Origin of the sequence: Streptomyces sp. NPDC088354 (assembly GCF_044753585.1) — a bacterium.
Classification (GTDB): Bacteria; Actinomycetota; Actinomycetes; order Streptomycetales; family Streptomycetaceae; genus Actinacidiphila.
This window is the reverse complement of the sequence record NZ_JBIVNJ010000008.1, coordinates 1-55,357: the sequence shown is the minus strand read 5'-3', so window position 1 is coordinate 55,357 and position 55,357 is coordinate 1. Positions and strand designations below refer to the sequence as shown.

At 73.8% G+C, this 55,357-nt stretch carries 54 protein-coding genes and 1 pseudogene (1 of these 55 cut by a window edge); 28 read left to right on the top strand and 27 right to left on the bottom strand.

Features of this window, described 5'->3' with window-relative positions; all coding sequences use genetic code 11:
• Positions 1-11, top strand: partial view of a hypothetical protein gene (locus ACIP98_RS14785; protein WP_319662682.1) — the final stretch only. The gene continues 235 nt to the left of window position 1, outside the view; 11 of the gene's 246 nt are visible here — the last part of the coding sequence; its start codon lies beyond the left edge, outside the window; it ends in the stop codon at positions 9-11.
• A gap of 59 nt (positions 12-70) precedes the next feature.
• On the opposite strand, the gene ACIP98_RS14780 is transcribed toward ACIP98_RS14785, so the two are convergent.
• The 3 genes from ACIP98_RS14780 to ACIP98_RS14770 form a co-directional block, all read right to left on the bottom strand.
• Positions 71-496, bottom strand: coding sequence for a hypothetical protein (locus ACIP98_RS14780; RefSeq protein ID WP_401976046.1), 426 nt, complete (start codon positions 494-496; stop codon positions 71-73).
• A 174-nt stretch (positions 497-670) separates the two neighbouring features.
• Positions 671-1,906 (bottom strand): glycoside hydrolase family 88 protein, encoded by a 1,236-nt coding sequence (locus ACIP98_RS14775; protein ID WP_401976044.1) that lies wholly within the window; start codon positions 1,904-1,906, stop codon positions 671-673.
• Between the two features lie 185 nt (positions 1,907-2,091).
• A complete protein-coding gene (locus ACIP98_RS14770; protein ID WP_319662679.1) occupies positions 2,092-2,250 on the bottom strand; it encodes a hypothetical protein in 159 nt (52 codons plus the stop codon).
• Between the two features lie 222 nt (positions 2,251-2,472).
• On the opposite strand from ACIP98_RS14770, the gene ACIP98_RS14765 reads away from it, so the two are divergent.
• Positions 2,473-3,387, top strand: a complete 915-nt coding sequence (locus tag ACIP98_RS14765; RefSeq protein ID WP_319662678.1) for an NmrA family NAD(P)-binding protein — start codon at positions 2,473-2,475, stop codon at positions 3,385-3,387.
• A gap of 43 nt (positions 3,388-3,430) precedes the next feature.
• On the opposite strand, the gene ACIP98_RS14760 is transcribed toward ACIP98_RS14765, so the two are convergent.
• The 3 genes and pseudogenes from ACIP98_RS14760 to ACIP98_RS14750 all read right to left on the bottom strand — a co-directional run bounded on the left by ACIP98_RS14760 (position 3,431) and on the right by ACIP98_RS14750 (position 4,885).
• Entirely contained in the window at positions 3,431-3,787 is a 357-nt protein-coding gene (locus ACIP98_RS14760; protein ID WP_319662677.1) for a hypothetical protein, read from the bottom strand.
• A gap of 177 nt (positions 3,788-3,964) precedes the next feature.
• Positions 3,965-4,131: pseudogene (locus ACIP98_RS14755) on the bottom strand (histidinol-phosphatase); the annotation flags it as partial.
• A gap of 97 nt (positions 4,132-4,228) precedes the next feature.
• The gene (locus ACIP98_RS14750; protein ID WP_319662676.1) at positions 4,229-4,885 is read right to left on the bottom strand and encodes a YoaK family protein; all 657 of its coding nucleotides are present in this window, start codon (positions 4,883-4,885) and stop codon (positions 4,229-4,231) included.
• A 108-nt stretch (positions 4,886-4,993) separates the two neighbouring features.
• Between ACIP98_RS14750 and ACIP98_RS14745 the strand changes: the two genes are divergently transcribed.
• The 7 genes from ACIP98_RS14745 (at position 4,994) to ACIP98_RS14715 (ending at position 11,152) form a co-directional block, all read left to right on the top strand.
• Positions 4,994-6,025, top strand: coding sequence for a Dyp-type peroxidase (locus tag ACIP98_RS14745; protein ID WP_319662675.1), 1,032 nt, complete (start codon positions 4,994-4,996; stop codon positions 6,023-6,025).
• Complete coding sequence (locus ACIP98_RS14740; protein WP_319662674.1) at positions 6,022-6,828, top strand: family 1 encapsulin nanocompartment shell protein; 807 nt, start codon at positions 6,022-6,024, stop codon at positions 6,826-6,828. The genes ACIP98_RS14745 and ACIP98_RS14740 overlap by 4 nt, the downstream gene beginning before the upstream one ends.
• 28 nt (positions 6,829-6,856) lie before the next feature.
• Complete coding sequence (locus tag ACIP98_RS14735; RefSeq protein ID WP_401976039.1) at positions 6,857-7,060, top strand: hypothetical protein; 204 nt, start codon at positions 6,857-6,859, stop codon at positions 7,058-7,060.
• Between the two features lie 61 nt (positions 7,061-7,121).
• Entirely contained in the window at positions 7,122-7,580 is a 459-nt protein-coding gene (locus ACIP98_RS14730) for an SRPBCC family protein (protein WP_401976037.1), read from the top strand.
• 100 nt (positions 7,581-7,680) lie between these two features.
• On the top strand, positions 7,681-8,580 hold the full coding sequence (locus ACIP98_RS14725) for a cupin domain-containing protein (RefSeq protein WP_319662670.1): 900 nt from the start codon (positions 7,681-7,683) through the stop codon (positions 8,578-8,580).
• A complete protein-coding gene (locus tag ACIP98_RS14720; protein ID WP_401976034.1) occupies positions 8,577-9,917 on the top strand; it encodes a beta-ketoacyl-[acyl-carrier-protein] synthase family protein in 1,341 nt (446 codons plus the stop codon). Before ACIP98_RS14725 ends, ACIP98_RS14720 begins: the two co-directional genes overlap by 4 nt.
• Complete coding sequence (locus ACIP98_RS14715) at positions 9,914-11,152, top strand: beta-ketoacyl synthase N-terminal-like domain-containing protein (protein ID WP_319662668.1); 1,239 nt, start codon at positions 9,914-9,916, stop codon at positions 11,150-11,152. The genes ACIP98_RS14720 and ACIP98_RS14715 overlap by 4 nt, the downstream gene beginning before the upstream one ends.
• Positions 11,153-11,356: 204 nt before the next feature.
• Here ACIP98_RS14715 and ACIP98_RS14710 read toward each other — a convergent pair whose 3' ends face one another.
• Positions 11,357-11,665, bottom strand: coding sequence for a chaplin (locus ACIP98_RS14710; protein WP_319662667.1), 309 nt, complete (start codon positions 11,663-11,665; stop codon positions 11,357-11,359).
• A gap of 266 nt (positions 11,666-11,931) precedes the next feature.
• Positions 11,932-12,300 (bottom strand): chaplin, encoded by a 369-nt coding sequence (locus tag ACIP98_RS14705; RefSeq protein ID WP_319662666.1) that lies wholly within the window; start codon positions 12,298-12,300, stop codon positions 11,932-11,934.
• A gap of 316 nt (positions 12,301-12,616) precedes the next feature.
• Here ACIP98_RS14705 and ACIP98_RS14700 point away from each other — a divergent pair, with 316 nt between their 5' ends.
• From ACIP98_RS14700 to ACIP98_RS14690, 3 genes are all read left to right on the top strand, one after another.
• Positions 12,617-13,393, top strand: a complete 777-nt coding sequence (locus ACIP98_RS14700) for an IclR family transcriptional regulator (RefSeq protein ID WP_319662665.1) — start codon at positions 12,617-12,619, stop codon at positions 13,391-13,393.
• Positions 13,390-14,253, top strand: a complete 864-nt coding sequence (locus tag ACIP98_RS14695) for an SMP-30/gluconolactonase/LRE family protein (protein WP_319662664.1) — start codon at positions 13,390-13,392, stop codon at positions 14,251-14,253. The genes ACIP98_RS14700 and ACIP98_RS14695 overlap by 4 nt, the downstream gene beginning before the upstream one ends.
• 229 nt (positions 14,254-14,482) lie before the next feature.
• The gene (locus tag ACIP98_RS14690) at positions 14,483-15,118 is read left to right on the top strand and encodes a hypothetical protein (RefSeq protein ID WP_319662663.1); all 636 of its coding nucleotides are present in this window, start codon (positions 14,483-14,485) and stop codon (positions 15,116-15,118) included.
• Between the two features lie 30 nt (positions 15,119-15,148).
• Here the strand turns inward: ACIP98_RS14690 and ACIP98_RS14685 are convergent, their stop codons facing one another.
• Complete coding sequence (locus tag ACIP98_RS14685; RefSeq protein ID WP_401976029.1) at positions 15,149-15,577, bottom strand: MarR family winged helix-turn-helix transcriptional regulator; 429 nt, start codon at positions 15,575-15,577, stop codon at positions 15,149-15,151.
• An 85-nt stretch (positions 15,578-15,662) separates the two neighbouring features.
• Between ACIP98_RS14685 and ACIP98_RS14680 the strand changes: the two genes are divergently transcribed.
• Positions 15,663-16,670: an NADP-dependent oxidoreductase gene (locus ACIP98_RS14680; RefSeq protein WP_319662660.1), complete on the top strand. Its 1,008-nt coding sequence runs from the start codon at positions 15,663-15,665 to the stop codon at positions 16,668-16,670.
• A gap of 457 nt (positions 16,671-17,127) precedes the next feature.
• On the opposite strand, the gene ACIP98_RS14675 is transcribed toward ACIP98_RS14680, so the two are convergent.
• A complete protein-coding gene (locus tag ACIP98_RS14675; RefSeq protein WP_319662657.1) occupies positions 17,128-17,754 on the bottom strand; it encodes a TetR/AcrR family transcriptional regulator in 627 nt (208 codons plus the stop codon).
• 204 nt (positions 17,755-17,958) lie between these two features.
• Here ACIP98_RS14675 and ACIP98_RS14670 point away from each other — a divergent pair, with 204 nt between their 5' ends.
• The 6 genes from ACIP98_RS14670 (at position 17,959) to ACIP98_RS14645 (ending at position 27,064) form a co-directional block, all read left to right on the top strand.
• Positions 17,959-20,463, top strand: coding sequence for a beta-glucosidase (locus tag ACIP98_RS14670; protein ID WP_401976026.1), 2,505 nt, complete (start codon positions 17,959-17,961; stop codon positions 20,461-20,463).
• 256 nt (positions 20,464-20,719) lie between these two features.
• Positions 20,720-21,538, top strand: coding sequence for an EI24 domain-containing protein (locus ACIP98_RS14665; RefSeq protein WP_401976023.1), 819 nt, complete (start codon positions 20,720-20,722; stop codon positions 21,536-21,538).
• Positions 21,539-21,616: 78 nt separating this feature from the next.
• The gene (locus ACIP98_RS14660) at positions 21,617-22,372 is read left to right on the top strand and encodes a class I SAM-dependent methyltransferase (RefSeq protein ID WP_319662654.1); all 756 of its coding nucleotides are present in this window, start codon (positions 21,617-21,619) and stop codon (positions 22,370-22,372) included.
• A 123-nt stretch (positions 22,373-22,495) separates the two neighbouring features.
• Positions 22,496-23,722: an exo-alpha-sialidase gene (locus tag ACIP98_RS14655; RefSeq protein ID WP_401976020.1), complete on the top strand. Its 1,227-nt coding sequence runs from the start codon at positions 22,496-22,498 to the stop codon at positions 23,720-23,722.
• A 116-nt stretch (positions 23,723-23,838) separates the two neighbouring features.
• Positions 23,839-25,083, top strand: coding sequence for a pyroglutamyl peptidase (locus ACIP98_RS14650; protein WP_401976018.1), 1,245 nt, complete (start codon positions 23,839-23,841; stop codon positions 25,081-25,083).
• Positions 25,084-25,420: 337 nt separating this feature from the next.
• Positions 25,421-27,064: a pyridoxal phosphate-dependent aminotransferase gene (locus ACIP98_RS14645; protein WP_401976016.1), complete on the top strand. Its 1,644-nt coding sequence runs from the start codon at positions 25,421-25,423 to the stop codon at positions 27,062-27,064.
• An 81-nt stretch (positions 27,065-27,145) separates the two neighbouring features.
• Here the strand turns inward: ACIP98_RS14645 and ACIP98_RS14640 are convergent, their stop codons facing one another.
• The 8 genes from ACIP98_RS14640 to ACIP98_RS14605 form a co-directional block, all read right to left on the bottom strand.
• Positions 27,146-28,318, bottom strand: a complete 1,173-nt coding sequence (locus tag ACIP98_RS14640) for an aldose epimerase family protein (protein ID WP_319662704.1) — start codon at positions 28,316-28,318, stop codon at positions 27,146-27,148.
• Positions 28,319-28,360: 42 nt separating this feature from the next.
• Positions 28,361-29,611, bottom strand: a complete 1,251-nt coding sequence (mmsB, locus tag ACIP98_RS14635; RefSeq protein ID WP_319662649.1) for a multiple monosaccharide ABC transporter permease — start codon at positions 29,609-29,611, stop codon at positions 28,361-28,363.
• Position 29,612: 1 nt separating this feature from the next.
• Positions 29,613-31,163: a multiple monosaccharide ABC transporter ATP-binding protein gene (gene mmsA, locus ACIP98_RS14630; RefSeq protein ID WP_319662647.1), complete on the bottom strand. Its 1,551-nt coding sequence runs from the start codon at positions 31,161-31,163 to the stop codon at positions 29,613-29,615.
• 65 nt (positions 31,164-31,228) lie between these two features.
• Entirely contained in the window at positions 31,229-32,350 is a 1,122-nt protein-coding gene (gene chvE, locus ACIP98_RS14625) for a multiple monosaccharide ABC transporter substrate-binding protein (RefSeq protein WP_319662646.1), read from the bottom strand.
• 6 nt (positions 32,351-32,356) lie between these two features.
• Positions 32,357-33,403: a hypothetical protein gene (locus ACIP98_RS14620; protein WP_401976011.1), complete on the bottom strand. Its 1,047-nt coding sequence runs from the start codon at positions 33,401-33,403 to the stop codon at positions 32,357-32,359.
• A 142-nt stretch (positions 33,404-33,545) separates the two neighbouring features.
• Positions 33,546-34,574, bottom strand: coding sequence for an alcohol dehydrogenase catalytic domain-containing protein (locus tag ACIP98_RS14615; RefSeq protein ID WP_319662644.1), 1,029 nt, complete (start codon positions 34,572-34,574; stop codon positions 33,546-33,548).
• Complete coding sequence (locus ACIP98_RS14610) at positions 34,571-35,731, bottom strand: mandelate racemase/muconate lactonizing enzyme family protein (RefSeq protein WP_401976009.1); 1,161 nt, start codon at positions 35,729-35,731, stop codon at positions 34,571-34,573. The genes ACIP98_RS14615 and ACIP98_RS14610 overlap by 4 nt, the downstream gene beginning before the upstream one ends.
• Positions 35,732-35,935: 204 nt before the next feature.
• Complete coding sequence (locus tag ACIP98_RS14605; protein WP_401976007.1) at positions 35,936-36,832, bottom strand: SGNH/GDSL hydrolase family protein; 897 nt, start codon at positions 36,830-36,832, stop codon at positions 35,936-35,938.
• A 236-nt stretch (positions 36,833-37,068) separates the two neighbouring features.
• Here ACIP98_RS14605 and ACIP98_RS14600 point away from each other — a divergent pair, with 236 nt between their 5' ends.
• On the top strand, positions 37,069-37,563 hold the full coding sequence (locus ACIP98_RS14600; RefSeq protein WP_319662641.1) for a DUF3145 domain-containing protein: 495 nt from the start codon (positions 37,069-37,071) through the stop codon (positions 37,561-37,563).
• Here the strand turns inward: ACIP98_RS14600 and ACIP98_RS14595 are convergent.
• Positions 37,551-39,689, bottom strand: a complete 2,139-nt coding sequence (locus tag ACIP98_RS14595; RefSeq protein ID WP_401976004.1) for an MMPL family transporter — start codon at positions 39,687-39,689, stop codon at positions 37,551-37,553. The two genes, ACIP98_RS14600 and ACIP98_RS14595, sit on opposite strands and share 13 nt — an antisense overlap.
• 103 nt (positions 39,690-39,792) lie before the next feature.
• Between ACIP98_RS14595 and ACIP98_RS14590 the strand changes: the two genes are divergently transcribed.
• On the top strand, positions 39,793-40,326 hold the full coding sequence (locus ACIP98_RS14590) for a MarR family transcriptional regulator (RefSeq protein ID WP_319662639.1): 534 nt from the start codon (positions 39,793-39,795) through the stop codon (positions 40,324-40,326).
• 79 nt (positions 40,327-40,405) lie between these two features.
• On the opposite strand, the gene ACIP98_RS14585 is transcribed toward ACIP98_RS14590, so the two are convergent.
• Together ACIP98_RS14585 and ACIP98_RS14580 are read right to left on the bottom strand one after the other, a co-directional pair.
• Positions 40,406-41,884, bottom strand: a complete 1,479-nt coding sequence (locus ACIP98_RS14585) for an SDR family oxidoreductase (RefSeq protein WP_401976001.1) — start codon at positions 41,882-41,884, stop codon at positions 40,406-40,408.
• A gap of 5 nt (positions 41,885-41,889) precedes the next feature.
• Positions 41,890-42,618 (bottom strand): alpha/beta fold hydrolase, encoded by a 729-nt coding sequence (locus ACIP98_RS14580; RefSeq protein WP_401975999.1) that lies wholly within the window; start codon positions 42,616-42,618, stop codon positions 41,890-41,892.
• Between the two features lie 195 nt (positions 42,619-42,813).
• Here ACIP98_RS14580 and ACIP98_RS14575 point away from each other — a divergent pair, with 195 nt between their 5' ends.
• Genes ACIP98_RS14575 through ACIP98_RS14555 form a run of 5 tightly spaced genes read left to right on the top strand, consistent with a single transcriptional unit; the run spans position 42,814 to position 48,191 of the window.
• The gene (locus ACIP98_RS14575) at positions 42,814-44,088 is read left to right on the top strand and encodes an NAD(P)/FAD-dependent oxidoreductase (RefSeq protein ID WP_401975996.1); all 1,275 of its coding nucleotides are present in this window, start codon (positions 42,814-42,816) and stop codon (positions 44,086-44,088) included.
• Positions 44,079-44,831: a DUF1365 domain-containing protein gene (locus ACIP98_RS14570; protein ID WP_319662633.1), complete on the top strand. Its 753-nt coding sequence runs from the start codon at positions 44,079-44,081 to the stop codon at positions 44,829-44,831. Before ACIP98_RS14575 ends, ACIP98_RS14570 begins: the two co-directional genes overlap by 10 nt.
• A complete protein-coding gene (locus ACIP98_RS14565) occupies positions 44,828-46,105 on the top strand; it encodes a cyclopropane-fatty-acyl-phospholipid synthase family protein (protein ID WP_319662632.1) in 1,278 nt (425 codons plus the stop codon). The genes ACIP98_RS14570 and ACIP98_RS14565 overlap by 4 nt, the downstream gene beginning before the upstream one ends.
• A complete protein-coding gene (locus ACIP98_RS14560) occupies positions 46,102-47,388 on the top strand; it encodes a class I SAM-dependent methyltransferase (RefSeq protein WP_401975993.1) in 1,287 nt (428 codons plus the stop codon). The genes ACIP98_RS14565 and ACIP98_RS14560 overlap by 4 nt, the downstream gene beginning before the upstream one ends.
• Positions 47,382-48,191: a DUF1295 domain-containing protein gene (locus tag ACIP98_RS14555; protein WP_401975991.1), complete on the top strand. Its 810-nt coding sequence runs from the start codon at positions 47,382-47,384 to the stop codon at positions 48,189-48,191. The genes ACIP98_RS14560 and ACIP98_RS14555 overlap by 7 nt, the downstream gene beginning before the upstream one ends.
• On the opposite strand, the gene ACIP98_RS14550 is transcribed toward ACIP98_RS14555, so the two are convergent.
• From ACIP98_RS14550 to ACIP98_RS14540, 3 genes are all read right to left on the bottom strand, one after another.
• Positions 48,104-49,462, bottom strand: coding sequence for a cryptochrome/photolyase family protein (locus ACIP98_RS14550; RefSeq protein ID WP_401975989.1), 1,359 nt, complete (start codon positions 49,460-49,462; stop codon positions 48,104-48,106). The genes ACIP98_RS14555 and ACIP98_RS14550 overlap by 88 nt on opposite strands.
• Before the next feature lie 95 nt (positions 49,463-49,557).
• Complete coding sequence (locus ACIP98_RS14545) at positions 49,558-50,343, bottom strand: anti-sigma factor domain-containing protein (RefSeq protein ID WP_401975986.1); 786 nt, start codon at positions 50,341-50,343, stop codon at positions 49,558-49,560.
• Positions 50,340-50,900 (bottom strand): sigma-70 family RNA polymerase sigma factor, encoded by a 561-nt coding sequence (locus tag ACIP98_RS14540; RefSeq protein WP_319662627.1) that lies wholly within the window; start codon positions 50,898-50,900, stop codon positions 50,340-50,342. Before ACIP98_RS14540 ends, ACIP98_RS14545 begins: the two co-directional genes overlap by 4 nt.
• A 142-nt stretch (positions 50,901-51,042) precedes the next feature.
• Between ACIP98_RS14540 and ACIP98_RS14535 the strand changes: the two genes are divergently transcribed.
• Positions 51,043-51,939: an NAD(P)-dependent oxidoreductase gene (locus ACIP98_RS14535; protein WP_319662626.1), complete on the top strand. Its 897-nt coding sequence runs from the start codon at positions 51,043-51,045 to the stop codon at positions 51,937-51,939.
• Positions 51,940-52,004: 65 nt separating this feature from the next.
• On the opposite strand, the gene ACIP98_RS14530 is transcribed toward ACIP98_RS14535, so the two are convergent.
• From ACIP98_RS14530 to ACIP98_RS14520, 3 genes are all read right to left on the bottom strand, one after another.
• Entirely contained in the window at positions 52,005-52,766 is a 762-nt protein-coding gene (locus ACIP98_RS14530) for a hypothetical protein (RefSeq protein WP_319662625.1), read from the bottom strand.
• Between the two features lie 3 nt (positions 52,767-52,769).
• On the bottom strand, positions 52,770-53,477 hold the full coding sequence (locus tag ACIP98_RS14525) for a hypothetical protein (protein ID WP_319662624.1): 708 nt from the start codon (positions 53,475-53,477) through the stop codon (positions 52,770-52,772).
• Between the two features lie 72 nt (positions 53,478-53,549).
• Entirely contained in the window at positions 53,550-54,152 is a 603-nt protein-coding gene (locus tag ACIP98_RS14520) for a TetR/AcrR family transcriptional regulator (RefSeq protein WP_319662623.1), read from the bottom strand.
• A 62-nt stretch (positions 54,153-54,214) separates the two neighbouring features.
• On the opposite strand from ACIP98_RS14520, the gene ACIP98_RS14515 reads away from it, so the two are divergent.
• On the top strand, positions 54,215-55,180 hold the full coding sequence (locus ACIP98_RS14515) for a beta-ketoacyl-ACP synthase 3 (protein WP_319662622.1): 966 nt from the start codon (positions 54,215-54,217) through the stop codon (positions 55,178-55,180).
• Positions 55,181-55,357 lie beyond the last annotated feature (177 nt).

The window sequence follows — 55,357 nt, the reverse complement described above, 5'->3', positions numbered from 1 at the left end:
GCGACCGCTGACCGGCGCGCGGTGGGCGGCCCCCCGGCGCACCCGGGGGAGCCGCCGGCCGTGCCTGGGCTCAGGAGGTGCAGAGGGTCTTGCGCAGCGCCTCGTTGATGGCCTCGGCCTGGTCCTCGGTGACCTGGTGGCCGCCGCTGCCGAAGCGGGACCGGGCCGAATCCACCGCGTTGCCCCCGCCGCTGATGGTCGCGCACTGCTCGCGGGCGTTCGCGATCGCCTGGTCCGCGTCCTTGGCGAACGCCGGGTCGATCGCCTTCAACGCGGCCAGCAGCGCGGTGCGTCGGGCGCCGGTGGGCTCGTCCGGCATCAGGTCGGCGATGTCGGGCACCGGGGAGCCGGCGGCCGTGGGGGAGGTCGTCAGGGTGGGGGCGGGTGCGGGACTGTCCGCGGGAGTGCCGCTGTCGCCGCCGCCGGACGTGCACGCGGTGAGCGCGAGCAGGAGGGCGGCGCCGGTGAGGACGGCGGCTGTGAGGTGAGTACGCATGCCCGGCATTGTGGCGGCGCCCGGGCGTGCCCGGGCCGAGTCGGCGCATTCGTACCGGCGGCGGTGCCGGACTCGGGCCCTCGGGGAGGGACACCGTGATCGGCACCGCCGCCCTGGAGTCGCCGTGCGACGGGACGTCCTCACGCTGCCGCTGACCAGGGTCCCCGCCGGGCGTCAGACCGAGGAGAGGTCGATCGCGCGGTCGACGTCGTCAGGGCGCAGGACGCGGAGGATGCCCTCCAGGAGGTAGTAGTCGCCGTAGGGGACCGAGACCTCGATGCCGTCCTCGGCGGGGCGGTTGCGGGTGGCGCGGGCGAGAACGGCCTGGGCGCGGGTGGACCGGGTGCTGAGGCAGGTGGTGGCGAGGGCGGTGAGGATGCGCAGGGCGGCCTCGCGGTAGGCGGGGCGGGCGGTGGCGGCGGAGAGGTCGAGCAGGCCGCAGGCCAGGACGGCGCCGGCGGAGGAGTCCTTGACGTCGTACGGCTGCTGGGGCGCGAGGAAGTCCCAGACGGGCACGTTGTCGGGGGTGAGGGCGCCGAGCGCGTAGTCCGCCAGCTTCGTCGCCGTGGTGAGGAACTCAGGGTCGCCGGTGCGCCGGTGCATCGTGGTGAAGCCGTAGACGCCCCAGGCCTGGCCGCGGGACCAGCAGGAGGCGGGGCTGTAGCCCTGGACCGTGTTGGGGCCGATGGGGGCGCCGGTGGCCGGGTCGAAGTCGTAGACGTGCGGGGTGGAGCCGTCCGCGCGGGGGAAGTGGCGCTGGGCGGTGCGCGCGTGGGCGGTGGCGGCGTCGAGGTAGCGGGGGTCCCGGGTCTGCTCGCTCGCGAAGGCCAGCAGGTCGAGGTTCATCATCGTGTCCATGATGACGCGGCCCGCGTTGGCCGTGTCGTTCAGCGCGCCCCAGGCCCGGATGAACCGCCCCGCGCTGTTGTACCGCTTGACGAGCGAGGACGCCGCCTGGACCGCCCCGTCCCGCCACTTGGCGTCGCCGGTGAGCCGCCAGGCGGTCACCCACGAGGGGTAGAAGAGGAAGCCCAGGTCGTGGGTGGTGGTGTCGGTGCGGCGCGGGGCGAGCCGGTCGGCCGCGGCGAGGGCGAGGGAGCGGAACCGGGTGTCGCCGCTGTGCAGCCACGCCATCCACAGTGTGCCCGGCCAGAAGCCGCCGACCCAGTCGCCGCTGTCGGCGTAGGTCCACTTCTCGAACTTCGTGATGACGGGGAACGACGTGACGCCGGGGGCCACCGCCCGCAGCTTGGTCACGGCGTAGTCCGCCGCCGTGCGCAGGGTCTGCAGGGTGTCGGCCGGATCGGTGGCCCGGACCGGGGGAGCGGCCTGCGCGGAGGGTGCGGGAACGGTCGTCGCGGCCGCGGCTCCGGCCGCGGTGGTCAGCAGGTGTCGCCGGGACATGCTCATGGGTGCCCGCCGTTTCGAGTGGGGGGACGGATCACGAAGAGGCGAGGCAAGGGTTGCACGGCGTTCACGGCGAAGTACATATACGTGGCGCGAGTTTGTGTATGTGAACGGATGGGGCGGTCGGCCGCCGGGACGGTGAACCGCCGGTGGCCGCGGCGCCGTTGCGCGCCGCGGCCACCGGCGGTTCACCGCGCTCCCGGCGCCCCGTCCGCGGCCTCGGCCGCGCCGTCCTCGCGGCCGGCGGCGTAGACGCGTTGCACGAACTCGGCGGCGGTCGCCTGGTCGAGGTCGTCGGTGAGGCGCATCAGTTCGGTGGTGAAACGGATGATCGGGTTCTGGGCCATGCGTACAGGAGACCGCGTCGAGGGGTCTTCTGCCAATCGGCAATTCGCACGAATGTGCGGTCGCCTGCCTGTGGAACCCCGCCGACCGGACCCCGCCTGTGGGATCGCGCCTCGGGCCCCCGGCCCCCGGGCCGGGACACTCCCGTGCCCGTCGTTGCCGCCCGGCGCCGGGTGCGGCTGCGATCCTGTGGGTTCCGCACCCCCACGGAAGAGGAGAAGGCGATGCCCGGCAAGCCGAGGATTCTCGTGACCGGTGCCGCGGGGAACGTGGGAGGCGTCGGCCGCAGCGCGGTCGAGGTCCTGCGCGACCGCGGGTTCCCCGTGCGCGCGTTCGTCCGCCGCGAGGACGACCGGGCCGAGGCGCTGCGGGCGATCGGGGCCGAGGTGTTCGTCGGGGACCTGACCAGCACCGCGGACGTGGCCGAGGCGGTGCGCGACTGCACGCGGATGTACTTCGGCATGAGCGTGTCGGCGCAGTACCTGCAGGCGGCGCTGGTCGCCACGGCCGTCGCCCGGGACCACGGCCGGCTCGACGTGCTGGTCAACATGTCGCAGATGACGGTCTCCCAGATGGACCTCACCGGCGGCTCCGACTCCCGGCAGCACCGGCAGCAGTGGCTGGTGGAGCAGACCTTGAACTGGTCCGGGGTCCCCGTCACCCACGTCCGTCCGACCGTCTTCATGGAGAACCCGCTCCTCCTGGGGGCCGGGTTCGGGTCCATCACCCGGGACGGCACGATCCGGCTGCCCTTCGGCTCCGGCCGCACCTCGCCCGTCCTGGGGCGTGACGTCGGGGAGGCGGTCGCGGCGATCCTCGCGGACCCGGCGCCGCACATCGGGCGGGTCCACGAGCTGACGGGGGCGGCCTCCCGGGACATGAACGCGATCGCCGCGGAGTTCTCCGAGGTACTCGGGCGGCCCGTCCGGTACGTCGACGTCCCCTACGAGGAGTGGGTCGAGAAGGACCTGGGCGCGCTCGGGCTCCCGGAGCACGTCCAGCAGCACCTGTCCGTCATGGCGCGGCTGCACGCGGAGAACCGCTACGACCGGGTGACCGACGACCTGGCGCGGATCATCGGCCGTCCGGCCTCCGGTGTCGGTGAGCTCGTCGAGGCCCACCCCGAGGTCTTCGCCTGACGGGTGCCCCGTCCCGGCCGGGGCAGGGACGGGGCACCCGTACTCAGTGGTCGGCGCGGCAGGGCGTCGGGTCGGGCACCTCGAAGGTGGCCAGGCGCCCGTGGGCGGCCGGCACCAGCGGCAGCACGAGCAGAGCTGCGCGCCACTGCGGCCTGACGTGGTCCCTGGTGAGGACCTCGGCCACGGGCGCGAGGCGCTCGTCGGCCGGGGAGCCGAGGACCGTGAGCCCGGTGATGGAGGTGTGCGCGAGCACGTCGGCCACCGTGACCGAGCCGGTGAGGAGTTCCACCCCGGGGTGGACCACGGCGCGGCCGCCGGTACGGGCGGCGGCCTCCTCCGTGGCCTGCGCGGCAGCGGGGGCGAGCGGGGCCGGACCGTGGGCGCGGCCTGCCGGATGCACGCCTCACGGCCCCGGTCCCGCCGGGTCCTGCTCTTCCGCCGGGTCCGGCGCGGATGAGGTGGGTGCGGGCGACCGTGCCCACGGGAAGGCCGAGCCGGTCCACCAGACGGTGGATCAGGTGGTCGGCCTCCCGCAGGCCGGCGGTTCCGGCGTCGACACCGACGACCGTGCCGTGCGTCACGCGGGCGGCACCCGGACCGGGTTGGTGCAGAACCACGGGTCGCGCCACGGGTCGGCGTCGCCCACGACGTCGATGGCCGGACCGTGCGGGTCCACGCGGCACCGTTCAGGCCGAGGGCGCCGCGGTTGCCGTCCGTACCGCGCAGGCGTCCGGACGGCGGGCGGATCTGGGGACGCAGGGAGCATCTCCCGCCGCGCCGAGGGTCACATGGCCGCCCTCGTGACCGTCGTGGCGGCGGGGCGCACGACGGTGTCGACGCGTCACGCCTCGGCGGCCGCGGCCGTCACGGCGACCGCCAGTGCGCAGCCCGCCGCCGCCGCGATCGCGGCGGCCGGGCTCACGTGGAGCACGACGAGGGCGCCGATCGCGGCCCCGGCGATCAGCGCGACGACGCTCAGCGCCTGGCGGGCGGCCAGCGGCCGGGGATGCCTGGGGGCGCCGGCGTCGCTGACCAGGGCGACCAGGGTGCGGGTCATCACCGATGTCGTCAGACCGCTGATGCCCAGCCGTCCCGCCATGGCGTTCTGCATGCCCAGCGCGACCGCGCAGACCGCGACCAGGGCGTCGTGCCGCACGTCCACCGCCGACAGCGCCGCCGCCGTGCCGAGCAGCACGGTCTCGCAGCCCGCACCGGCCCGCACCAGCGCCGTCGGTGGGTGCAGCCGGGCCACCGTCGCCCGGCAGAGCAGGACGCCGGCGACGAATCCGCCGAGGGCCACCAAAGAGGTGACGACGGAGAAGCCGGAGACGCCCGCCATGCCGAGGCTGACGAAGACGAGGTTGCCGGTCATATTGGCCACGAACACATGGCCCAGGCTGATGATGCTCACCGCGTCGATCAGCCCGCTCAGCACGGTCAGGGCGAGCAGCAGCCCGGGAATCAGGCGCCCGGGCCCGGTGGCCGGTCCACCGCTCATGTCCGCCGCCCTTCGCCGTTGCCGCGCCCTTTCCCGGTCAGGATGCACCGTGCAAGCCGGGGGAGCAGACTGGTGCGTGGCCGATCAGGGGTACGAAGGAGCGTGGCGATGGCGGAACCGTCCCCGGAGGCGCTGTCGCAGCCGGTGCTCAGCCCGCTCACGACGTCCGCCGTATTCCTCGTGGTCACCGTCGACGACGGGGGCGAGGGCACCGTCCGCGATCTGCTGGAGGACCTCTCCGGCCTGCGGCGCTCGATCGGCTTCGGCGCGCCGGGCGGCAGGCTCAGCGTCGTGGCGGGCATCGGCTCGCAGGTCTGGGACCGGCTCTTCGACGGTCCGCGGCCGGCCCTGCTGCACCCCTTCGAGGAGCTGACCGGGCCTCGCCACCGTGCCCCCGCCACCCCCGGCGACCTGCTCTTCCACATCCGGGCGACCCGCCAGGACCTGTGCTTCGGGCTGGCCGTGCAGATCATGGAGCGCCTGCGCGGTGCGGTGACGGTCCGCGACGAGGTGCACGGCTTCACCTACCTCGACGTGCGGGACCTGCTCGGCTTCGTGGACGGCACGGAGAACCCGGTCGGCGCCGCGGCGACCGCGGCCGTCCTGATCGGCGACGAGGACCCCGGCTTCGCCGGCGGCAGCTATGTGATCGTGCAGAAGTACCTGCACGACATGGACGCCTGGAACGCCCTCACGGTCGAGCAGCAGGAGCTGGTCATCGGCCGGAGCAAGATGGGCAACATCGAGATGGACGACGACACCAAGCCCGCCGACTCCCACGTCGCCCGCACCACGGTCGTCGACGCGGACGGCACCGAACGGCAGATCCTCCGCGACAACATGCCCTTCGGTGCGGTCGGGAGCGGTGAGTTCGGCACGTACTTCATCGGCTACGCGCGGACCCCGCAGGTCACCGAGACCATGCTGCGCAGGATGTTCCTCGGCGACGACGAGGCGTCCCACGACCGCATCCTGGACTTCTCCACCGCCGTGACCGGCACCCTCTTCTTCGCCCCGCCCGCGGGGTTCCTCGACGACCTGCCCGACCCTCCCGCCCCGGCGGACACCGCGGTGCCCGCGACCGTACCGGCCCCGCAGTCGCTGGGGATCGGAGACCTCCGGAAGGCGGCCACCCCGTGAACAACCTGCACCGAGAACTCGCCCCGATCTCGGACGCGGCCTGGGCCGACCTGGAGGACGAGGCGCGGCGCACCTTCGAGCGCCATGTCGCCGGCCGCCGGATCGTGGACGTGCCCGAGGCGGCGGGCGCCGAGCTGGCCGCGGTGACGACCGGTCACCTGGACGACGTGGAACCGCCCGCGCCGGACGTCGTCGCGCACATCCGCCGCTCGCAGCCGGTCGTCGAGCTGCGCGTGCCGTTCACCGTCGACCGCCGCCAGGTGGACGACGTCGAGCGCGGCGCCAAGGACGCGGACTGGCAGCCGGTCAAGGACGCCGCGCGCCGCATGGCCTTCACCGAGGACCGGGCGATCTTCGAGGGCTACGCGGCGGCCGGCATCGACGGCATCCGCACGAGCGCGTCGAACCCGCCGCTCACCTTGCCGGAGGACGTGCGCGACTACCCCGAGGCCGTCAGCCAGGCCGTGTCCGCGCTCCGCCTCGCCGGTGTCGGCGGCCCCTACACGCTGGCGCTCAGCGCGGAGGCGTACACCGCCGTCAACGAGACCTCCCACTACGGCTATCCCATCCAGACCCACCTGGCCCGGGTCCTGGACGGGGAGATCGTCTGGGCCCCCGCGATCGACGGGGCCTTCCTGCTCTCGACGCGCGGCGGCGACTTCGAACTGCGCCTCGGCTCCGACGTCGCGATCGGCTACCTGTCGCACGACGACACGAGCGTCCGGCTGTACTTCCAGGAGACGCTGGCCTTCCTGGTGCACACCGCCGAGGCCGCGGTCGCCCTCGCCCCGGCCTCCGCGTAGCCCGGCCGGTTCCGGGTAACGGACCGATATGACCGGAAAGCACAGGAAAACCTCGCTCTGGCCGCACCGCCACCCCGAGCGCCACGAGGAGCACACCCGCCACGCGGCCACCCCGACCGCCGCCGCCTCCACCCGCGCGGGCGCCGCGGGGGACGCCGGTCCCGCCTGTCCGCCGCCCCTCGTCCCCGGCACCCATGTCGACGGCAGCCAGGCCCCTCATCACCGCGCCTGAAACGGCCCCCTTCTGCGAGGATCGCCGGTGCCGACGCACCGCGCGTCCAAGGGGGTTGAAGGTGCCGTCCACCGAACTGACGCACGTCTTCCGGATCGCCGCGCCGCCGCGGGAGGTCTACGACCACCTGAGGGAGCCGGAGCACTACATAGGCCTGTCGCCGCTCGTGGTCGCCGTCCGCGACGTGAGCCGCGACGGCGACGGCACGGTGCGCTACACCGCCGTGGAGCGCTTTCGCTTTCTCGGCCTGCGCCACGACAACGCGATCGACGTCACCATCAGCGCCGATCCGGCCGCCCTGCCGGACGCCGCCGGGATCAGCGGCGAGGTGCGCAGTCCCGGCCGGGTCCGTATGGACTACCGCTTCGCCATCGCGGGCGACGGGGCCGGCAGTGTCGTGACCGACGTGCTGCACCTGCGCACCCCTCCCGGCCTGCTGCGTTTCGCCGCCTCCCAGGCGGGGGCCGTGCAGCGGGCACGGGCCGCTGTACTGGCCGAACGCCTGGCGCGGGGCGCCTGACGGCCGTACGGGTGGACCGGGCCGGGAGCGCGTGACACGTTCCGTCACCGTGGGGACCGTTTGTGTGATCATTCGCCGTCCCTCTGGAGGAACCCCCACGATGAGCGCGCACACGGAGAACGAGATCGTCATCGACGCGCCGCTGCAGTACGTCTGGTTGCGGACGAACGACGTCGCCGCCTGGCCCTCGCTCTTCAGCGAGTACGCGGCGGCCGACGTCATCGCGCAGGAGGGCGACACCGTGCGCTTCCGGCTCACGATGCACCCGGACGAGAAGGGCCGTGTCTGGTCGTGGGTCTCCGAGCGCACCGCCGACCCGGCGACGCGCACCGTGCGGGCGCGGCGGGTGGAGACCGGCCCGTTCGAGTTCATGAACATCTTCTGGCAGTACGAGGAACTCGGCCCGGAGAGCACGCGGTTGCGCTGGGTGCAGGACTTCCGGATGAAGGCGGACGCGCCCGTCGACGACGAGGGCATGCGGCAGCGCATCAACGGCAACTCCAAGGTGCAGATGCAGCTCATCAAGGAGCGCCTGGAGGCCCGCCGCATCCGGCCGGTCGGCACCCTGGACGTGCCGGCCGACACGCGCCGCGGCGGGGACATCCGCACCCTGCTGGCGACCGGCTCGGTCGGGACGACGGACGGCTTCTGCGGCATGGTCACGGTCGGCCCCGGCGAGGCGGTGGCCGAGCACTACCACCCCTATTCGCAGGAGTACCTGGTCGTCGTGGAGGGCGAGTTGCGGGTCGACCTCGACGGCGTGCCGCGCAGCGTCGCCGCCAACGAGGCACTGCTCATCCCGCGCGAGGTGCGCCACCGCGTGGTGAACGCCTCCGGGACGGTCGGCCGCGCCGTGTTCTTCCTCAGCCCGCTGGCGCCCCGCCCCGACCTCGGCCACGTGAACACCGAGAGCCGCGAGGACGCGGCCGCCGTGGCCCAGGCCGCGGTCACCGAGTCCGGCGGTTCCTCGGGACCGGGCCGCGAACTGGTCGACCGGTGACCGCACGCCCGGCCGTGCGCCGCGTCGTGGTCACCGGCGTCGGCGCGGTCGCGCCCGGCGGCGCGGGGCGCGAGGCGTTCTGGCGGCGGATCGTCGGGGGGCAGCCGGCGGTCCGCCGGATCAGCCGCTTCGACGCCTCCGGCTACCGCTCACAGATCGCCGCCGAAGCCGACTTCGACCCGGTCGCGGCCGGGCTCAGCCCGCAGGAGGTGCGCCGCAACGCCCGCTTCGCGCAGTTCGCCCTGGTCGCCGCCGCGGAGGCGCTCGCCGACAGCGGGATCACGCCGGAGCACGAGGACACCGACCGGATCGGGGTCTGCCTCGGCACCGCCGCGGGCGCCACCGCCACCCTGGAGGCGGAGTACGCGGTCGCCAGCGACGGCGGCCGCGACTGGGAGGTGCACGCCGAGTACGGCGTCCCGTTCCTCCACCGGGCGATGCACCCCTCCTCCGCGGCCGCCGAACTGTCGCTGCGCCACGGGCTGCACGGCCCCTCCGTCGTGGTCTCCACCGGCTGCACCTCGGGTATCGACGCGATCGGCCACGCGTTCCAGACGCTGCGCGACGGCGAGGCCGACGTGGTGCTCGCGGGCGCCGGGGACGCGCCCATCTCGCCGGTCACGGTGGCCTGCTTCGACGCGGTCCGCGCCACGACCGACTTCGACGGCGACCCCGAGCGGGCGTCCACCGCCTTCGACGCGCGCCGCAGCGGTTTCGTCCTCGGCGAGGGCGGCGCGGTGCTCGTCCTGGAGGAGATGGAGCGCGCCGTCGCCCGCGGCGCCGCCGTCTACTGCGAGGTGCGCGGCTACGACAACCGGGCCAACGCCTACCACATGACCGGGCTGCGCCCCGACGGCTACGAGCTGAGCGAGGCCATCATCACCGCCATGTCCGAGGCCGGCATCTCCCCCGGGGAACTGGACTACATCAGCGCCCACGGCTCCGGTACCGCGCAGAACGACCGCCACGAGACCGCCGCCTACAAGCGGGCCCTGGGCGAGCACGCGCGGAAGGTGGCGATCAGCTCCATCAAGTCGGTCATCGGGCACTCCCTGGGCGCGATCGGCGCCCTGGAGACGGCCGCCTGCGCCCTGGCCATCAGTCGCGGCAAGATCCCGCCGACCGCGAATCTGGTCCACCCCGACCCGCTGTGCGACCTGGACTACACCCCTGTCTTCGCCCGCGACCAGCGGGTGCGGCACGCGCTGTCGGTCGGCAGCGGCTTCGGCGGCTTCCAGTCGGCGATGGTCTTCTCCGCCCTGGACGCGGACGAGGAACGGGCCGCCACGGACGCCCGCCGCCCGGACGAGGCGGACCACCGGGGGGCGGCGGCATGACCACGCGCGCGGTCCTCAGCGGCATCGGCGTGATCGCCCCCACCGGCATCGGCACCGGCCCGTACTGGCGGGCCACCCTGGCCGGACGCAACGGCCTGCGCCCGCTCGGCCGGCCCGACGCCCGGCGCTCCCCGGTCGCGGTGGCCGGCGAGATCACCGGCTTCGACGCGGCGGAGTGGATCGGCGACCGGCTGCGGGCGCAGACCGACCGGTGGACCTGGTTCGCGCTGGCCGCCGCCGAGATGGCGCTGACCGACGCCGCCCTCAAGCCGGCCGACCACCCACCGTTCCATCTGTCGGTGGTCACCGCCGGCGGCTCGGGAGGCAACGAGTACGGGCAGCGCGAGCTGCACCACCTGCTGGCCGGGCGGGCCGGCAGGACGAGCGCCCGTCAGCCGGCGGCGTCCTTCTACGCGGCCAGCACCGGGCAGATCTCCATCCGACACGGGTTCACCGGCGGCTGCGGGGTCGTCGCCTCGGACGGGGCCGGCGGGCTCGACGCGCTGAAACAGGCGTGGCGGCTGCTGCGCCGCGGCAGCAAGGCGGTGCTCGTCGGCGGCACGGAGGCGCCGCTGTCCCCGTACGCGCTGGCCTGCCAGGCGACCCTGCCGACCGTGCACCGGGGCGCCGACCCCGAGCGCGCCTATCTGCCGTTCAGCCCGCGGGCCTCCGGCTTCGTGCCCGGCGAGGGCGGCGCGCTGATGGTGTTGGAGGAGAAGGCGTACGCCGCGGAACGCGGCCGGCTCGCCTATGCCGAACTGCTGGGGCACGCCGCCACCCACGATGCGTACCACCACACCCTGCCCGCTCCCGACGGCGTGCAGCTGGCGCGGGCGATCACCACCGCCCTGGAACAGGCCGGCCGCGAGCCGCGGGACGTGGACGTGGTCTTCGCCGACGGCGCGGGCGATGTGGACGGGGACGCCGCCGAGACGGCCGCCCTGCGACGGGTCTTCGGCGACCGGCTGGCCGAGCTGCCGGTGACCGTGCCCAAGGCGGCGGTCGGCCGGCTCGTCTCGGGCGCGGGCGCGCTCGACGCCGCCACCGCCGCGCTGTCCCTGCGCACCGGCCTGGTCCCGCCCACCCGCGGCGGGGACGAGCGGGCCTGCCGGGAGCGGTACGGGTTGCGCCTGATCACCCGCTGGCACCGGCCGGACGTACTGCGCACGGCGCTGGTGGTGGCGCGCGGCACGGGCGGCTTCAACAGCGCGGTCGTGCTGGGGGCGCTGGAGTGACACCCGCGGCGGACCCCCGGCACGACGACGGCCGCCCCGCGCGTGCGGGGCGGCCGTGGCCAGGGGTTCGCCGACGGTGCACGTACCCGCGACCGTGGACGTCGGAGGCCCGGGCGAGGGGCGCGAGGGCCGCGGCGCTGCCGGTGGCGGGACGAACAGGGTCGTACGGGAGAGTGCGCGGGCGCCCCGGCGAGGGCGCTGCCGTCAGGAGTTGAGGCAGACGTTCCCGACGGTCGGGTTGACCAGCGAGAGGAGGGCGTTGACGCCGTTGCCGCACACGTTGACCGGGATGTTGACCGGGACCTGGATCACGTTGCCGCTGACCACGCCGGGGGAGCCGATGGCCGCACCGTTGGCGTGCGCGCCGCCGCGGCCGAAGCCGCCGTAACCGCCACCGTAGCCACCGCCGTAACCGCCGCCGTAACCGCCGTCGGCGAGGGCGCCGCCCGCGCTGCCGAGGACCGCGGCGCCCGCCGCGACGGTCAGGACCGCTGCCTTCGAAAAACGCTTCACGAGCTGTTCCTTTCATCGATCACTGCATGCCGACTGGTCAACGAAGCCCCCGTGTCGTCGGATGCGGAGCGTCACCCGGATAGCGGTCCGGTCCGGTTCGGACAGGCGGAAGGATCAGCCCGCGAGCGAGGACTGAGTGGTCGTCAGGTCTCCTGATTCTCGCGGTGGTTCCCGGCGCGCACGCGGTGCGGCACGACGGCCGGACAGGACGACGAGGCCGCCGGAGTGATCCTCCGGCGGCCTCGGGTCGGGGTGGTGCGCCTGCGTCAGCTGTTGATGCAGACGTTGCCGGCCGTCGGGTTCAGCAGCGCGATGATGCCGATGCCGTTGCCGCAGACGTTGATCGGGATGTTGATCGGCACCTGGACGACGTTGCCGCTCAGGATGCCGGGCGAGCCGATGGCGGCCCCTCGCGCGTGGGCACCGCCGCCGCGGCCGAAGCCGCCGAAGCCGTTGCCGTAGCCACCGCCGTAGCCACCGCCGTGGCCGTAGCCACCGCCGTGGCCGAAGTTGCGGCCGCCGCCGAAACCGCCGCCGCGGTTGTCGTTGCCACCGGCGACAGCCGCCGTGCTGGCGCCGAAAACGGTGACCCCGGCGATGATGGTCGAGATGGCGACCTTGGTGAAGCGGTTCACTTTTATTCCCTTCGGATCGGTCCGACAGTGAACGTCGTGACCGAATCAACGCCCGCTGATGTCCCGAGATGCGAACGATCACCCATATAGTCCTGTCAGATAAGCACACTGGGTGATGGGTCGTCAGGTGCGACAGTCGTTCGGACGTGCCCCGGGTGTCGCGTCCGCGAGAAGCGCGGCCATTGCCCGGTGCGCCCCGGCGCGGATACGCTGCGTTCGCGATACCGATCGCTTTTCGGAATATCGAACGTTCGAGAGAGTGGTCGAGTGCGGCCGGGTACGGCTGTGCACGTCCGCCCGGAGAGAGCGAGCAGAGATGGGACGTCTCGTACCCGCAGTGACCAGAGCGCTGGACATCCTGGAGCTCTTCCTCGAGGGCGACGGCACGATGTCCGCGCCGGAGATCACCCGCAGGCTGGGGCTCCCGCGCACCACGGTGCACGAGCTGGTGACCACGCTGGCCGCGCGCAACTACCTCGTCCCGCAGCCGGGGCACGCCGGCCGCTACCGGCTCGGCGTGCGCACGTACCAACTGGGCAGCCGCTACGCCGAGCAGCTGGACCTGGCCGCCGAGGGGCAGCAGGTGGCCCGCTCCGTCGCCGAGACCTGCGACGAGACGGTGCACGTCGCGGTCCTGGAGGGCACCGACGTGATCTACATCGCCAAGGTCGACAGCACCCACGCGGTGCGGATGGTCTCCGCGGCGGGCCGGCGGCTGCCCGCGCACTGCACCTCGGTCGGCAAGATGCTGCTCGCCGCGCTGCCCGCCGCCGCGCTCGACGAGCGCTTCCCCGACGACCGGCCGCTGACGGCGATGACCTCGCACAGCATCACCTCGCCGCACGAACTCCGCCGCCAGCTCGACCTCGTGCGCGAGCGCGGCATCGCCGTCGAGCAGCGCGAGTCCAACCCGGACGTCTCCTGCGTGGCCGCCCCCGTGCGGGACTCCGCCGGGCAGGTGGTGGCCGCGCTCAGCATCTCCGTGCCGATGGTCCGCTGGAGCGACGAGCGCCTGACGGAGCTGGAGGCGCTGGCGGTCAAGGGCGCCGCCGAGCTGTCCGAACGCCTCGGCCACCGTGGCGGTCTGCGATGACCGGCGTCGAACTCGCGCTCCCCGCACGGGCGTCGCTCGGTGAGGGCCCCACCTGGGACCCGGCCGCCGCCCGGCTCGTCTGGGTGGACATCCTCGCCTCCCGCGTGCACTGGTACGACCCGCTGGGCGGTCGGACCTCGGTCATGACGACCGGGCAGCACGTCGGCGCCGCCAAACCGCGCGCGGGCGGCGGCATCGTGGTCAACCTCCGGGACGGCGTGGCGGTGTACGACGCCGACGGCGCCTTCCGCTGGCTGCACCGTGAGCCCGTCCCCGGCCGACGGGCCAACGATGCCGCGGTCGACGCCTCGGGAACCCTGTGGGCCGGCACCATGCGCTACGACGAGGCACCCGGCGGCGGAACGCTGTCCCGAGTCGCGCCGGACGGCACGGTCGAACCGGTTCTGGACGACGTTGCCGTCAGCAACGGGACCGACTGGAGCCCCGACGGCTCGCTCATGTACTACGTCGACAGCCCCACCCGCCGGATCGACGTCTTCGACGTGGACCCCGACACCGGACTGGTGCGCAAGCGGCGCCCGTTCGCGGTGGTCGAGGAGGGCGCGGGCTTCCCCGACGGGCTCACCGTGGACGCCGACGGCTGCGTCTGGGTGGCGCTGTGGGACGGGGCCGCGGTGCGCCGCTACACCCCGCGCGGCGCTCTCGACCGGGTGGTCGAGGTGCCCGTGCGACGGCCGACGGCCTGCGCCTTCGGCGGGCCGCACCTCACCGATCTCTACATCACCTCGGCCCGGACCGGCCTGGGGGAGCGGGAGTTGTCCGCCCGGCCGCTGGCCGGGGCGCTGCTGGTGCTGCCCGGGGCCGGGCAGGGCATGCCCGAAGTGCCGTATGCGGGCTGATTGGGGCGGGATTCGGGTCTGATCGGGTTCCTAAACCCGCATGTCCCGGCTTTCACAGAGGTTTCACTTGTTCGACGAACGGCTCATATGTACGTCGTACCGGTGCCTCACATACGCTGCCCGGACGATGGACTACTGCGCAGCCTGCCGACGGCACATCAACGGCGCCCTGTCTTGCCCGGGGTGCGGAACGCCCGCTCACCAGCTCGGGGAGAAGGGATCCGCCGGCGTGCCCGCGGCGCAGGCCGCGTCCGCCGACACCGAGGCCATGGAGACCGTCGCACCCGGCAGGGCCGAACGCCGCCGCGCGGCGGCCCGCGGCGGCCGCGACGGGGCCCCGCGCCGCTCCGGCAGCCGCAGCCGCACTCGCAGCATCCGCACCCGGCGCAAGTCCCGCCTGCTCGTGGGCACCCTCGTCGGGGCCGTGATCGTGCTGGTCGGCTGGAGCGTCGCCGAACTGCCGCTGGCGGGCTACGTCACCGGCGACCGGACGCAGTCCGCCGGTTCCGACGAGGTGCCCAGCCCGAGCGCCTCGCCGGGCGCGACGTCCTCGGCGCACGCCTCCACGTCGGCGAGCGTCCCCGGCGGGCCGGCGTCCGACGCCTCCGGCTCGGCCTCGGCCTCGGCCAGTGCCAGTGACTCGACGTCCCCGAGCCCCTCGGCCAGCGACAAGCAGTCGGCCACCGCGACCGCCTCCGGCGCGGTCAGCCAGGCCCCGGCCACCTCCGGCCCGCCGGCCTCGCCCGGCGGTGGTCCGGGTGCCTCCAGCCCGGCCTCGAACCCGACCACCAGCGCCCCGCCGCCCCCGCCGCCGACGCCGACACCGACGCCCACCTGCACCCGCATCCTGTGGTGGTGCAGCTGACGGGTCGCCGCCCGTCGCACCGGCCGCCTGTCACACCGGCTGACCGGCCATCCGTCTGAGCAGGTCGCGCAGCGTCGCCCGCTCGTCCGCCGAGAGCGCGGCCAGCGCTTCGCGTGCGAAGTCCAGTGAGCCGCGCAGCCGTCCCGCGGTGTCCTCACCCGCGGCGGTGGCGGCCGCGAGCCTGACCCGCCGGTCGGCCGGGTCCGCGCGTCGCTCCACCAGGCCCTGCGCCTCCAGGCGGTCCACGATGCCCGTCACGTTCGACGGCTCGCACTTCAGCCGCGCCGCTATGCCGCGCATCGGCAGCGGCTCGCGGGCGAGCAGCGTCAGCACGCGCGCCTGGGCGCCGGTGAGCCGGTGGGCGGCGGCCGCCTCTTCGTACTCCTCGTGATAGCGCGCCACGACGGTGGCGATGAGGTCGACGACCTCCACGGTCAGCGGATCGGTACGGCGTGGCATGGCCCCAGGCTACCTGTTGCTTGACATCATCAAACATCCAGGTACATGGTTGGTTGAGAATCTAAAGCTTTTGGAGGCGTTTCCCATGCCGCAGAGCCGTGAATGGCACCTGGTCTCCCGCCCGCACGGGTGGCCGAAGCCGGAGGACTTCGCGCTGCGCGAGACCGAGGTCGGCGAGCCCGGCCCCGGGCAGGTGCTGGTCCGCAACCTGTATGTGTCCGTGGACCCGTACATGCGCGGCAGGATGAACGACGCCAAGTCGTACGCGGAGCCGTACCGGCTGGACAAGCCCATGCAGGGCGGCGCGGTCGGCCGGGTCGTCGCCTCCGACGCCGAGGGCTTCGCGGTCGGCGACCACGTGCTGCACTTCCTCGGCTGGCGCGAGTACGCCCTGGTCGACACCAAGTCCGCGGTCAAGGTCGATCCCGAGCTCGCGCCGCTGAGCGCCTACCTCGGCGTGCTCGGCATGACGGGCCTGACCGCCTACGCGGGCCTGCTGCGGGTCGCGGAGCTCAAGGAGGGCGACGTCGTCTTCGTCTCCGGCGCGGCCGGCGCCGTCGGCAGCCAGGTGGGCCAGATCGCCAAGCTCAAGGGCGCCTCGCGGGTCATCGGCAGCGCCGGTTCTGACGAGAAGGTCAAGCTGCTCACCGAGGAGTACGGCTTCGACGCCGCCTTCAACTACAAGAACGGCCCGGTGGCGGAGCAGTTGGCCGCGGCCGCCCCCGACGGCATCGACGTCTACTTCGACAACGTCGGCGGTGAGCACCTGGAGGCCGCCATCGGCGCCCTCAACCTGCGCGGCCGGGTGGCCGTCTGCGGAATGATCGCGATCTACAACGCCACCGAGCCCGCCCCCGGCCCGCGCAACCTGGCCCGCCTGATCCAGAACCGGCTGCGCATCGAGGGCTTCCTCGTCGGCGACCACTACGACCTCCAGCCGCAGTTCGTCCAGGAGGTCGGTGCCTGGATCCGCGAGGGCAGACTGCGCTACCGCGAGACCGTCGTGGACGGCATCGAGAACAACCTGGAGGCCTTCCTCGGCGTCCTGCGCGGCGACAACACCGGCAAGATGCTGGTCCGCCTGCCCGAGTAGGCCGGTTCCGGCCGGTGTTCAGGGGCGTGCTCCCGCGGCGGGCGCGCCCCTGGCGCGTGCCGGGCAGGCCCGTGTCGTGCGGATCCCGGGCGCACCGGCCGAAGCTGCCCGCGAGAGGGAATCCGGCCCGGCCGGTGGTCGTGGTCGTCATCCGTGTCCGACCGAGCCGCTTCGCCCGCGAGGGACTACCGCCCTGTCGCCGGGGGCCGGTAGTTCGGATTCGCCCGGTAACCGCCGGCGAGCTTCCCGTGTGCATCCACCTGCCACGCCCCGATGACGGCCTCGGGGGGAACGCTCCCCTCCGGGCCAGCCCCCCGGATCGGCCGCGGCCTCCTCGACCAAGCCGGGCGGAGGTACCCGCCGCCCGGTGCGGTTCCTGCGGAACAGTCCCATGCCCTGCGCCTCCCCCGGCCCGAGGAGCGATGGCACGCACCGCCGAACGTCGGGGACAGAGCACTCAGGCGCCGCCGGGCGTCCCGTCCGGCGCGCGGGGGGCGGTCAGGAGGGCGACGAAGTCGCGGAAGGCGGCGGGCATGTCCACCGCTTCCGGGTCGTGGAGCCACTGCGTCTGCAGGCCGTCCATCACGGCGACGAGCAGGGGCGCGGCCTGCTCGGGGGTGAGGCCGCCGGGCAGGACGTCGCCGTACTCGCTGCGCAGCGACTGTGCCCCCCACTCGCGCACCCGCGCGTAGCGTTCCTTGAAGTACCCGCTCGCGGGATGGTCCTCGGTGACGCTGTCCCCGGCGAGGACGGTGAAGACCTGGACGACGCCCGGCCGGGTCGCGTTGTACTCGACCAGGCCCGCGATCATCTCCAGCGGCCAGGCGGTCCCGTGCAGCGCCGCGGAGGCCATGTCCCACTGGTCGCGGGCGTCCAGCACCGCGATCAGCAGCGCCTCCTTGGTCGGGAAGTAGTGCAGCAGGCCCTGCTGCGTCAGACCGACCCGCTCGGCCACGGCCGCCAACGCGGCACCCCGGTAGCCGCGTTCCGCGATCACCTCGAGAGCGGCCTGGACGATCCCGGCCCTGCGGTCCGCGCCCCGGGTCGCGCGCCCGAGGCCCCGCCCGTGGTCGTCGGCTGTCACGACGGCGAGCCTAGCCGGGTCGGGGCGGGCCCGAGTAACGGGCGGGTGACGACACCTACCGATCATCAGGGAGGAAGGCCAGGATGGCGGGGCACGTGGCAGGAGGCGGGGCCGTCCCGTACCGGCCGGCGCGGTGCCGTGGCCGGAGCGGGCCGCCCCGTGGGCAAGGCGACGACAACCGTCTCCGACAGGGGAGTTGACCCGATGACCGACACCGAGCGCGCGGCCGCCGTGGAGCAGGCCCTCGGCAAGCTCGACCTCGACACCAAGGCACGACTGCTGGCCGGGCAGGACATGTGGTCGCTGCCCCCGGTCCCCGAGATCGGACTGGGCTCGCTGGTCATGTCGGACGGGCCGATCGGCGTACGGGGCGTGCGCTCCACCGCCGACGACCCGTCCGTCGCGCTGCCCAGCCCCACCGCCCTCGCCGCCGCGTGGGACCCCGGTCTCGCCCGCCGCGCCGGGCGGCTGCTCGCCCAGGAGGCCCGCCGCAAGGGCGTGCACGTGCTGCTCGCGCCCACGGTCAACCTGCACCGGTCGCCGCTGGGCGGACGGCACTTCGAGGCGTACTCCGAGGACCCGTACCTGACCGGCGAGATCGGGACCGGCTATGTCGCCGGGGTCCAGGACGGCGGTGTCGGCACCACCGTCAAGCACTTCGTGGCCAACGACGCCGAGACCGACCGCTTCACCGTCGACAACGTCGTCGGCGAACGCGCCCTGCGCGAGCTCTACCTCGCCCCGTTCGAGGCCATCGTCAAGAACGCCCGCCCCTGGGGCGTCATGGCCGCCTACAACGGGGTCAACGGCTCCACCATGACCGAGCACCGGCGGCTCCAGAACGAGGTGCTGCGCGACGAGTGGGGCTTCGACGGCTTCGTCGTCTCCGACTGGACGGCCGCCCGCGACACCGTCGCTGCCGTCACCGGGGGCCTCGACGTGGCCATGCCCGGCCCGCGCACGGTGTACGGCGAGGCACTCGCCCAGGCGGTACGGGAGGGGCGGGTCGAGGAGTCCGTCGTCGACGACGCGGTGCGCCGTGTGCTGCTGCTCGCCGGCCGTGCAGGACTGCTGGAGGGCGTGCCCGCCGCGGTGCCCGCGGGAGCGCTGCCCGCCGCCGTCGACGGCGAGGCGCTGGCCCGGGAGATCGCGCGGCGCTCGTTCGTCCTGCTGCGCAACGAGCCGCGCGACGGGCGGCCCGTGCTGCCGCTCGACCCCGCGGCCCTCCGCGGCGTCGCCCTCGTCGGCGCCGCCGCGCGCGACGCACGTGTCCTCGGCGGCGGTTCCGCCTACGTCTTCCCCGCCCATGTCGTCTCCCCGCTGGACGGGCTGCGCGCGGCGCTGCCCGCGGGCACGGGGCTGACGTACTCCGTCGGCGCCGACCCCAGTGCCGAACTCGCCGTCGCCGAGCAGGGGTTCACGCTGCGCGCGCTGTTCCGGGACGCCGGGGGGCGGCCGCTGGGGGAGACCGCGCTGCCGAGCGGCCAGGCGCAGTGGCTGGGCACCGACCTGCCCGAGGGCGTCTCCTTCGCCGCGCTCCACACCGTCGAGGTCACCGGCACCTTCACCCCGCGCGAGAGCGGCGCCCACCACTTCGGCACCCGCGGGCTCGGCGGCTTCCGGCTGGTCGTCGCGGACACGGTCGTCTTCGAGGGCGTGCAGGAGATGGGGCAGGAGAGCGACCCGTTCGAGGCGTTCTTCGGCGCTCCTCTGGACCGGGGAACGGCCGAGCTGGAGGCGGGGGTGCCGGTCGCGGTCTCCCTCACCTGCGACGTCTTCAAGATCGAGGACATGCCCATCGAGACGGTCGCGTTCTCCCTCGTCCACCGCGGACCGCGGCGCGACCCGGACGAGCTGATCGCGGAGGCCGTCGCGGCCGCCCGCGACGCCGAGGCCGCGATCGTGGTGGTCGCCACCACCGAGCGGGTCGAGAGCGAGGGTTTCGACCGCGCGGACCTGCGGCTGCCGGGGCGCCAGGACGACCTCGTGCACGCGGTCGCCGCGGCCAACCCGCGCACCGTCGTCGTGGTCAACTCCGGTGCCCCCGTGGAACTGCCGTGGCGTGAGGAGGTCGCGGCGGTGCTGCTGGGCTGGTTCCCCGGGCAGGAGGCCGGCGCCGCGCTGGCCGACGTCCTGTTCGGCGCGGAGGAGCCCGGCGGGCGGCTGCCCACCACCTGGCCGGTGAAGCTCGCCGACGCCCCGGTCACCCGGGTCGAGCCGCGCGAGGGCGTTCTGACCTACGAGGAGGGCGTCCACATCGGCTACCGCGCCTGGGACCGGTCGGACGTCGCCCCGGCGTACGCCTTCGGGCACGGGCTCGGCTACACCGACTGGGAGTACGACGGCGCCGGCTACGAGGCCGCCGCCGGCCACGACGACGCCGACACGCTGGGCGTCGTGACGGTGCGCCTGCGCAACGCCGGGGCCCGCGCGGGCCGTGAGGTCGTCCAGGTCTACCTGGCGGTCCCCGAGGACGACGGCGCCGACCGGCCGCGCCGCGTCCTGGCCGGATTCCTCTCCGTGGAACTGCCCGCGGGCGGCACCACGGAGGTCCGCGTACCGCTGTCCCGGCGTGCTGCCCGCACCTGGGACGAGACGGCCGGCGCCTGGCGCACCCCGCCCGGCACGTACACGGCCGAGATCGGCCGCAGTCTCGTCGACCGCAGGCTCACGGTGCCGGTGCCGGTGCCGGTGTCCGCGACGGGCTGAGGCTTGCGTGGGGCGCCCCCGGGGAGGCGGCCGGCGCCTCACCGGGATGTGCGGGATGCGCCGGGCGGTCCCGTGGCGGCCGGGCCCGCACCTGTCGCGCCGTCGAGAGGCGCGCGGAGCTTCCGACGCCGACACCGATGTGGCCTCTTCGACGCCGAGCCGTCGGGTCCGGCGGACCGCGAGATCGTGGCCTGATCCCGATCCGCGGCGGCCGGACGGTCCCCCCGTCCCCGGGAGGTCGCATACCCTGTCGCGCATGGGAGATCTTGCGACCGGGATACGTCACTTCGTGGACGGCCAGCGCTGGGTCGTCCGGCACGGCCGCTGGTTCGGTTTCGGGCTGCTGCCCGCGCTGATCACCCTCGTCGGCTACGTCGCCGCGCTGGTCGTGCTGGCGTTCTGGGCCGACGACGCGACCGCCTGGGCGACCCCCTTCGCCGACGACTGGGGCTCGCCGTGGCAGGGGCTCTTCCGCGGCCTGCTCACGGCCGTCGTCTTCGGCGGCGGCCTGGTACTGGCGGTGATCTCCTTCACCGCCGTGACGCTGCTGGTCGGGCAGCCCTTCTACGAGTCGCTGGCGGAGCGGGTCGACGACACCGAGGGCGGCGCCCCGGACAGCCCGGACGTCCCGCTCTGGCGCGAGCTGCTGCGGTCCGCCTGGGACAGCCTGCGGGTGCTGGTGCGCGTCACGGTCTGGACCGTCGCGCTGTTCGCCGCGGGCTTCGTCCCCGTCGTCGGGCAGACCGTGGTGCCCGTGATCGGCTTCTGCGTCTCCGGTTTCTTCCTGGCCCTGGAACTCAGCGGTGTCGCCTTCCAGCGCCGCGAGGTGGCGCTGCGCGAGCGGCTGCGCATGCTCCGCGGCCGGATGATGCTCAGCCTCGGTTTCGGTGTGCCGCTGGTGCTGTGCTTCCTGGTGCCGGTCGTCGCGGTCTTCCTGATGCCGGGCGCGGTGGCCGGTGCCACCCTGCTGGTCCGGGACCTGCTGCCGCCGCAGGCCGGCGATCCGGACGCGGAGGCCGGGTCCCGGGCGGCGCCCGGGAGCGCGCCGCGTCCCCTGGACCTTCGCAAGCCCTGACCTTGCGGAGGGAACCGTTCCCGGTCCTGTGCGTGACCTGAACTGTGTCAGGTGACGGCAGGGCGCGAGGGGGACGCGATGGCACAGCGGGCCGATCAGTACGACGACAACCAGCGGAGCTACCGCACCTATTGGGACGGCCGCGGCTACGAGCACGACGCCGAGGTCGCCGCGCTGCGCCGGCTGCTGGCCGGCCGCCACTTCGGCCATGCCGCGGACGTCGGCGGCGGATACGGGCGTCTCGTGCCGGTGCTGCGGGAGTTCGCCGACCGGGTCACGCTGCTGGACTCCAGCCGCCGTCAACTGGACGACGCGGAGGAGTACCTGGCGGGCCTCACGGGCGTCAGCATGCGGCTGACGACCGTGTCCGGGCTCGGCCTGCACTCCGGCAGCGTCGACCTGGTGACGATGATCCGGGTCATGCACCACCTGCCCGACCCGGCGCCCGCCCTGGCCGAGATCGCGCGGGTCCTGCGGCCCGGGGGCACGGCGATCGTCGAGAGCGCCAACCTCGCCCACGCCGCCAACCGGCTGCGGTACGCGGCCCGTCGCCGGCGGGTTCCGCTGCAGCCGGTCGACATCCGTTCCGCCGCCAACCGCGAGCGCGAGAGCATCCCCTTCGTCAACCACCACCCGCGCACGGTGGCGACGCAGTTGGAGGCCGCGGGGCTGCGGGTGCAGCAGCGGCTGTCGGTGTCGAACCTGCGGAGCACGCGGTTGAAGCGGGTGGTGCCGCGGAGCACGCTGGTACGTGCCGAGGAGGCGTTGCAGCGGCCGTTGGCGCGGGTGACGTTCGGGCCGAGCATCTTCTTCCTGGTGCGGAAGGCGGCGTAGGCGCTCGCGCCGCGCGCGTGGTCTCCGCGGCGCGCCGCGCCGGGCGGCCGCCGGGACCGGGGCAGTCACGTCCCTTTTGTTACTGTCCGGAGTGTTTGCGCCGGTCGGTACGGGGAGTGACGCGTGGTGCGGTGGGCTGGGCGTCTGGTGACGGCCGTGTGCGCGGCCCTGGCGGCGGCGTGCCAGCCCGCGCCGGCGACCCTGGCGGAGCCGGTGGGCTCCGGCGCCAGGTGCGCGCCGACCCGCGTCTTCGTCTCGGGCCAGAAGGGCTACAGCACCTTCCGCATCCCCGCGGTGGTCCAGGTGCCCGGGTCCGGTGCCGCGGGCCCCGTGCTCGTGGCCTTCGCGGAGGGCCGGCGGGAGTCCGGCGCGGACCACGGTGACGTCGACGTCGTCGAACGCCGCTCGAAGGACGGCGGCTGCACCTGGACGGCGCTGCGCAGGATCGCGGACGCCGGGCCGAACACCCTGGGCAACCCCGCACCGGTGGTGGAACCGTCGCGGCGGCTGGTGCTGCTGACCACCCGCAACGGCGGCGCGACCACCGAGGCCGACATCATGTCCGGCGACGCCGTCCCCGCAGACGGGCGGCGCGTCTTCGTGCGGACCAGCGACGACGCCGGGGTCACCTGGTCACGGCCGCGGGAGATCACTGCCCAGGTCAAGCGCCCCGGATGGCGCTGGTACGCCACCGGCCCCGGGCACGGCATCGTGCTGACCACCGGTCCGCACAAGGGCCGGCTCGTCGTCGGCGCCAACCACTCCGTCACCCCGTCGCCCGGCAGCGGGGACAACGGCGCGGAGCCGCGCTGGTACGCGGGCCACAGCCTGCTGAGCGACGACGGCGGCAAGACCTGGCGGATCGGCTACGTGGACACCGCCGGGGACGGCCGGATCAATGTCAACGAGACCGCTGTCGCCCAACTGCCCGACGGCCGGGTGTACTTCAACGCGCGTGATCAGAAGGGCACCGACCGCGGCAGCCGGGCCCACGCCTGGAGCGCCGACGGCGGGGCGACCCTGCTGGCCCCCTTCCGGACCGTTCCCGGGATCACCGCGCCCTCCGTCGAGGGCAGCCTGCTGCAGACGTACAACGGCCGCGGCTCGGGCCCGCTGCTGCTGGCGGCCCCGGGCGAGCCCCGGGACCGGGTGCGGATGACCGTGCGGGCGAGCCTCGACGACGGGGTGACCTGGTCGCGCGGGTACCGGGTGTCCGACGCCAAGGCTGCCTACTCCGATCTGGTGCAGATCGACAGCGAGCACGTCGGGCTGCTGTACGAGACCGGGACCGCCACCCCGTACGACACCATCACCTTCGTCCGGCTCGCGATCGCCTCGCTGCTGCGCTGACCCGGCGGGGCGCCGGGGCGGAGATGGGGGGCGTCTGGCGTTCCGCGGTGCCGGTCGGGAATGCTGGGGGTCGCTCCACCTGGTGTGCACCTGATTGGCTCGGAGGTTCCCGGACAGTGCGGCCCCCCACCCGGACCGGCGTGTCGGTCCTCGCGCCGCCCGTCGGCGCCCCCTCGGCGACCGCTCCCGCGACCGCCACCACCGTCCCGGATCCGACCGTGGAGGAGGCCCGGCTGGACCGGGCCGCGCCCCAGGAGATCCTGCGCCGCAGCGGCTTCGACGCCGCGGCTCCCCGCTTCGCGCGGGCGCTGGCGGCGGCGCGCTCCAGGGCGGCGGCGCAACGCGTCGTGCGCCACCACGGCCGCGCGCTGTGGCAGGACGCGGTCGGCAGGGCGCAGGGGCGCGGCCCGGCCGGCGGCGACCTCAGCCGCGACGACGACCGGCCGCTGTACTGGGCCCGGCTCACCCTCACCCGGAGCCTGCGCACGTGGCAGCCGTCCTTCCCGCTGGGGGAGGACGGGCGCGCCGCCCTGCTGGACCGGCTGGAACGGGCCTCCCGGGGGCAGGACACCGTCCGGCCGCCCGCGGCCGGGGGCGTCAGGCGCATCCTGCTGACCGGCTTCGACCCCTTCCGGCTCGACGTCGACGTCCGCCGCAGCAACCCCTCGGGCGCCGCCGCGCTCGCCCTGGACGGCGTCATGATCCGCACCGCCGGCGGCCCGGCCCGCGTGGAGGCCGTCGTCTTCCCGGTCCGCTGGGCCGACTTCACACGGGGCACCGTCGAACGCGCCCTGCGCCCGTGGTTCCGTCCGGGCCCGCACCGCGTCGACCTGTTCGCCACCGTCAGCCAGGGCCGCGTCGGCCGCTTCGACCTCGAACGCTTCAACGGCGCCTGGCGCGGCGGCCTCCCGGACAACGCCGGCGACCCGGTCACCGGTCCCGTTCCCGTCCGGTACGGGCACGAGGCGCCGCAGTGGACCACCACGGGACTGCCGTACCGGGCGATCGTCGCGGCCGGGACCGGTCCCTTCCCGGTGCACGACAACACCGCGGTGACGGAGATCCCGGCCGGGGCGACCGCGCCCGTCGTCAGCGACTCCGGTCCGACGCCCGGCTCCACGGCGCGCGCCGGCGGCGGCGGCGACTACCTCTCCAACGAGATCGCCTACCGTGCCACCCTGCTCCGCGACGTGCTCGCGCTGCCCGCGCCCGGCGGTCATGTCCACACCCCCGTACTGCAGTTCGGCCCCGGCAACACCGACCCCGGCACCGGCACCGTCTCCGACCCCGAGTTCGTGGCCAACCGCCTCGCCATCACCGCCCAGATCCGCGCGATCCTCACCGCGGCCGCCGGCGGCTGAGGCGAGGCCCCCGGGCGGCCGCCGTCAGGTCCGGCGGGCGGTGACCGGAGGTGTCACGGCATCGCGGCGGCCGGGGCGCGCGACGGCGGCGGGGCGCCCGCCGCCACCACCGTGCACCGGCCGCGGCCGGTGGGGGCCGCGGAGGGCTGAACGAAAGCCGGGACGCAGCCGTAAGGGACTGCGGAAGACCGCAAGACGGTCAACCCGTGCACCTCTTGTCTCCTCCATGTCCCGTACGCCGGTCGGTGAGGGAGGTGAGGGACAAGCGACCGGGCTGTACGGGCAAGGGGAAGCGGGCCGCCGCGGCGCGGCCCGCGTGATCGAGGGAGGTCCTGCCGTGACCGTCGCCGTCGGCGTCACCGGTAATGCCACCGAATTGTTCCGCGCCAACACCGCGCACAGTCCCTCGTACTTCGCCCTGCGCCGCGCCGGCGGCGTGTCCTCCCCGGAAGGCGCTGCGGACATCGTCGACTTCTGCATCCCGTGCAATCCGTACTTCCCGAGCCCGGCGATGTACGAGAAGCTGCAGCGCTCGATGCTGGACATCCTGACCTACTACCCGAGCAGCACCGACGTCATCACGAACGAGCTGTGCTCCCTGCTCGGCCTCAACCCGCAGACCGTGGCCATGGGCAACGGCTCCACCGAGCTGATCACCTGGATCGACCACCTCCTGGTCCGCGACAGCCTCGCCGTCCCCATACCGACCTTCGGCCGCTGGACCGATCAGCCGATGGAGACCGGCAAGCGCGTCGACATGTTCCTCCTCCCCGAGGCCGCAGGGTTCGCACTCGACCCGGCGGCCTTCGTCTCGTTCGTCCGGGCCCGGGGCTCGCGCACGGCCGTCATCTGCAACCCGAACAACCCCGACGGCGGGTTCCTCCCCAAGCACGTGGTCGTCGGCCTCATGGACGCCCTCGCCGACCTCGACCTGGTCGTCGTCGACGAGTCCTTCCTGGACTTCGCCGACGCCGAGGCGTGGCCCAGTGTGGCGGCGGAGGCCGTGCTGCGCCCGAACGTCATCGTCCTGCGCAGCCTCGGCAAGAACTTCGGCCTGCACGGCATCCGCTTCGGCTACATGGTCGCCAACCCGGCCCTCGCCGGGAAGGTGCGCCGGATGCTGCCCAAGTGGAACCTCAACTCCTTCGCCGAAGCGGTCGTCTTCATGCTCAAGGACCACCGCGAGGAGTACGCGCAGAGCCTGCACATGGTCTCCCGCGACCGCCAGGAGATGATCTGGCAACTGGCGGCGCTGCCCGGCCTGACCGTCTATCCCTCGCAGGCCAACTTCGTCTTCGTCAAGCTGCCCGACGGCGTCGACGGCGCCGTCGTCCGTGACCGGCTGCTCGCCGAGCACGGCGTCCTGGTCCGCGAGTGCGGCAACAAGCTCGGCAGCAGCAGCCGCTTCATGCGCCTGGTCGTGCGGCCGCAAGAAGACGTCCAGCGCCTCCTGACCGGGCTGAGCACGGTGCTGTACGGCAGCACCTGGTACGCGGCCGCGCCCGAGCCGGCCCCGGTGCCGGAACCGGCGCCGGCACCGCAGGTCCAGCAGCTCCCGCAGATCCAGCCCGCGCCGCAGCCTGTGCCCGCCCCCGTGCCGGTCCCGCAGCAGCTCCAGCTCCCGCAGGCCCAGCCTCCGCAGCTGGTGTACGAGCAGCCGGCCCCGCTCCCGCCGGCGCCGCCGGTGTACGAGCAGCAGCCGATGGGCCCGCAGCCGGTGTACGAGCCCCAGCGGATGGCTCCGCCGCCGGTCTACGAGCCGCAGCGGATGGGCCCGCAGCCGGTGTACGAGCCGCAGCCGGTGGCCGCCCAGATGCAGATGCCCCTGCAGCAGCAACAGCAGCAGCAACAGCAGCAGCAACCGCCGCAGCCCCCGGCCCCCGACCTCTACCCTGCGCTGACCGCCGAGGTGCCGCCCGCCTTCGCGTCCGCCAAGCCGGGCTCGCCCAGACCCGCGCTGTACTGGCAGGACGCGTCCTGACCAGGACGGCCCGGACCGGCCCCGGACACGGAACGACGGCGGCCGGGGCACGGGCCCCGGCCGCCGTCGCGGACGCCTGGATCAGTGGACGCCGAAGGAGTGCACCGTGGTGGTGCGGTACGTCTGCCCGGGACGCAGGACCGTCGAGGGGAAGGACGGGTGGTTGGGCGAGTCGGGGAAGTGCTGGGTCTCCAGGCAGAAGCCGTCGCCCTGACGGTAGACGTGCCCGGAGGAACCCGCGAAGGCCCCGGTGAGGAAGTTGCCGGTGTAGAACTGCACGCCCGGCTCGGTGGTGGCGATGCGCAGTGTGCGTCCGGAGACCGGTTCGGTGACCGTGACCGCGTGTTCGGGTCGGGCCGTACGGCCCTTGTCGAGCACGAAGTTGTGGTCGAAGCCCTGCCCGTACAGCACCTGCTGGTGGGCCGTGCGGATGTCGCGGCCGATCGGCTTCCTGGTCCGGAAGTCGAACGGGGTGCCCGCGACGGGTGCCAGTTCTCCGGTGGGGATCAGCGTGGAGTCCACCGGGGTGAAGCGGCGTGCCGCGATGGCGACCTCGTGGTCGTAGACGCCGCCGTTGCCCTCGCCGCGCAGGTTGAAGTACGTGTGGTTGGTGAGGTTGACCACCGTCGCCTTGTCGGTCGTGGCGCTGTAGTCGATGCGCCACTCGCCGTCCGGGGTCAGTGTGTAGACGACCCTGACCTTGAGCGTCCCGGGGTAGCCCATCTCGCCGTCCGCGCTGGTGTAGCGCAGCACGAGTCCCGCGTCGCCGCCCGCGGTGAAGCTCTCGACCGCCCAGACCCGCTTGTCGAACCCCTTGTCGCCGCCGTGCAGGCTGTTGGGCCCGTCGTTGACCGGCAGCTGGTACGTCGTGCCGTCGAGCGTGAAGCGGCCCCGGGCGATCCGGTTTCCGTACCGCCCGATCAGTGCGCCGAAGTACGGGCTGCTGGCCACATAGGCGTCGATGTTGTCGAAGCCGAGGGAGACATTGGCCCGGCGCCCGTGGCGGTCGGGCAGTTCCAGGGTCTGCACGATCCCGCCGTACGACAGCACGCGCAGAGTGATCCCGCCGTTGCGTACGGTCCAGATGTCGACCTTGGTCCCGTCCTCCAGGGTCCCGAAGTGTTCCCTTGTCACCTTTGTCCTACCCGCGGGCCCCTTCTTGACAGGGGCGGCCGACCCGGTTGTGCCGGCCGCTTGGGCGTTGGTCCCGCTGATCACGGGAGCGACCGCCCCAAGCGCCGCGCCCGCGATCAATGTACGTCTGTTCACTTGCGGCTCCTTCGTTAGGTGCCTGCTTTACGAACCGACCTTGCGTTTGTTCCAGACGTCGAAGCCGACCGCGGCCAGGAGTACCAGACCCTTGATGACCTGCTGGTAGTCCGTACCGATGCCGACGAGCGACATCCCGTTGTTGAGGACGCCGAGCACCAGGCCGCCGATGATGGCGCCCAGCACGGTGCCGACGCCGCCGGTCGCCGAGGCACCGCCGATGAAGGCGGCCGCGATGGCCTCGAGCTCGAAGTTGATGCCGGCCTGGGGGACGCCCGCGTTGAGCCGGGCGGCGTAGACGAGGCCGGCGAGGGCGGCGAGCACGCCCATGTTCACGAAGACCAGGAAGACGACCCGCTTGTCCTTGACGCCGGAGAGCTTGGCCGCGGCCTGGTTGCCGCCGAGGGCGTAGACGTGCCGGCCGACGACCGCGTTGCGCATCACGAAGCCGAAGACGATCAGCAGACCCGCCAGGATCAGCAGCACGATGGGCACGCCGTGGTAGCTGGCCAGCGTCATGGTGAAGGCGACCACGCAGGCGACGATGGCGAGCAGCTTGAGCAGGAAGAACCTGCGCGGCAGCACGTCGAGGTCGTAGGCGACCTGCTGGCGGCGGTCACGGATCTCCTGCCCCACGGCGATGGCGATGACCAGGAGGCCGATCAGCAGGGTGAGGTTGTGGTAGTTCGTGTGCGGGCCGACCTCGGGCAGGAAGCCGTTGCCGATCTTCTGGAAGCCGGTCGGGAAGGGCGAGACGGACTGGCCCTCCAGCAGGATCTGGGTGCCGCCGCGGAAGAGCAGCATGCCGGCCAGGGTGACGATGAAGGACGGGATGCCGACGTACGCGATGAAGTAGCCCTGCCAGGCGCCGGCGACGGCGCCGATGAGCAGGGACGCCACCAGGGCCAGCGGCCAGGAGACATGGTGGTGGATGATCATCACGGCCGCGGCGGCGCTGACGAAGGCCGCCAGTGACCCGACGGACAGGTCGATGTGGCCGGCGATGATCACCACCATCATGCCGATGGCCAGGATGAGGATGTAGCTGTTCTGGCCGATCAGGTTGGTGACGTTCTGCGGCTTGAGCAGGATGCCGCCGGACCATATCTGGAACAGCGCGGCGATCAGCACCAGCGCGATGATCATGCCGTACTGGCGCATGTTGCGCCGTGCGGCCTGCAGGAGGTAGCCGGCGGTCCCCGCCGGTCCACCCCCCGCCGCGGCCGCGCCTCCGGCGGGCGGCGGAGGAGTCTTGTCGGTCTTCACCGGGCTGCCCATCTCAGTTCCCTCGGTCCATGGTCATGTGGCGCATCAGCACTTCCTGGGTCGCGCTCTCGCGCGGGATCTCCCCGGTCAGCCGGCCCGCCGACATCGTGTAGATGCGGTCGCACATACCGAGCAGTTCCGGCAGTTCGGAGGAGATGAAGACGACGGCCTTGCCCTGGGCCGCCAGGTCGTTGATGACCGTGTAGATCTCGTACTTGGCCCCGACGTCGATGCCGCGCGTGGGCTCGTCGAGGATGAGGATCTCCGGTCCCGCGAAGATCCACTTGCTGAGGACGACCTTCTGCTGGTTGCCGCCGCTCAGCTTGCCCGTGGTCTCGAAGACGGTGGGCGCCTTGATGTTCATCGTCGAGCGGAAGGACTCGGCGACCCGGGCCTCCTCGTGCTGGTTGACGATGCCGCGCCGGGCGACCTTGGACAGCGCGCTCAGCGAGATGTTGCGGCTGATGTCGTCGATCAGGTTGAGCCCGTAGTGCTTGCGGTCCTCGGTGACGTAGGCGATGCCGTGGGCGACCGCCTCGGGGACGGTACGGGTGCGGATCTCCTCGCCGCGCAGGTAGACCCGCCCGGAGATGCCGCGGCCGTAGGAGCGGCCGAAGACGCTCATGGCCAGTTCGGTGCGGCCGGCGCCCATCAGTCCGGCGATGCCGACGATCTCACCGGAGCGGACGTTCAGCGAGACCCCGTCGACGACCTTGCGCTGCTGGTCGATCGGGTGGTGGACGGTCCAGTCCTCGACCGCGAAGGCCACCTCGCCGATGTCGGGCTCGCGCTCGGGAAAGCGGTGGTCGAGGTCCCGGCCGACCATGCCGCGGATGATCCGCTCCTCGGTCACGGCCGGGGTGCCGTCCTCGGCCGTGCCCTTCATGTCCAGCGTCTCGATGGTCCGGCCGTCCCGCAGGATCGTGATGGAGTCGGCGACCCTCGCGATCTCGTTGAGCTTGTGCGAGATGATGATGCAGGAGATGCCGTGCTCCTTGAACTCCAGGATCAGGTCCAGGAGTTTGCGGCTGTCCTCGTCGTTCAGGGCGGCGGTCGGCTCGTCCAGGATGAGGAGCTTGACCTCCTTGGACAGCGCCTTGGCGATCTCGACGAGCTGCTGCTTGCCGACGCCGATGTCGGCGACCCGGGTGTTGGGCGGGTCGGCGAGCCCGACCCGCTTGAGCAGCCGGCCGGCGTGCCGCAGCGTCTCGTTCCAGCTGATGACGCCGCGGGTGGAGTGCTCGTTGCCGAGGAAGATGTTCTCGGCGATCGACAGGTAGGGCACCAGGGCCAGCTCCTGGTGGATGATCACGATGCCGCGCTGCTCGCTGGCGCGGATGTCGCGGAAGGCGCAGGGCTCTCCCTGGAAGAGGATCTCCCCTTCGTAACTGCCGTGCGGATAGACCCCGCTGAGCACCTTCATCAGGGTCGACTTGCCCGCACCGTTCTCACCGCAGATGGCGTGGACCTCGCCCTCGGCCACTGTCAGGGTGACATCGGAGAGCGCCTTGACCCCTGGGAAGGTCTTGGTGATGGAGCGCATTTCGAGGACGGGTCCGGCCATTCCTGCTTTCCGTTCTCCTCGGTTGGAGTGGGGTGGCGATCGTTCGACGTGGTCCGGCTCCGCGACTACTGGAGCTCGGACTCCTTGATGTAGCCGGAGTCGACGACGACCTCCTTGTAGTTGGACTTGTCGACGCTGACCGGCGGCAGCAGGAAGGTCGGGACGACCTTGGTGCCGTTGTCGTAGGTCTTGGTGTCGTTGACCTCGGGCTTGCCGCCGGTGAGGACCGCGTCACCCATCTGGACGGCGACCTTGGCCAGTTCGCGGGTGTCCTTGTAGACGGTCTGGGCCTGCTCGCCCGCGATGATCGACTTGATCGAGGCGACCTCGGCGTCCTGGCCGGTGACGATCGGCAGCGGCTTCTTGCCGGTGCCGTAGCTCACGCTCTTGAGCGCCGAGATGACGCCGCGGGAGATGCCGTCGTACGGGGACAGGACCGCGTCCACGTTGGCGGAGGTGTACGACTTGCTCAGCAGGTCGTCCATCCGGGCCTGGGCGGTGGCGCCGTCCCAGCGCAGCGTGGTGACCTGGGTGAGCCCGGTCTGGCCGCTCTTGACCACCAGCTGCTTCTTGTCGATGTACGGCTGGAGCACGTCCATCGCGCCGTTGAAGAAGTACTTGGTGTTGTTGTCGTCGGGCGAGCCGGCGAACAGCTCGATGTTGAAGGGGCCCTTCTTGCTGCCGTCCTTCAGACCGAGCTTCTCGACGATGTAGCCGGCCTGGAGCTGGCCCACCTTGAAGTTGTCGAAGGTGGCGTAGTAGTCGACGTTCTGCGAGCCGAGGATCAGGCGGTCGTACGAGATGACCTTGATGCCCGCGTCGTGCGCCTGCTGCAGCACGTCGCTGAGGGCCGAGCCGTCGATGGCGGCGATCACCAGGAGCTTGTCGCCCTTGGTGATCATGTTCTGGATCTGGGCGACCTGGTTCTCCACCTTGTCGTCGCCGTACTGCAGATCGGTCTTGTAGCCCTTGGCCTGGAACTGCTTGACCATGTTGTCGCCGTCGGCGATCCAGCGCTCGGAGGACTTGGTGGGCATGGCGATACCGATGGTGCTGCCCTTCCCGCCGTCCTTGTCGCCGCCGCCGCTGTTGTCGCTCTGCCCGCAGGCGGTCGCGGTGGCCCCGAGGGCGAGGGTGGCTATCAGCGCGGCTGTGGTGCGCAGGTGGGCGGCTCTGGCGATGCGCATGGCTGATCAGATCCTTTCGGGGGCCAGGCGGAGGTCGGTCGCCTGGTCCTGGTCGGTCGTGATGTCCTGGGGAAAGCGGTGGAGCGGCCCGGGCAGCCGCGCGCCCAGCGGGGAGAGCCCGCCGTCCGCGCCGAGCCGGGAGAGCAGGTCGAGCACGAGGCGTCCGCGGCGGACCCGTTCGCGGGCGGTCGCCAGGGCGACGTCCCGCAACTGCCGTCCGTACGGGTAGATGCCGGGGGCCTTGCTCAGGCCGAACTTGAGGTAGATCGGGGCGCCGCGGCGGATCAGCTCGGCCGCGTCGTAGAGCCGGACGAAGCCGCCGAGGTCGTCGGGGGCCTCGATGTAGAAGTCCATCGGGGCCCGGCTGGTCCGGCGGATCTCGGTGATCTGCTGGAGGGTCAGGTCGGAGGGGATGTTGACGGAGTCGGCGCCGAGCCGCTCCCACACCGCGTAGGCGGCCGGGTTGACCGGGCCGACCAGCGCGGAGACCTTGAAGGTGGTGTCGGCGGGCAGCAGGCCCTGCTCGCGGAGCCGGTGCAGCAGCCACAGCACGCCCTCGTCGGCGACGAGCAGGCAGCGCACGCCCAGCGCGGCCGCCCGCAGGGCGTCCTCGACGCAGCCGGCCACCTGGTCGTGGCCGCGGGCGCGCAGCCCCCCGCCGCGGGAGTCGGTGCGGGTGGCGGCGCCGATGTCCCAGGTGCCGCGGGGACCGGTGAACAGGCAGAGCTCGACGTCGCGTTCGGCGCAGGCGGCCACCATCTCGGTGATCTCCGCGTCGGTCAGCATCCAGATGCCGCTGCCCTGGCTGATCCGGTGCACCGGCACGTCCAGCCGTTCGGCCTCCTCGAGCACGGTGGCCAGCGCTTCCGGGCCCTCCACGGACGGGATCTCGGTGCGCCAGGTGCCGCCGTCGGGGAAGCAGTGCGGGGAGGCGTCGGCCGGGTTGTCCGCCGGGGCACCGTGACCGAGCAGGGCGAGGGCGTGCTGCCCTGGGTGACGGGGACCGGGCGGGGTGCCGGTCCTGTCGGGACTCGTGGTGGAAGCGTCGGTCACGGTGCTCCTTCGTCGGTGCCGGTGGTGCCGTTCCGGATCTGCGAGGGTGTGTTCGGGATGTCGGACGACGTTCGGGTCATTGGGTACGGGTCGGTGCGGAGGGGGACATCGGCGCCCAGAGCCGTACGGGGGCCGGGCCGGGTCATGGGCGCAGCAGCACTTTGCCCACCTTCGGGTCCCGGTTCGCCAGCAGGCCGAGCGCCTCCGCGTAGTCCTCCAGGGGCAGCTCGTGCGTGATCAGGGGGGCCGGGGTGAGCACCCCCGCGCCGAACGCGCGCACCGTGTGCGCCCACGCGGCCGGCGGCGCGCCGAACACCGTGTGCACGGTCAGCTGGCGCACCACCAGGTCGGTCGGGTCCAGTCCCTGTGCGGCGCCCGGTTCCGGGATGCCGGTCAGGGCCAGCCGGCCGCCGCGGCGCAGCAGCCCCGCACCGGTCCGGGCGGCGGAGGCGGAACCGGCCGCCTCCACGACGAGGTCGAAGTCGGCGGCGGCCGCGTCCGGCAGTTCGCCGGCGGTGCGGAACATCGTGGCGCCGAAGGAGGCGGCCAGTTCCTCCCGGTCGCGCCGGGCGCCCACCACGAGCAGTTCCGCGGGGGACACCGCGGCCAGGAACTGCACCGCCAGCATCCCGAGCGTGCCGGTGCCCACGACGGCCACCCGCTCGCCCGGCGCGGCCGGGGCCTTCAGCAGCGCGGCCGCCACGCACGCCGCTGGCTCCAGGAGCGCGGCGGAGCGCAGGTCGGCGGCGTCGTCCAGGACGTGCAGCAGCCGGGCGGGCAGGGTGAGCGTGTCGGCCATCGCGCCGGGTTGCGTGAAGCCGGTCTCCTCGTACGGGGCGCCGCACAGCGTGGTCTCCCCGGCGTGACAGCGGTCGCAGACCTGACAGTTGCGGAAGCCCTCGCCGACGACCTTGCGGCCGGTCAGGTCCGCGCTCACGCCCGCGCCGACCGCCTCCACCGTGCCGGACCACTCGTGGCCGGGGGTGACGGGGTAGCGGACGTACCCTGCCGGGCGGGTGCCCGCGTGGACCTCGCGGTCGCTGCCGCAGATCCCGGCCGCGTGCACGCGCACCAGCGCCTCGCCCGGGCCGGGCGCGACCGGTTCCGCGGGCACGATCCGGTGCCGGCCGGGCCCGTCGAGGACGACGGCGCGGGGGGAGGGGCCGGTCACTTGGTGCCCCCGGGCTGCCGGCGCTCCCAGCCCTCGGCCCACAGGTCGAAGCGCGCCTGCTGCTGGGGGAACTCGGCGGCGGCGTCCACATCGAGCTCGACACCGAGGCCGGGGGCGTCCGACAGGGTGAAGTACCCGTCGGGCCCCACCGCGGGGGCGCCCTTGACGACCTTCTTGATCTCGGAGTCCGCGAAGTCGTTGAAGTGCTCGAGGATCTTGAAGTTGGGGGTGCAGCCCGCCAGTTGCAGACTCGCCGCGGTGAGCACCGAGCCGCCGACGTTGTGCGGGGCGACCAGCACGTAGTGCGTCTCGGCGGTGGCCGCGAGCTTGCGGACCTCGTTGATGCCGCCGATGTGACCGAGGTCGGGCTGGATGACGTCGGCGGCCTGGAGCTCGAACAGCTCGCGGAACTCGTAGCGGTCGTGGATGCGTTCGCCGGTCGCGATCGGCAGGTCGGTGTGCGCGGCGACCTTCGCCAGGGCCTTGAGGTTCTCCGGCGGCACCGGCTCCTCGATCCAGCTCGGCTTGAACGGCTCCAGCTCCTTCGCGATCCGGATCGCGGTCGCCGGGCTGAAGCGCCCGTGCATCTCGACCAGCAACTCGGCCTCGGGCCCGATCGCGTCGCGGACGGCCTCGATGAGGGAGAGGGCGTACGTGGTGGCCGCGTGGTCCAGCTCGAAGTGGCCGGTGCCGAAGGGGTCGATCTTCAGCGCGCGGTAGCCGCGCTCCACGACCGCGCGGGCGGCCTTGTGGTAGGCCTCGGGGGTGCGCTCGGTGGTGTACCAGCCGTTGGCGTACGCCTTGACCTTCTCGTTCACCTTGCCGCCGAGCAGCTGCCACACCGGCACGCCGAGGGCCTTGCCCTTGATGTCCCAGCAGGCCATCTCGACGACCGCGATCCCCGACATGACGATCTCGCCGGCCCGGCCGTAGTCGCCGTACTTCATCCGCCGGACGAGATCCTCCACCGCGAACGGATCGGAGCCGGTGATGTGGTTTGCGGACGCCTCGTGAAGGTAGCCGAGCAATGCGTCGGTGTGACCCAGCATGCGCGTCTCACCGACGCCCGTAAGGCCCTCGTCGGTGTGGACGAGCACGTAGGTGAGGTTGCGCCAGGGAGTGCCGACGACATGCGTGCTGATGCCGGTGATGCGCACGGAAGTTGCCCCTTAAGGACGGTCGTTCGAGATTTCGTCACCCGTTCGAAATGTTGAAGGGACCGTAGTTACGGGCTCCGGGCGGTGTCAATGGCAAAGTTGCCCGGATGCGGGCGTTGTTGCCGAAGTGAGGCCGGACCGTGCGCCGGAGACCGGCCGCGCCGTCGTATACGAACAGGCCCGCGCGGCCTCCCGGGCGGGCGCTCAGGAGCCGAAGGCCGCGCCGTAGACGATCCCCGCGAGCCGCGACTGCCCCCGGGCGCTGGGGTGGAACCAGTCCCACGGGCTCAACTCCGCCGAGGTGAAGCGGTAGTCGAAGACCGCACCGCCGTCCGAGCGGCAGCGCTTCCAGCGCGCGCACTCCTGTGCCAGCACGCTGTTGTACGCGATCACCCGCTCCCGTACGGCCTGCCGCCGCGCGTTCGCCGCGGCGTCCGTCGACTCGGGGTCCGCCAGCATGGACGGGCACAGGCCGAGCTTCCAGATCTGCCGGCCCAGGGCGTTGTGCCGCCCGACGTCCCACAGCCGCAGCAGGTCGGGCACGCTCGCGACGAAGACCTGCGTCCGGGGCAGCCCCTGGTGCAGGGTGCGCAGCGCGGTGGCGAACTCCCGGCGGAAGGTGTCCACCGGGGTCATCCGGGCGGCGCTGGGCGCGCACGCGTCGTTGGCGCCCATGAGGATCACCACCTGCTGCGGCCGCAGCGCCACGGCCCGCTCCGCCTGCGCCGGCAGATCGGCCATCCGGGCGCCGCTGGCCGCCAGGTTCCAGCTCGCGGCGGCGGGACGGGCGAGCAGCCGGGTGGCGACGCTGGTCACCGAGGCCCCGCTGCCGGTCGCCCAGGACAGGTCCGGGCAGTCCGTCAACACGCCGCACGCGTCGAAACCCCGGGTGATGGAATCCCCGAGGGCGGCCAGTGAGGCCGGCCGGGTGTTCCACGCCAGGGCGGCCGAGGCGCTCGGACGGGGGCTCGCGGCACCGCTCCCGGCGGCCGCCGGGGCCTCGGCGCCGGTCACGGAACAGGCCGCCACCAGCGCCGTCGTGAGCAGACCGGTCAGAGCGGCGGTCGCGCCGCGCGCGGCGCGCCGGAGCGGCTCCCGCATCGCTGCTCCCTCCGACGAGTGGGTGACTTCTCGGTGATCCCGACAGTACGTCACTCCTCGGGTGACGCCGCGCGGTAGCTTTTTCCTTGACACCTGATGGGAAAGAGGTGACCAGAAGTCAGATCTTGTCTCATTCGTTATGATTAGTGCAGAATGTCCACTGCTGTCCCGGATGGCTCGGTTATGGGCATGAGGCCGCTGGGGAAGGCGTACCTCGTCCCACACTGGAGGTCCCGGTGACGACACGTGGAGTTCTGTACGTGCACTCCGCGCCGCGCGCGCTGTGCCCACACGTCGAGTGGGCCGTCGCGGGCGTGCTCGGCGTGCGCGTGAACCTCGACTGGATCCGCCAGCCCGCCTCTCCGGGCACCTGGCGGGCCGAGTTCTCCTGGCAGGGAGACCCCGGCACCGCCTCCAAGCTGGCGTCCGCGCTGCGCGGCTGGCACCTGCTGCGCTTCGAGGTGACGGCGGAGCCGTGCCCGTCCGCCGAGGGGGAGCGCTACAGCAGCACCCCCGAGCTCGGCATCTTCCATGCCGTCACCGGCATCCACGGCGACATCCTCATTCCCGAGGACCGGCTGCGCGCCGCGCTCGCCCGGGCCCGCAAGGGCGAGGCGGACCTCGAGACCGAGGTCGCCAAGCTGCTCGGCAAGCCCTGGGACGACGAGCTGGAGCCCTTCCGGTACGCGGGCGAGGGCGCCCCCGTCCGGTGGCTGCATCAGGTCGTCTGACGCTCCCTCGGCTCCGCGGCGCCCGCCGCGGGGTCCGGCGGCGTGCCGTCGCCGTCCTCGCACCGCGCCGCGGCCCCCGGCCACCACACCCGCGCGCCGATGTCCCGCACCAGCGCGGGCACCAGCAGCGAGCGCACCAGCGTGGTGTCCAGCAGCACGCCGAACGCCACCATGAAGGCGATCTGCACCAGGAAGGCCAGCGGGATCACGCCCAGCGCCGCGAACGTCGCCGCCAGCACCACGCCCGCCGAGGTGATCACGCCCCCGGTGGCGGTCAGGCCGCGCAGGACGCCCTGCCGGGTCCCGTGCCGCAGCGTCTCCTCGCGGACCCGGGTCATCAGGAAGATGTTGTAGTCCACGCCGAGCGCGACCAGGAAGACGAAGCCGTACAGCGGGACCGAGGCGTCCGTCGCCGAGAAGCCGAACACGTGCGGGAAGACCAGCGCCGACACACCCAAGGTGGCGGCGAAGTTCAGCGCCACCGTGGCGACCAGCAGCAGAGGCAGCAGCAGGCTGCGCAGCAGGGCCACCAGGATCAGCAGGATGATCGCGAGGACGACCGGGACCACCAGCGTGCGGTCGCGCTCGGCGGTGCGCTGGGTGTCCAGCTGCTGCGCCGTGTACCCGCCGACCACCGCGTCCGCGCCGGGCACGGCGTGCACGGCGCGCCGCAGCCGTTCCACGGTGGCCTTGGCGGCGTCGCTGTCGGCGGCGTCCCGCAGCGTCACCTCCAGCTGCGCCCGGCCGCCGGCGACCAGCGGCGCGCCCTGGCCGGGGCGGCCGGAGGCCGTGACGGGAGCGGCGGAGGAAACTCCGGCGGTCCTTTCGGCCGTCCGGGTCACCTCGGTGAGCCGGTCCGCGGCGGCGACCACCACGGCGGGGTTGCCGGAGCCGCCGGGGAAGTGCTCGCCCAGGACGCGCTGAGCGGTCACCGAGGGGGCCTGGTGGACGAAGATCTCGTCCAGCGGCACGCCCCGGGCGGTCAGGGCGGGGGAGAAGGCCGCGCAGGCGACCAGCACCGCCAGGCTCGCCGCCCAGACCCGGCGCGGCGCCCGGTCCACGAGCGCGGCCACCCGCTGCCACACGCCCCGGCCCCCTTCGCGCGCCGGACGGGGCCGGGCGGGCCAGTACGCGGCCCGGCCGAGCAGCAGCAGGACGGCGGGCAGGAAGGTGAGGCTGCTCGCCACGGCGCAGACGACGCCGACGGCGCCGACCGGGCCCAGCGCCCGGTTGTTCGTCAGGTCGCTGGCCAGCAGGGCCAGCAGCGCGAGCGCCACGGTGGCCGCGCTCGCCACGATCGCCCCCGCCGAGCGGCGCAGCGCCGCCCGCATGGCGGCGAACCGGTCGCCGCGAGCGGCGAGTTCCTCCCGGAAGCGGGCCGACAGCAGCAGGGCGTAGTCCGTGGCGGCGCCGATGACGAGGATCGACAGGATGCCCTGCACCTGGCCGTCCACCCGGACCGCGCCGTGCTCGGCGAGCACGTACACCACGCCGCAGGCGAGGCCGAGGGAGAGGACCGAGCCGGCGATGACGACCAGCGGCAGCAGCACCGCGCGGTAGACCAGCAGCAGGATCACCAGCACCACCCCGAGGGCGACGAGCAGCAGCAGTCCGTCGATGCCCGCGAAGGCGTCGCCCAGGTCCGCCTGGGAGGCGGCCGGTCCCGCGACGTGGGCGGTGGTGCCGGGCACGCGCCCGGCCGCGGCGGAGATCCGGTCGACGGTGTCCTGCACCTGCCGCCCGAGGTCCGGGCGGAGCTGCAGCACGCCCTCCAGTGCGCGGCCGTCCCCGGAGCGCAGCGCTGGGGACGGCCGGCCGGTCACCCCGTCGGTCCCGGCGAGGGAGGCCAGTGCCGCGGTGGCGGCGTCCTGCTGGGCGTCGGTGACCGGTCCGCGGTCCGCGGTCCAGACGACGATCGCCGGCACGGTCTCGCCCCGGCGGAACGCCTGCCGTTCGGCGAGCGCCTTCGTGGACTCGGCGCTGCGGGGGAGGAAGGCCGCCTGGTCGTTGGTGGAGACCTCGCCCAGCTTGCCCGCGTAGGGGCCGAGGGTGCCGCCGATCCCCAGCCAGGCGACCAGCAGCACCACGGGGAGCAGCCATCGGACGGTGCGCGGCACGGATGTCATCGCTTCTCCCGTGGGGGTGGGTGCGGGTGTCTCCCTCTGCTGTCCACAGGATATATCTCACTCATCGATTATCTTAACCGTCGAGATTATTTACGATGGAGGGGTGCCCGAACACGTACAGGACGACCGCCCCGATGCCGAGCAGCCCGAGTCCCCCACCGGGCTGCACGCCTTCGCCGTGCAACTGCGCCGGATGAACAGCGAGTTCAACCGCATCGCGCAGGACTTCGCGCAGAGCCGGCGGCTGCACCACACCGATGTGCAGGCCCTGGTGGCGATCCTGGACGGCGACGGGCACGGCGGCGCCATGACCCCGGGACTGCTGGGCGAACGGCTCAATCTGACCTCCGGGGCGGTCACCGCCTGCCTGGACCGGCTGGAACGGGCCGGCCACATCCGCCGCACCCGCGACGCGGCCGACCGGCGCGTCGTCCACCTGCACTACGCGCCCAAGGCGAAGGCGGTGGCCCGCGCGTTCTTCCAGCCGCTCGCCCGGGGCACCGACGCGGCCCGCGCCCGGTTCACCGAAGAGGAACTCGCCGTCGTCATAAGCTTTTTGACGGCGATGAACGACGAACTGACCCTCCTGCGCGGCGAACCCGCCCCCGACGCGCCGCCGCCCCGGGGCCGCCCCTGAGCCGCCGCGGGCGCCGCGTAACCAGGGCGTGCGCCAGCGGCCCGTCCCGCCCGGGCCGGGGACCCGACCACGCGGCACACTAGGCCTCGGCCTGCCGCGCCGCCGCGGCGATGTTGCGCGCCATGCCGCCGAACACCACGGCGTGGAACGGCGACACGCTCCACCAGTACGCGTGCCCCGCCAGGCCCCGCGGGTGGAACAGCGCCCGCTGCCGGTAGACGGTGCGCCCCCGGTCGTCCCGCCCGGCCGACAGCTCCAGCCAGGCCAGCCCCGGCAGCCGCATCTCCGCCCGCAGCCGCAGCAGCTTCCCGGGTTCGATCGCCTCGACCCGCCAGAAGTCCAGCGAGTCGCCGGTCCGCAGCCGTGTCGCGTCCCGGCGCCCCCGGCGCAGCCCGACTCCGCCCACGAAGCGGTCGAGCCAGCCGCGCACCGCCCACGCCGGCGGGAAGGAGTACCAGCCGTTGTCGCCGCCGATGCCCTCGATCACCCGCCACAGGGCCTCCGGCGAGGCGTCCACCACCCGTGCCCGCCGGTCGGTGTACAGGCTGCCGCCTGCCCAGTCCGGATCGGTGGGCAGCGGGTCGCTGGGCGCGCCGGGGACCGAGGCCGACGACCAGCGGGTGACCACGTTGGCGTCCCGGATCCGCTGCAGGGCCAACTCCAGCGCCCGCTCGACGCCGATCATGCCCTGCGGCGGGTCGGGCACCCACGCGGCGATGTCGTGGTCGTGGCAGACCACCTCGTGCCGCAGCGACTCCGTCAGCGGACGCGCGATGCCCGCGGGCACGGGGGTCACCAGCCCCACCCAGTGGCTGGACAGGCGGGGGGTGAGCACCGGCACCGGCACGATCAGCCGCGGCGGCAGCCCCGCCACCTCGGCGTACTTCAGCATCATCGCGCGGTAGGTGAGCACATCCGGCCCCCCGACGTCGAAGGCGCGGTTCACCTCGGGCGGCAGCGCCGCGCAGCCGACGAGGTAGCGCAGCACGTCCCGTACGGCGATCGGCTGGATGCGGGTGTTGACCCAGCGCGGGGTGACCATCACCGGCAGCCGCTCGGTCAGATAGCGCAGCATCTCGAACGAGGCCGAGCCCGAGCCGATGATGACCGCCGCCCGCAGGACGGCCGTCGGCACCCCCGAGGCCAGCAGGACCCGGCCCACCTCGGCACGCGAGCGCAGGTGCGGCGACAGCTCCCGCTCGGGCACCCCGGCCGGGGTGAGCCCGCCCAGGTACACGATCCGCCGCACGCCGGCCGCCTTCGCCGCGCTGCCGAAGATCTCGGCGGCCCGGCGGTCGGTCTCCTCGAAGCCCCGGCCGCTGCCGAGCGCGTGGACGAGGTAGTACGCGACGTCCACGCCCTCCATCGCCGCGAGCACCGACTCCTCGTCGGTCACGTCGCCCCGCACCACCTCGGCGCGGGCCGCCCAGGGGTGGTCGCGCAGCTTCCCCGGGGTGCGGACCAGGCAGCGCACCGCGTGGCCGGCGTCGAGCAGTTCGGGCACCAGGCGGCCGCCGATGTAGCCGCTGGCGCCGGTCACCAGACAGGTGAGGGTCATGCCGGTCACTCCTTTCCGGCGCCCGTGGCCGCCAGGGCGCTCGCCACGTCCGGCGGCAGCGGGGCCAGCCGCAGCAGCCCCGCCACCACGCGGGCGGTGGTCGCGTGCCAGGTGCCGGCGTCCCGCAGCATCGCGTGGTCGCCGCCCGGCACCGTCAGATGGCAGGCCAGGGCGCCCGCCGCGCGCGCCCGGTCGGCCAGGACCAGCGACGCGGCAGGATCGGTGACCCGGTCCCGGTCTCCGTGCAGCAGTACCAGGCGGCGCCCGGCCAGCTGTCCCACCGGCTCGCCCGCCGGGCACCACGGGGCCAGCCCCACGACCCCGCCCACCAGCGGATGCCCGGCCACCCGCAGCGCCGCACGGCCGCCCATGGAGTGGCCGACCAGCACGACGGGCACCGTCCCGGCGCGCCCCCGCAGGGCCTCCAGCGCCCGCCAGGCGTCGCGCGCGGCGTCCTGCCGGTCGCCGTTCCAGCCGCGGTGCCGGTAGCGGACCCCGGCGAGCGCGATGCAATGCCCGGCCGTGGCCCGGCCGATGGCGCGGACGAACGGCCGCATCCGGGCCCCGGGGAGGTTCCACCGCGTGGGCGGCTCCAGGCCCTCGGCGCGACCGCCGTGCAGCAGCAGGACGGCGGCCGCCGGGCGGTCCGGGAGGGCGTACGGGACCAGCGCCGTGTGCGACGCCGCACCGCCGTCGGCGCCTCCGGCACCCTCGGCGCTGTCACCGTACGTCATCGGATCGCCTCTCCTCGTACTCTCCGTCATTATCCGCCGCTCCCTCCGCCGCCGCCCGTCCTGCTCCTGCCCGTTTCCGCCGTTCCTGCCCGGGATTCGGAGCCGCGCCCCCCACCGGATTGCCCGGCCGGCCAATCCGCGGGCCGCGGGCCTACGAATCATCCGCAGGGAGAGACGGGGCACGAAGGGAGCGGAATGAACGGCACAAGGCGCCGGATCGCTGTCGTGGGAAGCGGGGTGGCCGGACTGACCGCCGCGTACGCACTGCAACGGAGCTGCGACGTATCGCTGTTCGAGGCGGACGACCGGCTGGGCGGGCACGCGCACACCCACGACATAGCCTCGGCCGACGGACGGGTGGCGGCGGTCGACAGCGGCTTCATCGTGCACAACGAGCGCACCTATCCCACTCTGCTGCGGATCTTCGCCGAACTCGGGGTCGCCACGCAGGAGTCCGAGATGAGCATGTCCGTGCGGTGCGAGGGCTGCGGCCTGGAGTACGCCGGGGCCCGCGGGCCCGCCGGGCTGTTCGCGCAGCCGCGCAACGGGCTGCGCCCCGCGTACCTGCGCATGCTGGCCGAAGTGCCGCGCTTCCACCGCAGGGCCCGGCGGCTGCTGGCCGGGGACGGCGGCGACGACACCACCACACTGGGCGAGTTCCTGCGCGCGGGCGGCTTCTCGGCCTACTTCGTCGCGCACTTCACGACCCCGCTGGTGGCATGCGTGTGGTCGTGCTCGCCGCGTACGGCGGCCGCCTACCCGGCCGCGTACCTCTTCCGGTTCCTGGACCACCACGGCATGCTGTCGGTGTCCGGCTCGCCCACCTGGAAGACCGTCACCGGCGGCTCGCGGGTCTACGTCGAGCGGATCGCCAAGCGGCTCACGGCCATCCGCACCGCCACCCCCGTGCGCGCCCTGCGGCGGCACGCCGACGGCGCCGAGATCGTCACCGACGACGGCGAGAGCGAGGACTACGACGCGGTGGTCGTGGCCACCCACCCCGACCAGGCGCTGCGCCTGCTCGCCGACGCCACCGCGGCGGAGCGCGCCGTGCTCGGCGCGATCCCGTACTCCCGCAACCCCACGCTGCTGCACACCGACACCTCGCTGCTGCCGCACAGCACCGGGGCCCGCGGCTCGTGGAACTACCTGATGCCCTCCTGCGCCCCCTCGCCCGGCGGAGTACGGGTCACCTACGACATGAACCGCCTGCAGCGGCTGGACAGCCCCGAGCGCTTCCTGGTCACCCTCGGCGGTGAGGAACTCGTCGACCCCGGCCGGGTGCTGGCCCGCATGGTCTACGAACACCCCGTCTACACCCCGGAGTCGGTCGCCGCGCAGCGCCTGCTGCCCACCCTGGACACCCCCGTCACCGCCTTCGCCGGGGCCTACCACGGCTGGGGCTTCCACGAGGACGGCTGCCGCTCCGGCGCCGAGGCCGCCCGCACGCTGGGGGCGCGATGGCAGTGACCGCCGCCGCCCCGCCGGACGTGCCCGCCCTGTACGAGTGCGTGATCACCCACGTCCGCACCCGCCCGGTGCGGCACGCCTTCACCCACCGCACCTACATGTGGCTGATCGACCCCGACCGGCCGCCCCGGCTCCCCGTGCCGCTGCGCCCCTTCGCCCGCTTCGACGCCCGGGACCACTTCGGCGGCCGGCAGCCCACCGTACGGGCCGCCCTGGAGACCTGGCTCGCCGCGCGCGGGGTGGACCTGCGGGGCGGCCCGGTACGCATGCTCACCCACGCCCGGGTCCTCGGCCATGTCTTCAACCCGCTGACGCTCTACTGGTGCCGCACCCCGGACGGCGCCCTGGCCTGCGTCGTCGCCGAGGTCCACAACACCTACGGTGAGCGGCACGCCTATCTGCTGCGCACCGACGAGGCCGGTGCGGCGAGCGTCGCCAAGGACTTCCACGTCTCGCCGTTCTTCCCTGTCGACGGCGCCTACCGCATGCGGCTGCCGGAGCCGGACGCCGCGCTCCGTCTCACCGTCCACCTGGAGCGCGAGGAGACCCGGCCGTTCACCGCCACGGTGCGCGGCGAACGGCGGCCCGGCACCGCCCCGTTCCTGCTCCGCTCCGCGCTGCGCCATCCCTGGTCCACCGCCGCCGTGTCGGCCGGCATCCGCCGGCACGGCATCCGACTGCTGCTGCGCGGACTGCCCGTGCTGCGGCGCCCTGTTCACCGGTCTCAGGAGGGCTTCGAGTGACCACGTCCGTACCCGTCCCCGCACCCGCTCCCGTCTCCGAGGTGGGCGTGGACCCGCGCCGCTGGCCGGACGTCGCCGCACCACCGCCCCGCTCACGCGTACGCGCCGCCGTCGCCGGCGCCGTCGTGCGCCGTGCCCTGTCCCGGCTGCCGCTGCGCTGCCGCCTCGGGCCCGGCGGCCCGGTGATCGGCACCGGCGGCCCCGCGGTCGAGGTCGCCGACCCCGACGCCTTCTTCCGCCGCCTGGGCGCCGGCGGACTGATCGGCTTCGGCGAGTCCTACATGGCCGGCGAGTGGGACGCGCCCGACCTCGTCGCGGTGCTGACCGTGCTGGCCGGCCACGTCACCGAACTCGTCCCGCGGCCGCTGCAGAAGCTGCGCTCCCTGTGGGCGCGGCGGCAGCCCGGCGAGCGCCGCAACACCCTCGACGGCGCCCGGGACAACATCCACGCGCACTACGACCTGTCCAACGAGCTGTTCGCCCTCTTCCTGGACGAGACCCTCACTTACTCCTCGGCGGTGTTCCGCGCCCTGCCCGCCACGTACGACCTGCTCGCCGACGCCCAGCGCCGCAAGATCGACCGCCTGCTGGACCTCGCGGGGGTCGGCGAGGGCACCCGGCTGCTGGAGATCGGCACCGGCTGGGGCGAACTCGCCGTGCGCGCCGCCCGGCGCGGCGCCGACGTCGTCAGCGTCACCCTCTCCGAGGAGCAGCGCCGGCTGGCCACCGAGCGCATCGAGGCGGCCGGGCAGTCCGCCCGGGCGACGGTGCTGCTGCGCGACTACCGTCAGGTCACCGGCCGTTACGACGCGATCGTCAGCGTCGAGATGATCGAGGCCGTCGGCGCCGACTACTGGCCCGTCTACTTCGGCGCCCTCGACCGGCTGCTCGCCCCCGGCGGCCGGATCGCGCTCCAGGCCATCACCATGGCCGACGACCGCATGCTGGCCACCCGCGACACCTACACCTGGATACAGAAGTACATCTTCCCCGGCGGCCTGATCCCCTCCGCGGAGGCGATCGGGCGCACCGTCGCGGAGCACACGGCGCTGCGCGTCGAGGACAGCACCGGCTTCGCCGCGCACTACGCCGAGACGCTGCGGCTGTGGCGCGAACGCTTCACCGCGCGGGCCGCCGAGGTGGCCGCCCTCGGCTTCGACCAGACCTTCCGCCGCATGTGGACGCTCTACCTCGGCTACTCCGAGGCCGGCTTCCGCTCCGGCTACCTCGACGTACGGCAACTGCTGCTCACCCGAGGGGAGACCGCCCGGTGAAGAGCGCCGCGGACACCCTCGTGCCCCTGCTGGAGCAGTTCACCGGCGGCCCCCTGCCGGTGCGGCTGCGGGCCTGGGACGGGAGCACCGCCGGGCCGCGCGACGCGCCGATGGTGGTGCTGCGCTCCCGGCGGGCACTGCGCCGGCTGCTCTGGGAGCCCGGCGAACTCGGCCTGGCCGAGGCCTACATCACCGGCGACCTCGACGTGCGCGGCGACCTCACCGAAGGCCTGCGCGCGATCTGGCGCGCGGCGCGCGAGGGCGGCGCCACCCCGCCCCGGCTGACCGCCGGCGACCGCCTGCGGGCGACCGGCGCCGCGCTGCGGCTCGGCGCGGTCGGGCCGCGGCCGCCCGCCCCGCGCGGCCGGGCCCGGCTCAACGGCACCCCGCACAGCCGGGGCCGCGACCGCGCCGCCATCAGCCACCACTACGACCTGTCCAACGAGTTCTACGCCCTGCTCCTCGACCCGTCCATGGCGTACTCCTGCGCCTACTGGACCCGCGCGGACGATCCTGATTACAGCCTCGCCGACGCCCAGCGCGACAAGCTGGAACTCGTCTGCCGCAAGCTGGGACTGCGTCCAGGCATGCGGCTGCTCGACATCGGCTGCGGCTGGGGCGCGCTGTCCCTGTACGCCGCCGAGACGCACCGCGCCCAAGTGCACGCGGTCACCCTGTCCGCCGCACAACGCGACGCCGTCCGGGCCCGCGTCCGCGAGCGCGGCCTGGAGGAGTACGTCCAGGTCGAACTCCGGGACTACCGGGACCTGGAGGGCAGCGGCGGCTACGAGGCGGTGACCGCGATCGAGATGGGCGAGCACGTCGGCGACGCGCAGTACCCCGCCTTCGCCGGCACCCTGCACCGTGTGCTGCGCCCGCACGGCCGGGCCCTGGTGCAGCAGATGTCACGGGGCCGGGTCGCGCCCGGCGGCGGCGCGTTCATCGAGACGTACATCGCCCCCGACATGCACATGCGCCCCCTCGGCCGTACCGTCGCCCTGCTGGAGGGCGCCGGGCTGGAGGTGCGCGCCGTGGAGTCGCTGCGCGGGCACTACGTGCGCACGGTACGGGCATGGCTGGCCACGCTGGAGGCGCGCTGGTCCGAATTCGTGTCGCTGGCGGGGGAGGAGACCGCCCGCGTGTGGCGGCTGTACCTGGCCGGCGGCGCGCTGGCCTTCGCCGAACGGCGCATGGGCGTCGACCAGATCCTCGCCGTGCGGCCCACCGGGGAGGGCGGCACGGGGATGCCGGACACCCAGGACGGCTGGTACGGGCGATGGTGACCCTCGCGGCGGCGGGTGCCGCGCTCGCGGTGATGCTGGTGGCGTTCGTCGTCGGCCGGGTCCGCGGCATGCACCGCTACGTCGACGTCGCGTGGGGCGCCGGCTTCGCGGCCGTCGGGGTCGTCGCCTACGTGATGTCGGCCGGGCACGGGGACCCGGCCCGGCGCGCCCTGGTGCTCGGGATGGTGGCGGTGTGGGGGCTGCGGCTGGCCGCCCACATCGCCTGGCGCGGCCGGGGTCACGGCGAGGACCCGCGCTACGAGGCCCTGCTGGACAAGGCGCCGGGCAACCGCACCCGGTACGCGCTGCGTATGGTCTACCTGCTGCAGGCCGCCCTGGTCTGGCTGGTCTCCCTGCCGGTCCAGGCGGCCTCCTGGATCCCCGGCCCGCTCGGCCCCGCCGCCGCGGTGGGCGTTGCGCTGTGGGCCGTCGGCCTGCTCTTCGAGGCGGTCGGCGACCACCAACTGGCGCGCTTCAAGGCCGATCCCGCGAACCGGGGACGGATCATGGACCGCGGGCTGTGGAGCTGGACGCGGCACCCCAACTACTTCGGCGACTTCTGCGTCTGGTGGGGCCTGTACGCGCTGACCTGCGACGCCTGGCAGGTCGCGGCCGCCACCGTGGTCTCCCCGCTGGTGATGAGCCTGCTGCTGATCCGCGGCAGCGGGAAGGCCCTGCTGGAGCGGCGCATGACCGGCCGCCCGGGCTGGGCGGGCTATGTCTCCCGTACCTCGGGTTTCTTCCCCCGGCCGCCGCGGAAGCGGGCGGCGCCTTCGTCGAGGTCGACGACCGGCGGGGGGTAGTCCAGTTCGCGGCGGCGTTCCTCGGGGAGCAGCCAGGGGCGGTGGACGGCGCCGCCCGGCACGCCGGACAGTTCGGGCAGCCAGTGCCGGACGTACTCCCCGGCGGGGTCGAAACGGCGGGCCTGTGTCAGCGGGTTGAGGACGCGGTTGGGGCGGGTGTCGGTACCGGTGCCCGCCACCCACTGCCAGTTGAGCTGGTTGTTGGCCAGGTCGCCGTCGACCAGCAGGCTCAGGAAGTGCGCGGCGCCGACCCGCCAGTCCACGTACAGCGTCTTGGTCAGGAAGCTGCCCACCAGCAGCCGCGCCCGGTTGTGCATCCAGCCCTCGTGCCGCAGCTGCCGCATCGCCGCATCCACGATCGGATAGCCGGTGCGGCCCTCGCGCCAGGCCTCCGCCTCGGGGCCGTCGCCCTGCCAGGAGTCGTGGCGGGGGCGCAGGTCGTGGTGGGCGGCGTACGGGCGGGCGGCCAGCACCTGGTGGTGGAAGTCCCGCCAGGCCAGCTGCCGTACGAAGCCGCCGTGGGCGCCGGCGGCGAGTTCCGTCGCGGACAGGCAGCCGAAGTGCAGGTACGGGGAGAGCCGCGAGGTCCCGTCGCCCGCCAGGTCGTCGTGGCGCTCCTCGTACGCGTCCACGCCGCCGCCCGAGCGCCAGGCGCGCCAGCGGCGCCGGCCCTCGCTCTCGCCGCCCTCGGGCAGTCCGGGCGAGACCCCGTGCGGCGCGTCCGGCACCGGGAGCGACCGCGGGCCCTCCGGCACCCTGACCGCCCGCGGCGCGCCGACCACGTCCCGCACGTCCGCCTGCTCCCAGCGCCGGAAGTACGGCGTGAACACCTCGAAGAGGTCCTTCCCGGCCGGGGTGAGGACCCCGGGCGGCACCACGTTCAGCACGCCGTCGTGGACCCGCAGCTCCCGCCGCGCCCCCTCCAGCGCCTCCCGCAGCCGCGTCTCCCGCCGTGCGGCGTAGCCGCTCACGCCCGCCGCGACGTGCACCTGCCGGGCGCCGGTCTCCTCCGCGACCCGGCACACCTCCTCCACCACGTCCCCCGCGCGCAGGACCAGCCGTCCGCCGCGGTCCCGCAACCGGGCGTCCAGGTCCGCCAGGCACCGCAGCAGGAACGCCGTCCGGTTCGGCACCGCGAACCCGGCCGCCTCGACCCCGTCGTCCAGCACGAACAACGGGACGACCTCGTCCGCGGCGCTGAGCGCCGCGCGCAGGACGGGGTTGTCGTGCACCCGCAGATCCGCGGTGAACAGACAGACGGCCACGGACACGCGGGCACCTCGCACCTTCGACTGCTTTCCTTCCGTCCGAGCCTAGGCCGCCCCCGTGCCCGGTCCCGGCATTCGCCGGGGCGCGTCCCGCCCGGTCAGGCCTTCGCGAAGGCCATGAGCGCGAGCGGCTGGGTGGTGGGCCGCGGAGAGCCGCCCGCCGGTTCGACGGTGATGCCCATGCCGGAGGCGTCGCCCACGGGACCGTCGAGGAGGACGGCCTCGCTGGTGCCCGGAGCGGGGCGGGGGACGAGCCCGGCGGAGCGCATGGTGCCGCCCGTGTCGGAGAACCACAGCTGGTAGACGCGGCCCCCGGACAGCGCGGGAAGGCCCTGGGCGAAGAAGACGGCGCGGTCCTGGCTCCGGGAGACCACGACGGTGCCGCTGGCGCCGCCGGAGAGCTTCCCGGTGGTGGCGGCGGCGTCGGGCGCGGCGAGGACGCGGGCGACGGACTCCGCACCGGCCTGTGCCTGCCGGGTCTCCTGGCGGGCGTCGCCGAGTTGCTGCTGCTGCCAGACGGCGACACCGCCGAGCGCGGCCGCGGCCACCAGACAGGCGGCCAGGGCGAACCGGGTGAGCAGGGGGGTACGCGGGGCGGCACGGCGGACGCGGCGGCGGTCCCGGACGGGGACCGGCTCGGTCACCCGCGGCGGCTCCTGCCGGACGGTGGCGATCCGCCGCATCACCTCGTCCTTCATCCGCGGCGGGACGGGTTCGGCCGCGGCGAGGCCGAGCCGGGCGGCGGTCGCGGTGAGCTCGCGCACCTCCAGGGCGCAGGGCTCGCACTCCGTCAGATGGTGCTCGAACTCGGCCCGCTCGTGCCGGTCCAGGGCGTCCAGGGCGTACGCCCCGGTGAGGGTGTGCAGTTCGGCGTCGGTGCTCACGCGGTCACCCCCAGGCAGTCACGCAGCCGGATGAGACCGTCCCTGAGCCGGGTCTTGACGGTGCCCAGCGGCAGCGACAGCAGTTCGGCGACCTCGCGGTAGGTCAGACCGCGGTAGTACGCCAGTATCACCGACTGGTGCTGCAGTTCGGTGAGGGTGCGCATGCAGCGCCGCACCTGCTCGCGTTCGAGCCGGGCCTCCACCTGCTCGGTCACCTCGTCGTACGCGGGCGTGCGGTCCAGCAGGGCCGCCTTGTGCTCGCGGTCCGCGGCGGCGCTCACCGACCGGACCCGGTCGACCGCGCGGCGGTGGGCCAGGGTCATCACCCAGGTCATCGCACTGCCTTTCTCGGGGCGGAAGCGGGCCGCCGTGCGCCAGACCTCCACCAGGACCTCCTGTGCGACCTCCTCCGACTGCGCGGGGTCGCGCAGCACGCCGCGGACCAGCCCCAGCACCGGGCCGCTCACGGCGTCGTACAGCCGGGCGAAGGCCTCCTGGTCGCCGCGCGCGACGGCGAGCAGCAGTTCCGTGAGGTCCGGCCCCTGGCGCGCGGGCATGCCGATTCGCACCGGTTCCCTCTCCACATCTCCCGCTTTCGTCGTGTCCGCTGTTGTGGTCGTGCCGTCGCTCCGGCACAGTCTCCCGTCCGGCATTCGGCGCCGCGAGCGGTTCGGATTGGTCCGTCGTACGGTGGCTGTCATGTCCGACACCACCTCAGTAGCAGTACTCGGCACCGGGATCATGGGTGCCGCGATGGCCCGCAACCTCGTCAAGGCCGGCCTCGACGTCCGTGTGTGGAACCGTACGAGCCAGAAGGCCGAACCGCTCGCCCGGGACGGTGCTCGCGTCGCCGCCACTCCCGCGGAGGCCGTGGAGGGCGCGGACGTCGTGCTGACCATCCTCCACGACGGCCCGGCCGCGCTGGAGACGATGCGGCAGGCGGCGCCCGCGCTGCGGCCCGGCACGGTCTGGGCGCAGGCCACGACGGCCGGGGTCGACGCCCTCGGCCCGTTCGCGGAGTTCGCCGCGGAACACGGCGTGGTCTTCGTCGACTCGCCGGTCCTCGGCACGAGGCAGCCGGCCGAGGCCGGGCAGCTCCTGGTGCTCGCCGCCGGACCGCAAGAGGCGCGGGCGGCGCTGGCACCGGTCTTCGAAGCCGTCGGCAGCCGCACGGTGTGGGTGGGCGAGGACGCCGCGTCGGGCGCGGCCAGCCGGCTCAAGCTCGTGATCAACAGCTGGGTGCTCACGGTCACCCACGGCGCCGCCGAGGCCCTGGCCCTGGCCGAGGGACTCGGGGTCGACCCGCGCGGTTTCCTGGACGCGGTGGCCGGCGGCGGCCTCGACATGGGCTACCTGCGGGCGAAGGCCGACGTCATCCTGCGCGGCGACTTCACGCCCAGCTTCGCGGTACGGACCGCCGAGAAGGACGCCCGCCTGGTGGTCGCGGCCGGGGAGGCCGCCGGGGTCCGCCTCGACGTGGCCGCGGCCGGCGCGGAGCGCTTCCGGCGGGCGGCGGCCCAGGGCCACGGCGACGAGGACATGGCGGCCACCTGGTTCGCCAGCTTCGGCGACGGCAGGGCCGCGAAGCGGGCGTAGGCGGCCACCCGGCGGGCCGGGGGCCGCCCCGGCTGCCGCACGTGGGGTGGCCGGGGCGGCGCCGGCTACCCCACGTGCGGGAAGAGGGCGGCGAAGGACGCCGCCGCCTCGCCGGGAGTGCGCCCGTAGGGCGCGTTGAAGTCCCAGATCAGGAAGAGGAGGAAGGCGATCAGGGCGCTGTAGAGCCCGGCCAGGATCAACTCCCGGCGGGAGCGGCGGATCTGCAGGGTGAAGATCAGCCCGACCGCGACCAGGCCGCCCACGATCAGCCCGAACCAGACCACGCCCGGCATGGTGGGCCCGGAGCTGTCGGCGCGCGCGTTGCGCGCGTCGTCGGCCGCGGCCACCTGGTCGACGACCGGCTGGTAGGCCTGGTTGGCCAGCGGGGTGCGCGGCTCGAAGGAGGTCACGTCGCGGCGCACCACGCCCAGCAGGTCGCTGCCGCGCTGGGTGTTGTCGCCGTGCTTGATCATGTACGGGATCTCCTTGTCCACGACGTAGGACACGTAGGCGTCGATGTCGCCGCGCACCCGGTCGCGGACCGCGGCCGGGTACACCTGGACCCGTTCCTGGACCTCGTGCAGCGCCTGGGCCTCACGGCGCGCGGCGTCCTCGGCGGCGCCGCGCCCCTCCCACACGCCGGCGATGGCCAGGCCCAGCACGATCGCGTAGACCACGCCGATCATCATCGTCATGTACTCGATGACGTCCGGGGTCTCGCTGGGGTCGTCGTCCTCGCCCAGCCGGCGGTTGTTGATCGCGACGATGCTCAGCACGACCACGCAGCTCGCGGCCATTCCGATGGCCAGGACAATCCAGTCCGACATGCGTCACCTCCGGGAACGGGCTTGGGAACGGGGCTTGAGCGCGGCGGCCGACAGCACCGCGGGCGCGGTGATCAGCAGCATGAGGTGGACGAGGCTCGGCCCCTCGGGCGGTGGCAGCGCGGTGACCTTGTGATAGGCGACCGGCGGCAGTTCGACCCGGCGGCTGGGCGCCGGGGTCGGGGTCGGAGTGGGTGTCGGGGTGGGTGTCGGGGTGGGCGTGGGTGTCGGTGTCGGGGTGGGCGCGGGCCGCTGCCGTACGGGCGCGGCCGGCGCGGGGGTGGGTTTCGGGCGGGGGGCCGGTCCGCACGGATGCCGCCAGGACACCGAGCCCCGCGCGCCCGAGGCGTCCGTGGAGGCGTCCACCGAGGACTGGTAGCGGGGGCAGTGCTCCCGTCGTACGCGGGCCGACGAGCCACCGGGGCCGGTCTGCGCCTCCACGGTGTCACCGCCGTGCCGGATCCGGACGCGGGTCCGCGGCGCGTTCCCCCCGGTGCCGCCCTCGGTGTTGGTCTCCACGCGGACGGCCCCGCCGCCCGTCTCCACGCGTACGGTGCCGTCCGGCAGGAACCGCACGACCGGCGGTCCCGGGACGCCGGGGCGGTCGTCGGCGTGGGCCGTACCCGCGCCCCCGGGACCCCCCGGCCCGCCCGGACCCAGCACCACCAGCACAGCGGCCGCCGTGAGGCCGGCCCCCCTCAGCCATATGGTCATGTCCGAGATGGTGTGCGGCGGCACGGCCGGCCATCCGGCAATTCGGGCCAATCCCCCCGAAGGGCTGATTCGTCAGCGCAGGACGCGGCGCAGCGCACGCCGGGCGCGGTCGGGGGCGCTCCGGTCGCCGAAGAGCTGGACGGCGTGATTGAGCGCGAAGTAGACGCCGTTGAGCTCGAACACGATCTGGTCGGCATCGGTGTCCTGGGGCAGTTCGCCCTGCTCGACGGCGGCCCGCAGATCCCGCACCAGGCGCCGCTTCCACACCGTGTACAGCCGGGCCACCGCGTCCCGCACCGGGCCCTCGCGCCCGTCGAACTCCACGGCGGATGCGGTGAACAGGCAGCCACCCGGGAAGGCCTCCCGCTCGCGGTCGAGGTAGGTCACCCATGCCTCGCAGATCGCCGTCAGCCGGACCAGGCCGGGCGGGCTGCCCGCGGCGGGCAGCCAGACGGCGCGGGTGAAGATCTCCGAGGCCCGGCGCAGGGCGGCGATCTGCAGCGCCTCCTTGGTGCCGAAGTGGCCCAGCAGCCCGGACTTGCTGATCCCGAGGTCGGTCGCGAGCCGGCCGATGGTCAGTCCCTCCAGGCCCTCCACGGAGGCGACCGCGACGCTGCGCTCGATGATCCGCTCGCGGGTGTGGCGGGCCTCGGTGGCTGACTTGCGTGGGCTCATGCGGCCATCGTAGCGAGCTGACCTCCTTTAGAGTCCGATCGGTCGGTCGCTATAGTTCCGGCATGACCTCGACCCGTATCGTCGCCCTCGGCCACCACCAGCCCGAACGCGTTCTCACCAACGACGACTTGGCCGCCATGGTCGACACCAGCGACGCCTGGATCCGGCAGCGCACCGGCATCGCCACCCGCCGCATCGCCGGCGACGACGAATCGGTCGCCGACATGGCGACGGCCGCCGCCGGGAAGGCGCTGGCGGCCGCGGGCCTGGCGCCCGCCGACATCGACCTCGTCGTGGTGGCCACCTCCAGCGCCATCGACCGCTCCCCGAGCACCGCCGCCCGGGTCGCCGCCCGGCTCGGGGCGGCCGCACCCGCCTCCTACGACCTCAACAACGCCTGCGCGGGCTTCACCACCGCGCTGGCCGCCGCCGACCACTCCGTGCGCGCCGGAGCCGCGCGGCACGCCCTCGTCATCGGCGCCGAGAAGATGTCCGACCTCACCGACTGGACCGACCGCAGCACCTGCGTCCTGCTCGGCGACGGCGCCGGGGCGGCCGTCCTCAGCGCGGTCCCGGACGGCGCCACCGGCCCCGACGGCCGCCAGGGCGTCGGCCCGGTGGTCTGGGGCTCCGACCCCACCCGTGCGGACGCCGTGCGGCTCGCGGGCGCCTGGCAGCCCCGCTTCGCCCAGGACGGCCAGGCGGTCTTCCGCTGGGCCACCTCGACCCTCGCCCCGATCGCCGAGGAGGCCTGCCGGCGGGCCGGCGTCTCCGTGGCCGATCTCGGCGGCATCGTGACGCACCAGGCCAACCTGCGCATCATCGAGTCGGTGGTCCGTCAACTCGGCGCCACGGACGCGGTCGTGGCCAAGGACGTCGTCGACTCCGGCAACACCTCCGCGGCCTCGGTCCCGCTGGCCTTCTCCAAGCTCGTCGAGCGCGGCGACCTGGCACCGGGCGCCCCCGTGCTGCTGCTCGGCTTCGGCGGCGGGCTGTCCTGGGCCGGACAGGTCGTCAGCTGCCCCTGACGGGCGCCCGCGACGCCCGAGGGGCGGGGGGGGCGCGGGGGGGGGGGGGGGGGGGGCGGGGGGGGGGGGGGGGGGGGGGGGCCGTCGCGGACGAGGGTGTGGGTGTCGATGACGCGTCGGACGCGGTCGTGCCGCTGCTCGGCGGTGGTGGGGTCGACGCGCGCGGCGGGGTCTTCG

What these genes read in the sequence shown, in the direction of transcription:
- ACIP98_RS14665 (WP_401976023.1), top strand. Translation starts at nt 20,720, where the DNA reads ATGGGAGATCTTGCGACCGGGATACGTCACTTCGTGGACGGCCAGCGC.
- ACIP98_RS14735 (WP_401976039.1), top strand. Translation starts at nt 6,857, where the DNA reads ATGACCGGAAAGCACAGGAAAACCTCGCTCTGGCCGCACCGCCACCCC.
- ACIP98_RS14770 (WP_319662679.1), bottom strand. Translation starts at nt 2,250, where the DNA reads ATGGCCCAGAACCCGATCATCCGTTTCACCACCGAACTGATGCGCCTC.
- ACIP98_RS14580 (WP_401975999.1), bottom strand. Translation starts at nt 42,618, where the DNA reads ATGACGTACGGTGACAGCGCCGAGGGTGCCGGAGGCGCCGACGGCGGT.
- ACIP98_RS14660 (WP_319662654.1), top strand. Translation starts at nt 21,617, where the DNA reads ATGGCACAGCGGGCCGATCAGTACGACGACAACCAGCGGAGCTACCGC.
- ACIP98_RS14780 (WP_401976046.1), bottom strand. Translation starts at nt 496, where the DNA reads ATGCGTACTCACCTCACAGCCGCCGTCCTCACCGGCGCCGCCCTCCTG.
- ACIP98_RS14525 (WP_319662624.1), bottom strand. Translation starts at nt 53,477, where the DNA reads ATGACCATATGGCTGAGGGGGGCCGGCCTCACGGCGGCCGCTGTGCTG.
- ACIP98_RS14520 (WP_319662623.1), bottom strand. Translation starts at nt 54,152, where the DNA reads ATGAGCCCACGCAAGTCAGCCACCGAGGCCCGCCACACCCGCGAGCGG.
- ACIP98_RS14765 (WP_319662678.1), top strand. Translation starts at nt 2,473, where the DNA reads ATGCCCGGCAAGCCGAGGATTCTCGTGACCGGTGCCGCGGGGAACGTG.
- mmsB (WP_319662649.1), bottom strand. Translation starts at nt 29,611, where the DNA reads ATGGGCAGCCCGGTGAAGACCGACAAGACTCCTCCGCCGCCCGCCGGA.
- ACIP98_RS14535 (WP_319662626.1), top strand. Translation starts at nt 51,043, where the DNA reads ATGTCCGACACCACCTCAGTAGCAGTACTCGGCACCGGGATCATGGGT.
- ACIP98_RS14595 (WP_401976004.1), bottom strand. Translation starts at nt 39,689, where the DNA reads ATGACATCCGTGCCGCGCACCGTCCGATGGCTGCTCCCCGTGGTGCTG.
- ACIP98_RS14715 (WP_319662668.1), top strand. Translation starts at nt 9,914, where the DNA reads ATGACCACGCGCGCGGTCCTCAGCGGCATCGGCGTGATCGCCCCCACC.
- ACIP98_RS14745 (WP_319662675.1), top strand. Translation starts at nt 4,994, where the DNA reads ATGGCGGAACCGTCCCCGGAGGCGCTGTCGCAGCCGGTGCTCAGCCCG.
- ACIP98_RS14670 (WP_401976026.1), top strand. Translation starts at nt 17,959, where the DNA reads ATGACCGACACCGAGCGCGCGGCCGCCGTGGAGCAGGCCCTCGGCAAG.
- chvE (WP_319662646.1), bottom strand. Translation starts at nt 32,350, where the DNA reads ATGCGCATCGCCAGAGCCGCCCACCTGCGCACCACAGCCGCGCTGATA.
- ACIP98_RS14685 (WP_401976029.1), bottom strand. Translation starts at nt 15,577, where the DNA reads ATGCCACGCCGTACCGATCCGCTGACCGTGGAGGTCGTCGACCTCATC.
- ACIP98_RS14515 (WP_319662622.1), top strand. Translation starts at nt 54,215, where the DNA reads ATGACCTCGACCCGTATCGTCGCCCTCGGCCACCACCAGCCCGAACGC.
- ACIP98_RS14695 (WP_319662664.1), top strand. Translation starts at nt 13,390, where the DNA reads ATGACCGGCGTCGAACTCGCGCTCCCCGCACGGGCGTCGCTCGGTGAG.
- ACIP98_RS14570 (WP_319662633.1), top strand. Translation starts at nt 44,079, where the DNA reads ATGGCAGTGACCGCCGCCGCCCCGCCGGACGTGCCCGCCCTGTACGAG.
- ACIP98_RS14585 (WP_401976001.1), bottom strand. Translation starts at nt 41,884, where the DNA reads ATGACCCTCACCTGTCTGGTGACCGGCGCCAGCGGCTACATCGGCGGC.
- ACIP98_RS14725 (WP_319662670.1), top strand. Translation starts at nt 7,681, where the DNA reads ATGAGCGCGCACACGGAGAACGAGATCGTCATCGACGCGCCGCTGCAG.
- ACIP98_RS14530 (WP_319662625.1), bottom strand. Translation starts at nt 52,766, where the DNA reads ATGTCGGACTGGATTGTCCTGGCCATCGGAATGGCCGCGAGCTGCGTG.
- ACIP98_RS14540 (WP_319662627.1), bottom strand. Translation starts at nt 50,900, where the DNA reads ATGCCCGCGCGCCAGGGGCCGGACCTCACGGAACTGCTGCTCGCCGTC.
- ACIP98_RS14605 (WP_401976007.1), bottom strand. Translation starts at nt 36,832, where the DNA reads ATGCGGGAGCCGCTCCGGCGCGCCGCGCGCGGCGCGACCGCCGCTCTG.
- mmsA (WP_319662647.1), bottom strand. Translation starts at nt 31,163, where the DNA reads ATGGCCGGACCCGTCCTCGAAATGCGCTCCATCACCAAGACCTTCCCA.
- ACIP98_RS14575 (WP_401975996.1), top strand. Translation starts at nt 42,814, where the DNA reads ATGAACGGCACAAGGCGCCGGATCGCTGTCGTGGGAAGCGGGGTGGCC.
- ACIP98_RS14555 (WP_401975991.1), top strand. Translation starts at nt 47,382, where the DNA reads ATGGTGACCCTCGCGGCGGCGGGTGCCGCGCTCGCGGTGATGCTGGTG.
- ACIP98_RS14750 (WP_319662676.1), bottom strand. Translation starts at nt 4,885, where the DNA reads ATGAGCGGTGGACCGGCCACCGGGCCCGGGCGCCTGATTCCCGGGCTG.
- ACIP98_RS14775 (WP_401976044.1), bottom strand. Translation starts at nt 1,906, where the DNA reads ATGAGCATGTCCCGGCGACACCTGCTGACCACCGCGGCCGGAGCCGCG.
- ACIP98_RS14700 (WP_319662665.1), top strand. Translation starts at nt 12,617, where the DNA reads ATGGGACGTCTCGTACCCGCAGTGACCAGAGCGCTGGACATCCTGGAG.
- ACIP98_RS14680 (WP_319662660.1), top strand. Translation starts at nt 15,663, where the DNA reads ATGCCGCAGAGCCGTGAATGGCACCTGGTCTCCCGCCCGCACGGGTGG.